Origin of the sequence: Ancylobacter sp. (genome assembly GCF_965249975.1) — a bacterium.
Classification (GTDB): Bacteria; Pseudomonadota; Alphaproteobacteria; order Rhizobiales; family Xanthobacteraceae; genus Ancylobacter.
Genome location: NZ_CBDFNE010000004.1, coordinates 622476 through 677443, shown reverse-complemented (window position 1 = coordinate 677443; position 54968 = coordinate 622476). Strand labels below are relative to the sequence as shown.

The following is a 54968-nucleotide window of genomic DNA, read 5'->3' as shown; positions in this document are numbered from 1 at the left end:
AAGCCGCCGGCGCGCAAACGCCAGCGGCCTGGAGCCGGATCCGACTAAAGCAAGACGAGCGGATCACGCTCGAGTGGGACGAGAGTATAGGCGTCGCCCCAAGAGGCGGCCGGGGGGCATCCCGACAGACCTCATACGCAGCCTCCGCGCGATCAGATCGTCTTGCGCGACATTTCTCCCGCAATGAAATCCGCCTGGCGCAGCGCCAGGGCGACGATGGTCAGCGTCGGGTTCTCGGCGCCGCCGGTGGTGAACTGGCTGCCGTCGGAGATGAACAGGTTCGGGATGTCGTGCGTCTGCCCGTGCTTGTTCACCACGCCGTCGCGCGCCTTCTCGCTCATGCGGTTGGTGCCGAGATTATGCGTCGAGGGGTAAGGCGGCGTTGGGAAGGTGCGCACCGCGCCCACCGAATCATAGATCGCCGCGCCACGGCTATAGGCGTGGTTGCGCATCGCGACATCGTTGGGGTGATCGTCGAAATGCACATTGGCGACCGGCAGGCCGTATTGGTCCTTCACATCGGTGTTCAGGGTGACGCGGTTGGTCTCCTGCGGCATGTCCTCGCCGACGATCCACAGCCCGGCCATATTGACGTAGCCATCCATGGCGGAGGTGAAGGAACGGCCCCAGCCACCGGGATCGAGGAAGGCGGCCATGAACGGCACGCCGAGCGAGAGCGTCTCCATCTCGTAGCCGCCGGCGAAGCCGCGTTTTGTGTCGTTCTTGGCCTCGTCGCGGACGATGCCGGCCATGGTGGTGCCGCGATACATGTGCACCGGCTTCTCGAAGATGCCGTAGACCGAGCCGGTCATGTGCCGCATGTAGTTGCGCCCCACCTGCCCCGAGGAATTGGCGAGCCCGTCCGGGAACTGGCTGCTGGCGGAGTTGAGCAGCAGGCGCGGGCTTTCGATGGAGTTGCCGGCCACAGCGACGATGCGCGCCTTCTGGCGCTGCGTCTTGCCGTCCTTGTCGACATAGACGACGCCGGTGACCTTGCCGGTGGCGTCATGCTCGATCTTCTGCACCATGCTCTGCGGCCGCACTTCCAAATTGCCGGTGGCCTCGCCGCGCGGAATCTCGGCGATCAGCGTCGACCATTTCGCGCCCGACTTGCAGCCCTGGAAACAGAAGCCGATCTGCTGGCAGGAGCCCCGGTCGGCGCGCGGCTCGCTGTTGATCGCCATCCGGCCGGTCGAGACCTCCTGGTAGCCGATCTTCTTCGCCCCGGCCTCGAACACCTTGAAATTGTTGTTGCCGGGCAGGCCGGGAATGCCGTTGGTGCGGGTCACGCCCATGCGGTCTTCGGCCTTGGCGTACCAGGGTTCCAGCTCGGCCAGCGTGATCGGCCAATCGAGTAGATTGGCGCCGTCAATGTCGCCATAAGTGGTGCGGGTCTTGAACTCGTGCTCCTGCAAGCGCAGCGACGCGCCGGCCCAGTGCACGGAGGAGCCGCCCACCGCCTTGACGATCCAGGCGGGGAGATTGGGAAAGTTCTTGTGCACCCGCCACGAGCCGGACGTGGTGCGCATGTCTTTCCAGGCGAGCTGGGAGAAGCTCTCCCACTCGTTGTTGACGAAGTCTTCCATGTTGTGGCGCTGGCCGGCTTCAAGGATCACCACCTTGATGCCCTTGAGCGCCAGCTCGGTGCCGAGCGTGCCGCCGCCGGCGCCGGAGCCGACGATGACCACGACGGAATCGTCATTCAGATCGAAGGGTGCGGACATGGGTTGAGCCTCCCCTCACAGCCAGGCGATGTCGTTGAAGCCGCGGTCGATGTAACCGCCCTTGTCGGCCGAGGAGCCCTCATAGCCGAAGATCGGCCATACCTCCTCCTGGTTGTAGAGGCCGACCACGAGGCCGCCGCGCACCTTCTGGAAGAAGGCGCTGTCCTCGATCTCGCGCAGCACCGCCACCCGCTGGTCCTCCCAGCCGATATCGGCATAGGCCGCGCCGTACTTCGCCTGGGACAGGGTGTCGAGGGTGATGACGCCGTCTTCCACCAGCGCCTTCAGCGCCGGGTCCTTGGCCGCGTCCGCCTCATAGGGCTTCATGGCGATGGCGTAGAAGCGGTCGGGCACCCGGTCATGCGGATAGACGTCGCGCGCCATCACGATGAGCGTGCGCATGGTCTCCGGCTTCAGCGCGGTGACTTCCAGCCCCCACGCCTCGCGCGGGTTGAGCACGGCCGCGCCGCTCACCATCAGCGCACCGGCCGCACCGAGGCCGGCGAGCACGGCGCGGCGTGAGGGGCCGCGCCTGTCGATCAGTGTTGGCATTGTTACCTCCCGGTAATTTTATGTATTATTTTATGATATCCGCGCCGCTTGGCGTATCGGCGCGGTCGTTCAGCGGTAGCGGCCGTGTTTCTGCAGCACCTCGATCTTGTAGCCGTCGGGATCGGTGACGAAGAAGAACTTGGCGAGCAGCGCGCCCTCTTGGGAAAACTCCTTGACCGGCTGCGGATTGAGGCCAGCTTCTGTGAAGCGCGCATGCTCGGCGTCGAGATCGTCCACCACGAAGGCGATATGGCCGTAGCCGTCGCCCAGGACATAGGGCTCGGTGCGGTCGTGGTTGATGGTCAGCTCGACCTCGAAATCGGCTTCCGAATTGCGGAGATAGACCAGCGTGAAGCCGTCAAAGGGAAGCCGCTGCGCGATCGTCAGCCCGAAGGCCCGCGCGTAGAAATCCACCGAGCGCGCCTCTTCGAGCACGCGGATCATCGAATGAATGGCCTTCGCCACCTGTACCTCCGACCTTGAACCTCATTCGGCGACGCAGGTCGCCTTGACGAGGATGCTAGGCCGCCGAGGGAGCGGCAGGTGGTAGACCGCTAACACATCACCACGATGTGCATTGCCGGTGCGGCATGGCCAGCCACCTATTCGGCGGCGTGGAGATGCACCCGGGCGCTCTCGCAGAGATAGCGCTCGCGGGCGGCCGCGGGAGCAATGCCGGCAGGACGCAATTCGGCGAGGTAGATCAGGCAGGAGCAGCGCAGCAGCGAGGCGAAGTTGCGCACCTCGCCATGCAGGTCGAGCACCTCGTCATGCAGCTTGGTGACGAATTTGCCCACGCTCATGCCCTGATGGGCAGCGACCTCTTCCAGCACGGTCCAGAAGGCGGCTTCGAGGCGAATCGAGGTGGAATGGCCGCCAATGCGCACCGAGCGCGTCTGGCTGTCATAGGTTTCGGGCGCCTGGCCGGCGAAGATGTGGCACATGGAGCGTCTCCCGGGGTGTTCTCGTTTTGAACGATTCCATCCCGAGATGCGGGCGCTGTAAAGCGAAAAGGCTTCGAGGCTGGGCTCAGCCTTGCCGGCGTGCCGTCACCTCGATCTCGATCTTCATCTGCGGTTGCAGCAACCCGGCGACGATGAGCGTGGCGGCGGGTCGGGCCTTAGCGAAATACTGACCGAAGATCGGAAAAACGGTCGCGGCATAGTCCGCCTCGGTCACGATGTAGCGCACGCGTATCACATCATCGAGGCTGGCGCCCGCCTCAGCCAACGCAGCGGCGATGTTGCGGAAGCAGCCATGGGTCTGCGCCACCAGATCCTCTGGCAGTTCCATGGCGGCATAATCATAGCCTGTGGTGCCGGAGACGAAGATGTCGTTCCCATCCACCACGGCGCGGGAATAGCCGGCCTCCGCCTCGAAGGCGGAGCCGGAGGAGATACGCCGACGCTCGGTCATTCAAGCCTCCCGGGCACCGCCACGCGGCGGCGCCGTCATGCTCACGCCCAAGGGCGTTCAGGCCCACGGGCGTTCCTCGGCGAGCTTCTGCTCGAAGGACGCGATCTTGTCCGCCTTCACCTGGGTGAGGCCGATATCGTCGAGGCCGTTGAGCAGGCAGTGCTTGCGGAACGGGTCGATGTCGAACGAGATCGAGCCGCCATCCGGGCCGGTGATGGTCTGGCTTTCGAGATCGACGGTGATCTTGGCATTGGCACCGCGCGCCGCGTCGTCGAACAGCGCCGCCAGCTGTTCCGGTGTCACCCGGATCGGCAGGATGCCGTTCTTGAAGCAGTTATTGTAGAAGATGTCGGCGAAGGACGTGGAGATCACGCAGCGAATGCCGAAGTCGAGCAGCGCCCAGGGCGCGTGCTCGCGCGAGGAGCCGCAGCCGAAATTATCACCGGCGATGAGAATCTGCGCGCCCTTATAGGCCGGCTTGTTGAGCACGAAATCGGGATTGTCCGAGCCGTCTTCCTTGTAGCGCAGCTCCGAGAACAGCCCGGTGCCGAGCCCGGTGCGCTTGATCGTCTTCAGATACTGCTTCGGGATGATCATGTCGGTATCGACATTGACCAGATGCAGCGGCGCCGCGACGCCGGTCAGGGTGGTGAACTTGTCCACGGCACTCTCCTTAGATTCCGGAGGCGGCGCATGCCGCTCCCCGTCAGATATTCCGCCTTCGCCTTCCGCCCGTACGGCTGATGTGCCCTGACCGCGCGCCTTTCCGCAAGCTGAACCCGCGCGGGGATCAGCGGCGCGGCAGCATGCGGCGCAGCACGTCGTCCTTGAGAACGTGGTGGTGCACCAGAGCCGCCGCCGCGTGCAGCAGGGCCAGCACGACCAGCGCATTCGCCAGAAGCTCGTGCCACTCGATGACCTGGCCGGCGGCCGTCCGGTCCACCTCCACCGGGGAGGGAAACGTGAACAGGCCGAAGAACGTCACCTCATTGCCGCGCAGGAAGGCGAGATAGATGCCGACCAGAGGTGTCGCGACCAGCAGGACATAAAGCAGCACATGAACCGTCGTCGAGGCCAGGTGAACCGGCCGCGACAGGGCCGCCGAGGGCGGCGGCACCGGCCCGACAAGCCGCGCGACGAGACGCAGCAGGACGAAGCCGAGGATCGTCAGACCCACGGAGATGTGGATCCACCAGATGAGGGCGCGCCCGGGCGTGCCGCGCGCGAAAAAATCTTCGAGATAGGTGACGCCATAGGTGACGACGATGGCGAGCACCGTCAGCCAGTGAAGCGCCCGCAGCGGCAGGCTGTAGCAGGGTTCGGCGGAGGGGACGGATGAAGGGTTTGACATGTGCTTTGCCTTGGCTCTCACGTTTGGAGAGATTCTAAGCAGAGCCCTACTCCGTTCCCATGCGGTCCGCTACGTATCCGCCTCCTCCTCGATCCGTTCCATGTCCTCGTCCGACAGGCCGAAATGGTGGCCGATCTCATGCACGAGCACATGGGTGACGATATCGCCCAGCGTCTCCTCATTCTCCGCCCAATAGTCGAGGATCGGCCGGCGGTAGAGGAAGATCATGTTGGGCAGCACGCCGGTCGCCAGTTCATAGCCCTGCGCCAGGCCGATGCCCTGGAACAGGCCGAGCAGATCGAACGGCGTTTCCGCCTCCACCTCCTCCAGCACCTCGTCGGTGGGGAAATCCTCGACGCGGATGACGAGATTGCCGCACAGGGCGCGGAACTCCTCGGGGAGGCGGGCATAGGCCTCCTCGGCCATGGCCTCCATCTCCCCCAGCGAGGGCGCCCCGCGCTTCAGCCAATCCGCACTCATGGTCTCACCGCAGATAGGTCACGAGAAGATAGACGGCGAGCGCGAAGGCAACGACCACGGCCAGACCCCGCCCGATGCGACGGCCCCACATTTCCATGGGGTCGTCGGGCGGTGGTTCCCAGAACGGATCGCCCCTCATCGCGGCGCCCTCCCCCGTGCGTTCAGCCCGCGCGCGGCCAGCTGCGCACGTCGACGAAACGACCGGCGATCGCCGCCGCCGCCGCCATGGCGGGCGAGACGAGATGCGTGCGGCCCTTGTAGCCCTGCCGGCCCTCGAAATTGCGGTTCGAGGTGGAGGCGCAGCGCTCCTCCGGACCGAGCTTGTCGGCATTCATGGCGAGGCACATGGAGCAGCCAGGCTCGCGCCAGTCGAAGCCCGCCGCCTTGAAGATGGCGTCGAGCCCCTCGGCCTCGGCCTGCAGCTTCACCAGCCCCGAACCCGGCACGATCATGCCGGAAACGCCCTCACGCACCTTGTGGCCACGTACGATGGACGCGGCGGCGCGCAAATCCTCGATGCGGGCATTGGTGCAGGAGCCGATGAACACCTTGTCGATGGCGATGTCGGTGATCTTCGTGCCGGCGGTGAGGCCCATATAGGCCAGCGCGCGCTTCTTGGCCTCGCGCTTGTCGGCGTCGTGGATCAGTTCGGGATCGGGCACGGTGCCTTCCACCGAGATCACGTCTTCCGGGCTGGTGCCCCAGGAGACGATGGGCGGCAGGGCAGCGCCGTCGAGGCGGATTTCCTTGTCGAAGAAGGCGCCGTCATCCGTGCGCAGCGTGTCCCAATAGCGCAGCGCCGCGTCCCAGGCGGCGCCCTTCGGCGCGCGCGGGCGGTCCTTCACATAGGCATAGGTGGTCTCGTCCGGCGCCACCATGCCGGCGCGGGCGCCGCCCTCGATCGACATGTTGCAGACCGTCATGCGGCCTTCCATGGTGAGGTTGCGGAAAACCTCGCCGGCATATTCGATGACATAGCCGGTGCCGCCGGCGGTGCCGGTGGCGCCGATGATGGCGAGCGTCACATCCTTGGCGGTCACGCCGTCGGGCAGCCGGCCATCGACCAGCACTCGCATGTTCTTGCTCTTCTTCTGGATCAGCGTCTGGGTGGCGAGCACATGCTCGACCTCCGACGTGCCGATGCCATGGGCGAGCGCGCCGAACGCACCATGCGTCGAGGTGTGGCTGTCGCCGCAGACGATGGTGGTGCCGGGCAGGGTGAAGCCCTGCTCTGGGCCGATGACGTGGACGATGCCCTGGCGCTTGTCGAGCTCGTTGAAATACTCGACGCCGAATTCGCGGGCGTTCTCGGCCAGCGTCTCGACCTGGGTGCGGCTCTCGGGATCGGCAATGCCGAAGCGGCGGTCGGTGGTCGGGACGTTGTGATCGACCACGGCCAGCGTCTTCGACGGCGCGTGCACGCGGCGGCCGGCCACGCGCAGCCCCTCGAAGGCCTGCGGGCTGGTGACCTCATGCACCAGATGCCGGTCGATATAGAGGAGGCAGGTGCCGTCCTCCTGACGGTCGATGACGTGGTCGTCGAAAATCTTGTCGTACAGGGTACGGGGAGCGGACGTGCTCATGCTGGGCGTCTCATGCGAAGAGGAAAACAGGGGCGGGCAGCAGCGCGGCCGGGAGCACAAAGCCGTAAGGCGGCTCCGGGCGGCGCTCAGCTAAGCCCGGCGACCGCGCAGGCGGTGAAGCGTCCGAAAAAGCGAGCCGGCAGGCGGACATGGTCCGGCACGGCGGCAAAACCGATGGTGGTCGGCAGGCGGCGGCGGGCCTCCGGGCGCGCGGCGCCGGGCGCCGGCGAGGTCGCCGCGCCACAAATAGCCGTGATAGTGAAGCCATGCGCCATCATGGAACCCTTCTAGCAAGTCTCGGCGCGGCAAACAATCGCTGCCACCCTCCCCGCCCGGAATGGCGCTGCACGAGGGCGTGAACGCAAGCAACTGACCGAAATATTGGAATAATGTATTCCAAAGTAAATGACGGCGCTTAGTGCGGAAACCCCGTCATTTCTCGCCGATTATATTCGATGTGGCGTAGCGTCATGCGTGGCGTTAAGCTGATTCGGGGAAGGGAGGGGAATGATGCGCCTGTCCGATATCGCTTTGATCGCCGCAACATTTGCCACTTTCGCCGCTGTGGAAGCCGGCAATCGCGTGGAAATGCGGCCGCAGGAAGTGGCAAAGATCCAGCACCCGCAATTGATTACCTGCCCGCTGCGCAAGCCCGACTTCGCCACCGTCATGCAGGCCGCCATGCTCGGCGACGGCACGCTGCTGGTCGAGCAGCAGACCAACACCCGCGTCGCCCATATCAAGGACTGCTGACGCGCGCCGGCACACCCTTCCGCAACGGCATCATCCTCTGGACAGGCTCCGGCGGCGGTGGCAAATCCCGTTCCTCGTTGCGAACGAGGTCCATGCGATGCCCAAGCTCTTCCTGCTTCTGCTGGCGCTTGTGGCAGCGTCGGCGACCGCCCGCAGCAGCGATCTCCACGAGGGCTTCGTGCGGCTGCACAGCCTCGCCCCCACCATCCGCCAAGAGATGCGCTATGCCGGCAGCCACAATTTCGTCGGCCGCCCGATCGCCGGCTATGAGGCGCCGGACTGCGTTCTCACCCGTCCGGCCGCCGAGGCGCTGGCTGCCGCCGCGCGGGAGCTGGCACCGGAGGGGCTCGGCTTAAAGGTCTATGATTGCTACCGCCCGGCGCGGGCTGTCGCCGCTTTTGTCGCCTGGGCGAAGGATCTGTCCGACGAGACGATGAAGCCGGAATTCTATCCCCGCGTGCCCAAGAGCGAGCTTTTTGCCCGCGGCTACATCGCAGAGAAGTCCGGTCACAGCCGGGGCAGCACGGTCGATCTCGCGCTGGTGAGGCTGGAGCAGGCGCCAGCCAAACCTTGGAGGCCCAGCGACCCGCTGGCGGATTGCGCCCTCCCCGCCGGCCAGCGCTACGCTGACGCGACACTCGATTTCGGCACCGGCTATGACTGTTTCGATGTGAAAGCGCATCACGGCGCCGCCGGCATCACGGCGGAGGCCACCGCCAACCGGGAGAAGCTCAAGACGCTGATGCAGCGCCACGGCTTCACGCCCTATGCCGAGGAATGGTGGCACTACACGCTGGCGAACGAGCCTTTCCCCGACACCTATTTCGATTTTCCCGTCACGGCCGCGCCCTGAACGGCACCCGGCACGGGCCAAATGAAAAGGGCGGCCGAAGCCGCCCTGAACATCGTCTGACAGTCCGGCCCGAGCCGGAGCCGGAATCACTCGGCCGCGGCGACCGGGGTCGTAGCCGGGCCCTTCTTGCGGCTGCCGGCGTTCTTGTCCTGGCGCTCGGCGATACGGGCCGACTTGCCGCGACGGTCGCGCAGGTAATAGAGCTTGGCGCGGCGCACCTTGCCGCGACGGACAACCTTCAGGCTGTCGATGTTCGGGGAGTAGAGCGGGAACACGCGCTCGACGCCTTCGCCGTAGGAAATCTTGCGGACAGTGAAGCTCTCATTGATGCCGCCGCCATTGCGGGCGATCACGACGCCCTCATAGGCCTGCACGCGGGTGCGCTCGCCTTCCTTCACCTTCACATTGACGATGACGGTATCGCCCGGCTGGAAGTCGGGGATGGCGCGCACTTCGGCCAGCTTGGCAGCCTGCTCGATGTCGAGCTCGCGGATAATATCGACCATTTCTATCACCTCAGGCGGGATCGACCGTGGCACGTCAGGCCCGGCGCCCGCATCTTGCTGTTGTCAGTTGGTAGTGACGGCGCGCCCTATACGCGACCGCCGACGTTTTGTCATGCAGTTTTCATTGCATTCCCTACTTGGGTAGTGCCCACTGCGCGCTTAATGAAGCGGGAGCCTCAAATGCGTCAGTTTTTCATCCTGTCGGCCATGAGTGTCGCAGGATTGCTGGGCCTTGTGTCCGAGGGCCGGGCGGACTTCAAAATCTGCAACAGGGCGAACGAAACCGTGAATCTGTCGATCGGCTACGACAATTCCGACTATGGCTGGACGTCGGAAGGATGGTGGAAGCTGGCGCAGGACGAATGCACCGTCATGATTCGCGGCCGGCTGGCTAACCGCTACTATTACATCTACGCGGCGGGCGAAGAGGGTGGCACCTGGTCGGGCTCCAGCAAGCAGGAGGGCGGCCACTTCTGCATCGCCGCCGAGAAATACACGCTGCACAACCGCGACCACCAGACCGGGGACACGCTCGATTGCGAAGAAGCCGGCTTCACGAGCGTGAAGTTCGACGAGGTCGACACCAAGAGCAATCAGAACTTCACTTATGAACTGACCGAGTAGGCGCAACGCGCCGGCGGGCTCAACGCCCGCCGGTGTCGCGATAACGCGCCCAAAGGTCCGGCCGGCGCTCCCTGGTCACCGCCTCCGCCTGCTCGCGCCGCCAGCGGGCGACCTTGGCGTGGTCGCCGCCGGTGAGAATGGCGGGGATCTCCATCCCCTCGAAGCTCTGCGGACGGGTGTATTGCGGGTATTCCAGCAGGCCGGCGGAAAAACTCTCCTCCGTGCCGGATTCCGGATGCCCCATCACCCCCGGCAGCAGCCGCACGCAGGCATCGAGCAGCACCAGCGCGCCGATCTCGCCGCCCGACAGCACGACATCGCCGACCGATACTTCTTCCAGCCCGCGCGCGGCGACGAGGCGGTCATCAACCCCCTCGAAGCGACCGCAGACAATGACGACCCCCTCCCCTGCGCTGAGTTCGCGCACACGCTTCTGCGTCAAAGGCGTCCCGCGTGGCGTCATCAGCAGGCGCGGACGGGTGTCGCCCTCCGGCGCGGCGGCGTCCACCGCGCGGGCGAGCACGTCGACCCGCATCACCATGCCCGGCCCGCCGCCGGCGGGCGTGTCGTCCACCGAGCGGTGGCGGTCGGTGGCGTGCTCACGCGGATCGACCGTCTCCAGCGTCCAGCCGCCCTGCGCCAGAGCGCGGCCGGCCAGCGACAGGCCGAGCGGGCCGGGAAACATGTCGGGGAAGATGGTGAGAACCGAGGCGCGCCACATCAGCGGCCCCTAACCCTGGTCCGCCTCAGGTGGCGGGGCTTCCTCGCGCACCCACTCGCCGGGATCGACGACAAGCCGGCCCGCCTTGAGGTCAACCTTCGGCACTACCGCCTTGGTGAAGGGCAGCATCAGCGTCTTGCCACCGGCTTCCGGCGCGATTTCCAGAATGTCGCCGGCGCCGAAATCATGCACCGCCAATACCTTGCCGAAGGGCGCGCCTTCCACGGTCTCGACGGCGAGGCCGATCAGGTCGGCATGATAGAAATCGTCTTCCTCCTCCGGCTCGGGAAGGAGGTCGCGGGCGACGAACACACCTTGATTGGTCAGCGCTTCCGCCGCCTCGCGGGTGTCGACGCCCTCCAGCCGGGCGACGAAATGCTCCTTCGCCGGCCGCAGCGTCTTGATGCGGAACACGCGCGTGCCGGCCTCGTCGGTCAGCGGGGCGTAGTCCTGCAGCGAAGACGGGTCTTCGGCGAAGATGAACAGCCGCACCTCGCCGCGCACACCATGCGGCGCGCCGATACGGGCGAGGAGAATGCGGTCCTGGGGCATGGGGTGCGCTCTGAAATGACCATCCTTCGAGGCTCGCTCACGCTCGCACCTCAGGATGACGTCATTCCCGGCACGAGAACCGCGTCATCCTGAGGTGCCGCGAAGCGGCCCCGAAGGAGGCTCAAGCAGGGCGACACAAGGCCGCCCCGCCCAAACTCACTCCGCCGAAGCGGCGGCAGCGGCGGCGGCTTCAGCAGCCTTGGCGGCCTCGGCGGCGCGCTCCTGCGCCTTCTTGCCGGGCACGGCCTTGTTCGGGTTGTTGCGCGGAGAACGCTTCACCAGTTCGAGGCTGTCGAGGAAGCGGGCGACGCGGTCGGTCGGCTGGGCGCCCTTGGCGAGCCAGGCCTTGGCCTTCTCGGTGTCGAGCGTGAAGCGGTCGGCGGCGTCCTTGGGCTTCAGAGGATCGAAGGTGCCGATCTTCTCGATGAAGCGGCCATCGCGCGGGGAGCGCGAGTCGGCCACGACGATGCGGTAATAGGGACGCTTCTTGGCGCCGCCACGGGCGAGACGGATCTTGAGGGACATGCGGGTCTTCCTTTCAGGTGCTTCGTTTTAAGTTTCGCCGTCATCCCGGACGAAGAGAGCGTAGCGAACGGAGATCCGGGATCGTTTACCGAGGAGTCCGGAGAACGATCCCGGATCGCCGCCTGCGGCGCCGTCCGGGATGACGGATAGTCAAGGCATCACTTCTTCTTCCCCGGGAAGCCCGGCAGGCCCGGAAGCCCGCCCGGCTTGGTTCCCAGCCCCGGCAGCCCGCCCGGCAGGCCGGGCATGTTGCCGGGGAAATTCGGCGGCAGACCGCCGCCGGGCAGGCCGCCCGGCATCTTCTCGGCCATCTGCTTCAATTGCTCGGGGCTTGGCATGCCGCCGCCACCGCCGAGGCCGAACATGGAGGCGAGCCCGGCCATCGGGCCGCGCTTGGCGCCGGGGGCGCCCATCGCCTTCATCATGTCCGCCATCTGGCGGTGCATCTTCATCAGCCGGTTGACGTCCTCGACCTTGGTGCCCGAGCCGGCAGCGATGCGCTTGCGGCGGGAGGCGTCCAGCAGCTTGGGATTGCGCCGCTCCTTCTTGGTCATCGAATCGATGATCGCCTTCTGCCGCTTCAGCACGCCGTCATTCATGCCGGAGGCGGCGAGCTGGTTCTTCATCTTGCCGACGCCGGGCAGCATGCCCATCAGCCCGCCAAGGCCGCCGAGCTTCTCCATCTGGTCGAGCTGCATGCGCAGGTCGTTGAGGTCGAACTGCCCCTTGCGCATGCGCTCGGCGGCGGCCATCGCCTTCTCGGCGTCGAGATTCTCAACCGCCTTCTCGACGAGCGAGACCACATCGCCCATGCCGAGGATGCGGCCGGCGACGCGGCGGGGATCGAAATCCTCCAGCGCGTCCATCTTCTCGCCGGTGCCGAGCAGCTTGATCGGCTTGCCGGTGACGGCGCGCATGGAAAGGGCGGCGCCGCCGCGCCCGTCGCCATCGGCGCGGGTCAGCACGATGCCGGTGAGACCGACGCGCGCGTCGAACGCCTTGGCGGTGTTCACCGCGTCCTGGCCGGTGAGGCTGTCAGCGACGAGCAGCACTTCGTGGGGCTTCGTCGCGGCCTTCACCTCGGCCACTTCCGCCATCAGCGCCTCGTCCAGCGTGACGCGGCCGGCGGTATCGAGCATCACCACGTCATAGCCGCCGAGGCGGGCGGCTTCCATGGCGCGGCGGGCGATCTGCACAGCGGACTGACCGGCGACGATCGGCAGGGTAGCGACACCGACCTGGGTGCCGAGCGTGGCCAGCTGCTCCATCGCCGCCGGGCGGCGTGTGTCGAGCGAGGCCATCAGCACCTTGCGGTTGCCGCGCTCGGTCAGGCGCTTGGCGATCTTGGCGGTGGAGGTGGTCTTGCCCGAGCCCTGCAGGCCGACCATCAGCACCGGCACCGGCGGCGCGGCATCGAGGTCGATCGCCTTGGCGTCGGAGCCGAGCATGGCGACGAGCTCGTCATTGACGATCTTCACCACCATCTGGCCGGGGGTGACCGACTTGATCACCTCGGCACCGACCGCGCGCGTCCTCACCTTGTCGGTGAAGGAGCGCACCACGTCGAGCGCCACGTCGGCCTCGATCAGGGCCCGGCGCACCTCGCGCATGGCCTCGTTCACGTCGGCCTCGGTGAGGGCGCCGCGTCGTTTCAGCCGGTCGAGTATGCCGCCAAGGCGGTCGGTCAATGAATCGAACATGCGTTCGCTCCGGTGCTTTCCCCCAGCTCACAGCGCAATGCCAAACGGCGCCCGAGGGCGCAAAGCGCTGTCGGGCGTTGACCTCCGGTCTCGGGGACCGGGCGGCGGATCGGCTCGCGGGTTCTGCGAGGATGCCGGCTTGGTAAGCGCCGCCCGCCGCCAAGTCAAGTTTTGACGGCTCTTTGCGGGCGATTACGGAGGTCACAGCCTCGTAACAGCCCCATCCTATAGCGTGCCCATCCTCGCGAGGAACCTGGTCATGACCCACGACACCGCCCCCCTCCCCGCCATTAGCGAGAGCGCCGCCGATGACTGCGCCGCTCTGTTCGAAACGCTGCTCTCACTACGGACGGCGGTGATCGAAGAAGCCGCCCCGCTCATCGAGCGGTTCCGGCGCGAGGCCGGCCGCGAGGACGCCGCGCTGGACAACCTCGCTTATTATCTCGCCCTGCGCCGGCATGAACTGCGCCCGCTGCAGCGGCAGCTGATGCGGCGCGGCCTGTCCTCGCTCGGAAGGCTGGAAAGCCGGGTGCTGCCGACGCTCGACGCCGTGCTGGCGGCCCTCGCGGCGCTGGCCGGCCGCGCGGCCCCCTTCGCCACGCCGGACGAAGCCGCCTTCTTCGCCGGCGAAGCCCGGCTCGACGCCGCCGCGTTGGCGAGCCTCGGCCCGGAGCGGGCGGGGCGCTACACCCGCATCATGGTCACCCTGCCCGCTGAGGCGGCGGACGATCCGGCGTTCATCCTCGCGCTGGCGCGGGCCGGCATGGATGTCGCCCGCATCAACTGCGCCCATGACGCGCCGGATGCGTGGCGTCGCATGGCCGAACATGTGCGCGTGGCAGGCGAGGCGGTGGGACGCCCCATCGCCGTGCTGATGGACATTGCCGGTCCGAAGATTCGCACCGGCGCCGTGCTGCCGATGCGCAAGGGCAAGCCTTCCGGCAGACTTCTGCCGGGCGACACGCTGCGCCTGGTCGCCGAGGGTGAACCGCGCGTGGACGAGGCCGCGCTGTTCAGCGCCGCCGTCTCGTTGCCCGAGATCGTCACCCGCCTCGCGGTCGGCCACCGCGTGCGCTACGACGACGGCAAGGTGGAAGCGGTGGTCGAGAGCATGCGCGAGGACGAGGCGATCCTGCGCATTCTTCATACCCGTCCCGGCGGCACCAAGCTCAAGCCGGAGAAGGGCATCAACCTGCCCGACACCGCGCTCGGCCTCTCGCCGCTCACCGACAAGGACGATGCCGATCTCGCCACCGTCATCGAATGCGCCGATCTCATCGGCTATTCCTTCGTCAGCCGGCCGGAAGATCTCGACCTACTCGACGCCGCCATCGCCCGCCACGGCGCGGGGCGCGAGCGCCCGCTCGGCCTGATGGCCAAGATCGAGCGCCCGGAGGCGGTGCGCAACCTGCCCGATCTGATCGCTCGCGCCGCCCGCTTCGGCCATTTCAGCGTGATGATCGCGCGCGGCGACCTCGCCGCCGAAATCGGCTTCGAGCGGCTCGCCGAAATGCAGGAGGAACTGCTGTGGATCTGCGAGGCCGCGGCCGTTCCCTCGATCTGGGCGACGCAGGTGCTGGAGGATCTGGTGCGCAACGGCATTCCGTCACGCGGTGAAATGACCGATGCCGCCATGGCCGCCCGCGCCGAATGCGTGATGCTCAACAAGGGCCCAGCGGTGGTGGAAGCGGTCCAGCTGCTCGACCGGCTGCTCGGACGCATGGCCGACCATCTCGACAAGAAGACCCCGACCCTGCGGGCGCTGCGCTCCTGGTAAGGCCGTCGGCTCCCTTGGCGGCGCTCACTGCCCTACGAGGTAGTGGGCGCCCCATTCCGAAGTGGGGATCGCCGCGCCCAGCGTGTAGTGGAAGCTGGTCACGTCGAGACCGTCATGCGCGGTCTCGCATTCATAGGCGATGTGGTACCAGGTGCCGCCCGAGCGCACCGCCGCGCCCGGCGCCTTGATCTTCCACCCCTTCACCACGGGATCGCGATAGGCATAGGCGACGAGTTCGTCCGGGCGCAGGCCCTTGCCCGCCCGCTGAACCTCGCCCATCGCCCGCGTGTTGCACACCTGCTCGATCCGCTCCGAGGGCTCCAGCTGCATCATCTCGTCCTGGGTGGAGCGCGCCTGCGCACTGGACAGGGCACCGACCGGCAGCGCGACCAGCGCGAGCAGAAGGGCAGCGGGGGCGGCGGCGATGTGCGGCATAAGCGCTCGAATCCTATTCGGTCGACGATGCTCTCCTTCAATAGCGCAGATTTGGCGATGCTATGGCGTCCCATCCGTATTTCGACAGGGCGCCTGCGAGTTGCCGAGTGCCGAGCGGGAGATTAGAACCGCCCCATGGCGCTGATGGACCTTGCCAACCCCACCCGTTTCCTCGCCCTTTCCGGGCGCGTGCTGCCATGGCTGAGCGGCCTCGCCCTCGTGACGCTGGCGATCGGCTTCGTGCTCGCCTTCCGCGCCCCGGCCGATTACCAGCAGGGCGAGACGGTCAAGATCATGTACATCCACGTGCCTTTCGCGTGGCTGGCCATGTTCGGCTATTCCATGCTGGCGGTCTCCGCGCTTGGCATCCTCGTCTGGCGGCATCCGCTGGCGGATGTGGCGCACAAGGCGATGGCGCCCATCGGCGCAGTGTTCGCCTTTCTCTGCCTGTTCACCGGCTCGCTCTGGGGCCGGCCGATGTGGGGCACCTATTGGGTGTGGGACGCACGCCTCACCTCCATGCTGGTGCTGCTGCTGCTCTATCTCGGCCTCTTGGCGCTGCGCTCGGCGATCGAGGACCCCAATCAGGCGGGTCGGGCGGCGGCGGTGCTCTCGCTGGTCGGCTTCGTCAACGTGCCGATCGTCAAATTCTCGGTCGACTGGTGGAACACGCTGCACCAGCCCGCTTCGGTGTTCCGCATGGACGGTCCGACCATTCATTCCAGCCTGCTCTGGCCGCTGCTGATCTGCGCGCTCGGCTTCACGCTGCTGATGCTGGCGCTGCACATGGCGGCGATGCGCAACGAAATCTACCGCCGCCGTCTGCGCGTGCTGGAAGCGCGCGCCGCCGCCGAGGCGACCTATGCGTGAGGCGCCCTGAATGTTCGGCGAGCACGGCTTTTTCATCCTCGCCTGCTATGGCGTGAGCGCCCTCGCCCTTGGCGGGCTGGCGTTGTGGATCGTCCTCGACGGCCGCGCCGTGCGCCGTCGGCTGAACGAGATGGAGGCGCGCGGGGTACGCCGCCGCTCGGCGGGACGGAGCGACGCATGAGCACGCCCCCGGACACCCCGAACGCGCCCCCGGCCGCACGGTCCGGCCGCCGGCTGCTGGTGCTGTTGCCCCTCGTCGCCTTCCTGGCGCTGGCCGGGCTGTTCTATGGCCGGCTGTTCTCCGGCGATCCCTCGCGCGTGCCCTCGGCGCTGATCGGCCGGCCCGCGCCCACCCTCGACCTGCCGCCGCTGGACGGCCTGACCCGCGACGGCCAGCCCGTGCCGGGCCTTGCCTCGGCCGGGCTGAAAGGCGAGGTCACGGTGCTGAACGTCTTCGCCTCCTGGTGCGTGCCCTGCCGCGACGAGCACCCGTTCCTGGTCGAGCTGTCGCAGATGCCCGGCTTCCGTCTCGTCGGGCTGAACTACAAGGACGATGCCGGCAACGCCCGCCGCTTCCTCGGCCGCTTCGGCAATCCCTATGCCGCCGTCGGCGTCGACGCCAATGGACGCGCCGCCATCGACTGGGGGGTCTATGGCGTGCCGGAAACCTTCGTCATCGGCAAGGACGGACGCATTGCCTACAAGTTCATCGGCCCGCTCGACGCGGACGGGTTGAAGTCGCGGCTGCTGCCGGAAATCGCCAAGGCGCAGAAGGCGCCTTAGAACCTGATCTAAACTATTGATAGAGCACGCTCAGTTCCGCTCGTCCGGCAGCACCGGCAGCGGCAGAATCTCGATCTCGTCCTCGATCAGCGCACGCACCTCGTCCGGCGTCGCCGCGCCGCGAATGGCGCGCTTCTCCTCCTCGCCCTCATGCATGCGGCGGGCAAGGGTGGCGAAGTCGTCGCCGACATCGACCGAATTGGCGATCACATGCGCGCGCACCGCGCGAAGCATGGCGCGCAGCTGCTGCTCCTTCTCCGACACCAGCGCGACCGGTTGCGGGGCGGGCACCGCCACCTCCGCTGGCTCGGCAGCGGGCGCTTCGGCGGCCGGCTCCACGGCGAATTTGCGCGTTCCCCGGCCGAGTGCCGGCGCCATCAGCGCCTTTTCCACCTCGGCGGAGCCGCAGATCGGGCAGGTGACCAGTCCCCTCGCCCGCTGCGCATCATAGGCCGCCGAGTCACGGAACCAGCTCTCGAAGTCATGGTCCGCGGCGCAGCACAGGCGGTAGAGGATCATGCCGCGCCACCGGGCACGAGATGCAGCCGGCTCTGGTCGGCCGGCATCACCAGCTCGAAGCGCCGGCCGTTCGACAGCGAGGGAATCCGCCCGCGCACCGCGGCCACCTGAGCGGGATCGATTTCTGCGGCGATGATGCCGGGCTCGCTGCCACCCTCGGCGAGAATGGTGCCCCAGGGGTCGATGATGAGGCTGTGGCCGAAGGTCTTGCGGCCATTCTCATGCGTGCCGCCCTGGGCGGCGGCGAGCACGAAACAACCGGTCTCGATCGCCCGCGCCCGCTGGAGAATGTGCCAATGCGCCTCGCCGGTGGACTGGGTGAACGCCGCCGGCGTGGCGATCATACCCGCGCCCGCTTCCGCCAGCGCGCGGAACAGCGCGGGAAAGCGCAGGTCGTAGCAGATGGTGAGTCCCAGCCGGATCTGCGGCAGATCGGCGACGATGGCGAGCTCGCCCGGCCGGTAGGCGGCGGATTCGCGGTACACGTCGCCATTGGGCAGGTCGACATCGAACATGTGGATCTTGTCGTAACGGGCCGCGATCGTGCCGTCCGGGCTGAGGAGATAGGAACGATTGGCCGCGCGGTGCTCGCTCGCCCGCACCGCCAGCGAGCCGATGTGCAGATGCACCTTCAGTTCAGCCGCCAGCGCACGGAAGGCGGCCAGCGCCGGGTCGTCCTCTTCCGTGTGCAGCACCTTGAACAGCGCCTCGCGGTTCTCCTCCATCGTTCCGGTCATTTCCGGCGTCTGGATGTAGCTCGCCCCCTCCGCCGCTGCCTGACGGATCAGCGCGGACGCCGCCGCGATGTTGGCGGCAACGCTCTTGGCCGTGCGCATCTGGATGAGCGCCGCGCGGAACGGGGCACCCAGCGGCGGGGCACCGGGCATGGAGGCGTGGTCGGAAGACGTCATGATCGCGGTCTCGTTCAGCTTGCCAGCAGCGCGTCCAGTTCGCCTGCTTCCTCAAGCGCATAAAGGTCGTCGCAGCCACCGACATGCCGCCCGTCGATGAAGATCTGCGGCACGCTGGTCCGCCCATTGGCGCGGTTCGACATGGCCGAGCGCCCCACCGGATCGCCTGTCACATTGACCTCGGAGAAATCGACGCCCTTGCGGCCCAGCAGCGACTTGGCCGCGTGGCAATAGGGGCAGCTCGACGTGGTGTAAATCTCTATCTTCGCCATCGGCCTGTCCTAACCGTCAGCCGCTGGCGCGGCCGTGATCCTGGTCGCTCATGATATGGGCGCGTCCGCCTCGTCAGCAACCCGGGCGAACACCAGAACGTCCACCTGTCCCGCCCCGGCGCGCTGCAGCGCCTTGACGCAGGCGTCGATGGTCGCCCCGGTCGTGAGCACGTCATCGACCAGAACCAAGCGTCGGCCGCGCAATTCGCCCTTCGCCATGTCGGGCACGGCGAAGGCGCCCTGCACATTGCGCGCCCGCGCCACCCGATCGAGCCCCACCTGCGGCAGCGTCGCGCGGCGCCGCTCCAGCCAGCCCGCGCGCACCGGCAGGCCCGTCTCGCGGCCGATGACCCCGGCCAGCACCGCCGACTGGTTAAACCGCCGCCGCCACAGCCGCAGCCGATGCAGCGGCACGGGCACCAGCGCCTGTGCATCGGCCAGAATGTCCGCGCCGGCGCGCGCCATCATCCGCCCCATCGGGGGAGCGACATCCAGCCGGTCGGCATATTTCAGCGCGTGGATCAGGTCTCGCGCCACGTCGCCGAACGCCGCCACCGCCCGCGCCCTGCCATAGGCCGGCGGCGCCTCCCGGGCCGCGGGAGAGATCAGCCGCCCCTCCCCGAAACCATAAGGCAGAGGCGTGCCGAAACGGTCGCAGATCGGCGGCGCGATGAAGGCGAGCCGGCTCCAGCACGCGCCGCACAGGCAGCCCGGCGCGTCCACCGCCGCGCGGCAGGCCATGCAGCCGGGTGGCAGGGCGACATCGACCAGCCCGCCCCACAGCCGCCGCGCCAGACCGCGCAGCCGCGTGGCCAGGGCCGGCGGCAATGCCTCGGCCTCACCGGCAGGCGCGGGCCATGGCTCCGGGAGCGGTGTCATGGTGGTAGATTAGCACGGTGCAGGTTTCCCCGTCCGTTGCCTCACCGCTTTTGGCCGCGCCCTGCCTTTGACCTCTCCAGCCCACCGCCCTATGGCTCTCATCCGAGGAGCCTCCGCATGCCCGCTGCCCCGACCACCACTGCGTCGATGAACGTGTTTGACCCCGTCGCCCTGGCGCAACGCCGCCAACGCGCCGTCGCGCTCGGCCCGGAGACATTCCTGCTCGACCGGGTGGCGGAGGATCTCCTTGACCGGCTGGGCGCGGTGAAGCGGCACTTCGGCAATGCGGCCGATCTCGGCACCCCCACGGGCGCCCTTCGCAACGCGCTGGCCGCCTCGGGCATGGTTGAGACTTATAAGGCGTTCGGCCCTGCCGAGCGGGCCGATGTCGATGTGATCACCGACCCGGAAATCCTGCCCTTTGCGCCAGCATCGCTCGATCTCGTCGTTTCCGCCCTCGCGCTGCAAAGCGTCAACGACCTGCCCGGCGTGCTGGCGCAGATCCGCCGCGCGCTGAAGCCCGACGGGCTGCTGCTCGCGGGTTTTCTCGGCGGCGGCACGCTTGCCGAGCTGCGCGAGGCCTTCGCCATCGCCGAAAGCGACACGCTGGGCGGCATTTCCCCGCGCGTCGCGCCTTTCGTCGATCTGCGCGATCTCGGCGGGCTGCTGCAACGGGCCGGCCTCGCTCTGCCCGTCACCGATGTGGACCGCGTGGTGGTGCGCTATGGCGACCCGCTGGCGCTGCTGCACGATCTGCGCCGCATGGGCGGGGCCAATCCGCTCGCCGACCGGCGTCGGGCGCCGCTTTTGAAAAAGACGCTGGTGCGGCTGTTCGAGGTCTATGCCGAGCGCTTCGCCGATCCGGACGGGCGTCTGCGCGCCACCTTCGAGATCGTGTGGATTTCCGGCTGGGCGCCGCATGAGAGCCAGCAGAAGCCGCTGCGGCCCGGCTCCGCCAAGACCCGGCTGGCGGATGCGCTCAAAGTGCCGGAAGGAAGACTGCCGGGCGAAGGATAGAGCGCGCCCGCCCGGTCTCTACCGCCCCGGCCCCAGCAGATCCAGCAGCACAGGGATCAGCGGCTCGTCGGCCGGTGGCATGGGGTAGTCGCGCAGCGCGCCCGGGTTCACCCAGGCGAGGCGCTGGCCTTCGCGGCCCTGCGCCTGCCCTTCCCAGCGCCGGCAAATCCACAGCGGCATCAGCAGCTGGAAGTTCTCATAAGTGTGGCTGGCGAAGGAGAGCGGCGCCAGGCACGGCTCCTTGACCGTGATTCCCAGTTCCTCGGACAGTTCGCGGATCAGGCACTCTTCCGGCCGCTCGCCGGGCTCGACCTTGCCACCGGGAAACTCCCACAATCCGGCGAGCGACTTGCCCGCCGGCCGCTCGGTCAGCAGCACACGGCCATCGACATCGACGAGCGCGGCCGCGGCGACGAGGACGAGTTTCATCGCGTTCGCCCTTCGCCGCTCACGAGCGGTAATCGCCGTTGATGGCGACATATTCCTTGGTGAGGTCGCAGGTCATCACCCGGTCCGACCCGCGCCCGAGGCCGAGATCGACGGTGATGTCGATCACGTCGTTCTTCATATAAGCCGAGACCTCGGCCTCGTCATAGGCCGGGTCGCGGGCGCCTTCATGCGCCACGCGGATGGCGCCGAAGGAGATGGAGAGCCGGTCGCGCTCCGCCGGCTCGCCGGCCTTGCCCACCGCCATGACGATGCGGCCCCAATTGGCGTCTTCGCCCGCCACCGCCGTCTTCACCAGCGGCGAATTGGCGATCGACATGGCGATGCGCCGCGCCGAGCGCTTGGAGGTGGCGCCGGTGACATGGATCTTCACCAGCTTGCGCGCCCCCTCGCCGTCACGCGCCACCTGCTCGGCCAGATCCGCCAGCACGCCGGTGAGCGCCTTGCGGAAGCGGTTGAGGCGCGGGTCCTTCGCGTCATCGATGCGCGGCGCCCCCGAGGCGCCGGTGGCGAACAGCATCAGCGTGTCCGAGGTCGAGGTGTCGCCGTCGATGGTGACGGCGTTGAAGCTGTCCACCACGCCCTTGGAGAGCAGGGCCTGAAGTGCCGGCGCCTCGATGGCGGCATCGGTGAAGACGAAGGAGAGCATGGTCGCCATGTCGGGCGCGATCATGCCGGCGCCCTTGGCGATGCCGGCGATGGTGACGTCCACGCCATCGATCTTCACCTTGGCCGTGGCCAGCTTGGGGAAGGTGTCGGTGGTCATGATCGCCTTGGCCGGCTCGACCCAGGGCAGCGGCGCGAGACGCGTGGCGGTTTCCTGCAGCACGCCCTCGAACTTGGTCGCGTCCAGCGGTTCGCCGATGACGCCGGTGGAGGCGAGATAGATCTCCTCCTCGCGGCAGCCGAGCGCCTTGGCGGCGATTTTCGCGGTCAGCGCGGTCGATTCCCGGCCCTTGGCGCCGGTGAACGCATTGGCATTGCCGGAATTCACCACCAAAGCCCGCGCCGTGCCGTGCGGGAGATTGGCGCGGCACCACTCGACCGGCGCCGACGGGCATTTGGAACGGGTGAACACGCCCGCCACCGTGGTGCCTTCGTCGAGCGTCAGCAGCAGCACATCGGTACGCCCCTTATAGCGGATGCCCGCCTCGGCGGTGGCGAAGCGCACCCCGGCAACCGGGCCGAGCTCAGGCGTGGTCTTGGGGGCGAGCGGAGAGACGGGAGCAGCGTGGGCCATCGGCGGGAACTCGATCGCGGGAAAAGGGCTGCACGGGTGTGCCCGAGATGCGCAACATCCGCAAGACGATGGGTGGCGGTCACGCTCGAACCCGCCATGCCGAATGGCGGGGCTCAATGGGAGCGGCGGCGGCACCGGGACGGGTTGGGGCAGGCCCCCCCCGGCGCTGGACGCCGCCGAGCGGGGTATGGAAACTCGTTCGGGTTAAGCCTGAATAAGCGGACCCGAGAGCCGCATCATGGGCGGGGTATGAGCGATCGTTTCGGGCGGGCGGCGGGAGGCGACCTTGTGTGAGCCGATGCGGCGACGATGCCCGAACATGGTGAAGGCAGGGAACCTCAAATAGCGGAGGGCCCTGCCCGCCAGAGCGGAAGCGGGATCCCCATCGCGCCGCGGCAGGCGACAGCTTGGCGGCATCGGCACAGCCGCTGGTATTGGCTCGTTGGGAGGGACGAGCCGTGGACCGAGGCCTTCGGTAAGCGACGGCCGCAACGCCCCTGCGGCTTTGCCGATCACGGGAGCCTTACGGGCGAAGCAGGGGCATGTTCGACCTCTCGCGATTGGGGGGAGAATTGGGCTGCGGGACGAGCGGAGCGACCCAGCAGGGTGATCGCGCCGCCGACTTCTGGACAAGCCGCGCGAATGGGCGCGGGTGGATGACCGTCGACTGCGCAACCGCGATCTCCGAGGGCTCGGAGCCTCGCCCGGGCGGGATGTGCCCGAACGCTACGGGCAGCAAAGACCCGTCGAACCCCTTTCGCAGAAGTGTCAGGCTGTGGCTCTGGCGGCTCGAACCGGTCTCCACCGCCGGCAGCGGATCATCCTCGTGATCGACTGCTGGGCGCCTGCGAGCCAAAGCCGAACATGAGCCAATGGCGATCAAGGCGTGGGTCGCTTCCGGCGGGGGCTGGCAACATGATGGTCATTCTGGCGGCTGATCAGTCCTGATCATCGCCGCGCAGCCAGGCGACGCCGGCGTGAGAGGAATGGCGGGGCTCGGCTCGCATCGGCGGCATCCCGCGCGCCGGAGAGTCGTTGACACCGACATCGTCCGCGTGTCCGCGGCGCGGGGGAGGTGCGCCAGCCCGGGGTGGAGCACTCGGCAGTCCAAGGCGGGCGTGCCCGCCGTCGGGTTGCTTTGGTCGACCCAGATCGATGGGAACGGCGGGGCCGCCTCGTATCGGCGGCATCCCGCGCGCCGGTAAGTCTGTGACACCGACATCGTCCGCGTAGCCGTCGAGGTGGAGCTCCGCCGGTGCGAGTTGAGCACTCGGCAGTCCAAGGCTGGCGGGAGGGCGGGCCGTTGCATTGCTTTGGCCGACCCAGATCGATGGGAACGGCGGGGCCCGCTCATGTCGGCGGCATCTCACGCGCCGGAGAGTCTGTGACACCGACATCGTCCGCGTAGCCGTCGAGGTGGAGCTCCGCCGGTGCGAGTTGAGCACTCGGCAGTCGAAGGCGGCCGTGCGCGCCGTCGGATGGTTTTAGCCCCCTAGATGACAGTGCTGCGGAACCGGCCGGACACGCTCGCCTCTGGGGGCATGTTTGTCTTGTCCGGGGTGCGTCACGCGAGGTGAGACACGAACGCGGCACCGTCTAACACCGCATCGCAGCATATTTACCTTTTGGCTCTGCGGAGCGACAAGGTGTGGTGTTCGGGGCGAAGTGATTCGCGCTCGTTTGTCTCTTGTTTCTCGGGAACTGCACGCCCGGCCTTGGAGGCGCACCGTCTCGCAGCGCGCGCCGCGCCGCCCGAGACCGCCTGAAAAAAGTTAGTCGGATAAACAGACTAGTATTGATACGAAACGTAGCGTTTCATGTGTCGAAACGTTTCGTGTCGTTTATCGGCGCGCGCATAGGGTCGCTCATTGCCTCGGACGTGAGCAACAGCACGCCGCCGAGACGCGAATGCGCGCGGTGCAAGAAAGTTAACGGCGATGGTTAACAAAACCGCACAACCACGGACAGGTGGCGTCCAAGTGAGCCCGGCACGACGAGGCTCTGCCGGACCGCGCCGGAGCAAGGCGGCCACCGAGGCGATCCTGGAAGCTGCGGAAGCGGTACTGGCCGAGACCGGATATGCCGGCTTCACCATCGAGCAGGTGGCGCGGCGCGCGGGCGCCGGCAAGCCGACAATTTATCGCTGGTGGAGCGGAAAGCCGGCCCTGCTGGTCGAGATCTATGCCCGCCAGCCTTTCGACATGTCGGAGACCAACACCGGCTGCCTGGAGCACGACCTGGCGGCGGCATTGCGGAAGCTCATCACCTTCTGGCGCGATACGCCCGCCGGTGAAGCTCTCACCGCGCTGCTGGTGGAGGCGCAGCAGGATCCGGCGGCGCTGGAAACCCTCCGCGCCTTCCTGGCTGAGCGCAGCTTTCCCGTTGCCGAGCTCTTCGCCCGGGCCGCGCGACGCGGAGAACTGGTGGCGGATTTCGACGGAGCGGCCGGCCTCGATCTCGTCAACGGTTATGTGTGGGCGCGCCTGCTGACGCGCCGGCTTGATGACGACGCCGCCAGCCTCGCAGCCGCCGCACGCCTGATCGCCCGGGGATGCCTGCGTTCGTGACAGCCCTCGGCCCGCGCAAGGGCTGCGACAGGGGCTTCCGACGCCGCGATGCGCGCCAATGTCGCCGCGCAGGAAACGCGTACGCTTCGCACAGCGTCCTCACTTTGGACGGCCTCCCGCAAGCCGCGCACGCGTGCAAGGGCGCTGCCGCTGAAGCCGCCTCGCAGGCATCGCACGCCCGATCGCCGGGGGCCGCCTGCCCTGCTGAGAGCCTCAAGCGTCTTTAACGGAAGAACAGGGCTTCTGAACTGCGTCGCGCGTCAAGTGCCCCCCCTCTGCCAGCCGCTAGAGCTTGCTCCCCACGCGGGCGGCGAGCCCCTTGGCAACGATCCACGCCCCACCACCCGCCCACACTCCTGTGCCCGTCAGCGAACACGCGCTTGTGTCCAAAGGCGGCGCGGCGATGGCACAGCTGCGGCGCGCGTCCGCAGGCCAGTCGTCGGAGCAGCGGCGGGTCGGCGCCGTTGTCGCGATTTGCCAGGGGCGGGCCGATCGACGTGCCAGAGCGGAACCTCGGTCCAGCCGCGCCGGCCGAGGTATTGAGGCACGACACCTAGCCTCGTAATGTGGTCCCATACCGCGCGGATCAAAGGTGGACCGCCGCATGGCTGGAAAGCTGTTGATCCTGTTTCCCTCACGTCGCGGCGAAACCGGCGGTCCGCCGGATGCGGCAAGGGCTGTCGCTCGTCCGGAGATCGCCCCGTGAGGATACCGGCCACGACATGAAAATTGGCGGAAAGGCGATCAACTCCGGCCTGCGATCGCTGCTGTGCACGCATGCGAACTGCCCGTCGGCGCTCGCAATGCCCTGCTGGCTGCGTCGCCTCGCCGGCGAGAGCCGGGAGCCCGGGGTCGATATCGTCGGCTTTCTTCGATCGGAAATCGGGCTTGGCGAAGCGGCGCGGCTCATGGTGGCCGCCCTTGATGCCGGCGACATTCCCGCAGGCCTCATCAATGTTCCCCTGCCGGGGAGGATGGCCGAAGCGGCATTGGCAAACCGGCTGGCCGCCTCATCCCGGCATCGCACCGCGCTGGCCATCTTCGGCGCCGCCGAAATCGGCATGTTCGCCCGCCGCGCCTGCCGCGACCAGACCAACATCGCCTATCCCTATTGGGAGTTGCCCAGCTTTCCCACCGCATGGAGGCGCTGGTTCGAACGCTTCGACGCATACTGGGCGCCGACGACGTTCATTCGCGACGCGCTCGCGAGCGTGCATTCGAGGCCGATAAGCTTGGTCCCGCAACCCGTCGACCTGCCGACGGAACCACGGCAGCAGCCGTTCACGGGCCCTTTGAAGTTCCACACCTTCTTCGACGCCGATTCGTCCATCGCGCGAAAGAACCCGCTGGGCACGATAGAAGCGTTCCGCCTCGCCTTTCAGAGCGGGCGGGAGGACACCCGGCTGCTGGTCAAGGCACGCGGCGGAGGCTCGGACCCGGCCCGGTTCTCAAGCCTGCTGGCGCTCGCCCGCCAGGATGCCCGTATCGAGATCGTCGACGGCACGCTCACCAGAGCCGAGATGACGGCCTTGATGGAGGATTGCGACGTGTTCGTGTCCCTCCATCGTTCGGAGGGATTTGGCCTTGGATGCGCGGAGGCGCTGCCACGCGGCAAGGCGGTTATCGCGACCGATTTTGGCGGCACACGCGACTTCATTAATGAGCAAACCGGATATCCCGTGCAGTTCGCTGAGGCTGCCGTGCCTCCGCAGGATTACTGTGGCACCGAGGGGAGCTATTGGGCGGAACCGAGCCTCGCACACGCCGCCAGCATCATGCGGGCCATCTATGACGACCCTGGACAGACCGCCGCAAAGGCACAGGCGGGGTTCGCACACCTCAAGCGCCATAATTCCTTTGGCGCCGTAGGTCGTCTTATCAAAGAGCTTCTCGGCTGACGGTCAGCCAACGGCGTCCCACGGCCCTTCGGCGCCCCTCGCATCTCTATTAAAATACCAGTCCGCCGCTCGACAATCGTTCGAGACGGTATGTATGTAGCCCCCGTCACGTTGTTATCCGCGTGGAGTCCAAGGTGAAAAAGGCGCTGATCACGGGTATTACCGGGCAGGATGGCAGCTATCTCGCGCGTCTCCTGCTTGAGAAGGGCTACGAGGTCACAGGCACCGTCCGCGCCAATTCGCAAGCTAAGCTGACCCGCCTGCGGAAGCTGGGCGTTGCCGACGACGTGCGGCTTGTGGACTTCGACCTGAGCGAGATCAACAGCATCAACCGCGTGCTCCGCCAGACCACCTTTGACGAGGTGTACAATCTCGCCGCACAGAGTTTTGTCGGTTCTTCGTGGGACCAGCCGCTTTATGTCGCCGATGTCAACGGCATGGGCGTGGCGCGCCTCCTCGATGCCATCCGCACCTATTGTCCCCAAACCCGCTTCTATCAGGCGTCGACCTCGGAAATGTTCGGCCGCGCCCGGGCGGTGCCGCAGAACGAGGAAACGCCCTTTCACCCTCGCTCGCCCTATGGCGCGGCCAAGGTGTATGGCCACTACATCACCATCAACTACCGAGAATCGTTCGCACTTCACGCCTCGTCCGGCATTCTGTTCAATCATGAAAGCCCTGTGCGCGGTGCGGAAATGGTGACGCGCAAGGTCACCTTGGGGCTGGCGCGCTTCGCCCATGGCGAACATGTCCCGGTCGAACTTGGCAATCTCGATGCGCGGCGCGACTGGGGCTTCGCCGGCGACTATGTCGACGGCATGTGGCGCATGCTGCAGCAGGACGAGGCGGACGACTATGTTCTGGCCACCGGGGTGACGACGCCCATTCGCGACTTCGTCACCTTCGCCGCCGAGGCGCTCGGCCTCGCGCTGGAATGGTCGGGCACGGCCGAGGCCGAGCAGGCCGTGGACCGGCGCAGCGGCAAGGTGGCGGTCAAGGTCAACCCGCGATTCTACCGGCCAGCGGAAGTCGATCTGCTGCTTGGCGACGCGACGAAGGCGCGCACGCGGCTGGGCTGGGAACCCAAGGTCGCCGTCCGCGAACTCGCGGACATGATGGCCCGATCGGATTACGACGACTGGAGAGCCGACGCCCCCTCGCGCTAATCTGCCAGCCGTCGCTGCGGCGGGCGCTCTTACGCCTTGGCGGAAGGATAATTTTCTGGCGCGGCGACGCGCCGGCCAGCGCGCGGCAGCCTAGGGTTAGCGGCAGCGTCCCACTCCTCGGAGTTCCCCAGTGCCATTCGTCTCCTTCGCGCAGAATTATGAAGACGTGATGCTCTGGCGGGCGCTCGGCCATGTCGGCGCCGGCTTCTATATCGATGTCGGCGCCTTCTCCCCCGAGGCTGACAGCGTCACCCACGCCTTCTACGTACGCGGCTGGCGGGGCGTGAACATCGAACCGATACCCCGAAGGCTGGCGGAGCTTGCGGCGCGGCGCGACCGGGACGTGAATCTCGGCGTGGTGGCGAGCGATCGCGACGGCACCGCCCGGCTGCACATCGTTGGCGATACGGGACTGTCCACCGTCGATGTCACCATCGCCGAGAGGCACCGCACGAAGGGCTGGGCGGTATCGGCGATCGACGTGCCCCAGCGCACATTGACCGGCCTCCTTGACACGCACCTGGCGCCGGGACAGCCCATCCACTTTCTCAAGATCGATGTGGAAGGCCATGAGACCGCCGTGGTGCGCGGGCTGGATCTCACCCGCTATCGCCCCTGGGTGATCCTGATCGAGGCCACACACCCGAACTCACCGGAAGAGACCGCCAGAAGCTGGGAGACATTCCTGACGGCTGCCGGCTATCGCAGCATCTATTGGGATGGGCTGAACCGTTTCTACCTCGCCGCGGAGCACGAGGAGCTCGCGCCGGCGTTTTCCGCGCCGCCTAATGTGTTCGATAACTTCGTCAAGGGAGACGGTGAAGCCCACGCGCAACTGCGGGAGCAGGTACAGGGTTTGGAGGGGCTTCTGGCGGCGGAGCGCGCCCGCACCGGCCACCTCGCGACGCGCGTTCAGCAGCAGGGGCAGACGATCGAAGCGCTGAACACGGCGCTGGCGCGCCAGACCGAGGCGACCGCAGCCGCCCTTGAATACGCCGCTCGCCGGAGCCTGTGGGAGGCGCTGTTCTTTCGCCCGTCAGGGCGACCCAAGAAGATGGTGCGCCAGCTGCTGTTCCACACCAGCGGCAAACCTCGCAAGGCGTTTCGCCGTCTGGTCTTTCATACCAGTGGACGGCCCCGCCGCCCCTTCCGGCTCTGGCTTCACAGCGCGGAATACCAGGCTCTGCGCGGCGCGGTGGTGATGGAAGCCGCTGCCGGCGTGACCCTGCAGCCGCACGAGCCATCGCAACACCCGTCCTCCCTCAGCCCTGCCGCGGCCCATCTTGCGCGACGCATTGCGGCGCGGCGCACGCGTCACAACGCCTGAAGTGCGAGAGCAAAACGTGCGCATTGTCGTTGACTTGCAAGCACTTCAATCACGATCGAGCGGACTGCGTGGCATCGGCCGCTATGCCCGCTCTCTGGTGGAAGGACTTCTGCGACAGGCGCCTGAAGACGAGTTCGTGCTGCTCCTCAACGGCATGATCGGCGAAGACAATGCGGGTCTGCGACGCGACTTCGCCACATGGCCGAATGTCACCCTGCGCCTCTGGACCGCCGTACGCCCCGCCAGCTTCCTGGCACCGCTCGAGCGGCGACTGGCCGCGCAGGCCATTCGCGAGGCGGTGATCGCCGATTGCGCGGCCGATATCGTTCTTGTCACCGGCCTGTTCGATGGCCTGTCGGAGGACTGCGTAACCGGCGTCGGCGACACACCCACCGCCGTGGTGCTTTATGACCTGATCCCGCAGCTTTTCTCCTCGCTCTACCTCACCGACCCCCACGTCACCCGCTGGTACCAGAGCAAGATCGAGGCGCTGAAAAACGCCGATCTTCTGCTCGCGATCTCCGATTGCTCGGCGCGTGATGCGGCCCTGCATCTGGGAAGGCCGGCGGACCGGATTGTCTCCATAGGCGACGATGTCGACGCCCGCTTCGTCCCTCTCGCGCTCAGCGAGGAGGAAAGGGAGCGGCACACTGCCGGGTTGGGCCTCAGCCGCCCCTTCCTCATGCACACGGGCGGCATCGACCATCGAAAGAACATACCCGCCCTCATCAGCGCGTTCGCCACCCTTCCCCCGTCGCTGATCGAAACCCATCAGCTTGCCATTGTCTGCGGCGCCACGGCGGATGAGAAGGAGCGGCTGCTCGCCCATGCCCGCGCCGCCGGCCTGCCGGACACGGCCGTGATCCTGACGAGCGATGTGCCGGACGACACGGTCGTTGCCCTCTATAATCTGTGCGCCGCGTTCATCCTCCCGAGTTGGCATGAGGGCTTCGGCCTGCCGGTGCTGGAGGCGCTGCGCTGCGGCACTCCGGTCGTGGGCGCGAACGTGTCCAGCGTCGCCGAGATCATCGGTCGGGACGATGCGCTGTTCGATCCGCACTCCATCGACGACATGGCGCGGATGATCGTGAAAGTGCTGACGGATGAACCATTCCGCCAGTCGCTGCGCGAGTCCGCCGCCGCGCAGGCGGCACGCTACAGCTGGGACGAGACGGCGCGGCGCGCGCTCGACGCGCTGCGCATGCGGGTGCGCGAGACGGCTCAAGCGGCGCCCAGCCTAACCCCGCGCCCCAAGCCGCGCCTCGCCTTTGTCTCGCCATTGCCGCCGCAGCGCAGCGGCATCAGCTTCAACAGCGCCACACTCCTGCCCGCGCTCGCCGACCATTACGACATCGACCTCATCGCGCAGGAGCCGGACTCGGTCGACCCCGCTCTCGCCGCGCGCTTCTGCGTGCGCGATGTCTCCTTTCTTCGCGCCCACGCCGAGAGCTACGATCGGGTTCTCTACCAGTTCGGCAATTCGCACTTTCACACGCATATGTTCGAGCTGCTGGAGGAGATTCCCGGCATCGTCGTCCTGCACGACTTCTTCCTGTCCGGCATCGAGCGCCCCCGCTGTCTGACACGTTTCTGGCAGCTTCTGGGGGAGAACCACGGCTATGCGGCCCTCCTCGCCTGCCACGCGTCAGCCGGTGGCCGCGATCCCTGGACAGAGACCATCCATGCCTGGCCCGCCAATGCCCGCGCCGTGCGCGCGGCGGAGGGCGTGATCGTCCATTCCGATCATGCCCGCCGGCTGGCGCGGCACTTCTACCATGCGGCAACCGTGGCCGACTGGGTGGTCGTCCCGCTTCCCGGCGTCCCGCGACTCAGGACGGATGAAAGCCGCGCCAACGCCCGCGCCCGCCTTGGCGTTGCACCCGACCAGGTGCTGATCTGCAGTTTCGGCTACGTCACGCCGTCAAAGCTGCCGCTTCGCCTGATCGACGGCCTCTGCGCCGCAACTTGTAGCGCCAACCCCACGGTGCACTTGGTCTTCGTCGGCGATGCGGGCTCCCTCGCTGCGGCGATCATGGACCGCGTGGCGTCGAGCCGTTGCGCCGGGCGGGTACACATCACCGGCTGGGCCAGCGGGGAGACGTTCGCCGATTATCTGTTGGCGGCAGACCTCGCCGTCCAGCTCCGGACGCATTCCCGCGGCGAAAGCTCGGCCTCCGTCATTGACGGCATGGCCGCCGGCCTCCCGCTGATCGTGAACGCGCATGGCAGCCTTGCCGATCTGCCGCCTGACGGCGTGCTGCATATTCCCGACGTCTTCGAGGATCGTGAACTCGCAGAGGCCATCGACCTTCTGGTCAACGATCCGGCTCTGCGGCAGCGCATGGGCGCGGCCGGGCGCGAGCGGATCGTGGCGGAGCAGGCGCCGGCCGATTGCGCCCGCGCCTATCACGCCGCGATTGAAGGCTTTAACCGCCGCGCCCAGGGCCGTCGCCGGCTTGTCGGTGAACTGGCGCGACTGGAAACCGATGCGGCCCTCGACGCCGAGCTGGCGCAGGCCGCGGCCGACAGCCTGCCGGCCGGCGCGCGGCTGCGCCAGCTGCTGGTCGATGTCGGGGAAATCTCGAAGGGCGATGCCAATAGCGGCATTCAGCGGGTGGTGCGTGCCCTGCTAGAGACATTGTTGCGGGAGCCGCCGGCCGGCTGGCAGGTTGAGCCGGTTTTCGGCGATCCTGTCCTCGGACGCTACCGCTATGCCCGCCGCTTCACCTGCGGATTTCTGGGTCTGCCCTGTGTCTGGCCCGGGGATGACCCCATCGACATCTACTCCGGCGACATATTTCTCAGCCCGGATGCCTGCTTCACTCAGATCCCGGAAATGCAAGCCGCGCTGGACGCGATGGCGCAGGCGGGCGTGCATCTCGCCGCCGTTGTCTATGATCTGCTGCCGATCCATTTCCCTCACTATTTCCCGCTGGCCGACGGATTGTTCGCACGCTGGCTCGACACGATCGCGCGTTTTGAGCAGTTGCTGTGTATCTCGCGGGCGGTGGCCGCGGATGTCGCCGCCTATCTCGCCGCACATCCGCCGGCCAATGGCCGGAGGCCGGCCATCGACTGGTTTCACCTCGGCGCCGATCTTGAGACCGCGACAGCGCCGGTGGCGCGGGGCGAGGATCTGCGCGACACCGCGCGGCAGACACCCGAACGCCCGCGCTTCCTGATGGTCGGGACCGTCGAACCGCGCAAAGGGCACGCGCTGGCGCTCGCGGCCATGGAGTGCCTATGGGTCCGGGGCGGCGATGCTGCGCTGGTGATCGCCGGCGCACCGGGCTGGATGGTCGATGACCTCATGGAGAAGATGCGGAGTCATCCTGAAAGCGGCGCGCGGCTGATCTGGATCGAACGCCCCAGCGACGCGGAGCTGCGGCAGCTTTACAGTTCGTGCAGTTGCCTTCTCGCCGCCAGCGAAGGGGAAGGCTTCGGCCTGCCGCTGATCGAGGCCGCGCGGCACGACCTGCCCATCCTCGCGCGCGATATACCGGTCTTTCGCGAAGTGGCCGGCGACCACGCCAGCTATTTCGACGGCACGGGACCGGAAGCCCTGCACGCGGCGCTCGAAGCCTGGCTCGCGGCCTTCCACGCTGGGCGCGTGGTCGGATCGCGTGGGATGCCCTGGCTGACCTGGCGCCAGAGCGTCGACGCGCTTTTGCAGCGCCTCCCCATGGACTGAGCCACGCCGCGCGGCCATCTCCAAAAGCGCGAGGCTTCTTTACATGAAAAGGCCCCGGAACCTTGCGGTCCGGGGCCTTTCTAGTCAACCGCTCGTCGCGACGGCCCTCGCGGGGGCCGTTGCGATCACGGGGCCGGGGTCGCCGGGGTGGCCGGAGTCGCGGCGGGGGCGTTGATCAGGTCGCCCGGCTTCGGCGCGGCCTCGGTCTTCTCCACCTTCGCGGCCTCGCGGGTCTTCTGCACCGCATCGGCCTGGGCCTTCTGCGCCAGGAACTGCTCGATCTGCGGCTTGACCTCGTCGAAGGTCGGCACCGGGCGCTCGCGCACTTCCTCAAGCTTGATGACGTGCCAGCCGAACTGCGTCTTCACCGGCTTCGACACTTCGCCCGGCTTCAGCTCGAAGGCGACTTCGGCGAATTCCGGCACCATCTGCTCCTTGGTGAAGAAGCCGAGATCACCGCCATCATCCTTGCCCGAGGGGTCCTCGGTCAGTTCGCTCGCCAGCTTGGCGAAGTCCGCGCCCTTCTTGAGCTGGGCTTCGACATCCTGCGCCTTCTTCTCGGCGGCAGCCTGAGCTTCCTTGTTGTTGGGGTCGGCGCGGAACAGGATGTGGCGGGCGCGCACTTCCTTCTCCGGCTTCTGCTGCTTCACCGCCTCTTCATAGGTCTGCTTCAGGGCGGCGTCGGTGAGCGCGTCCTTGGTGGCCTTGGTGAGGATGGCCTGCATCAGCACGCGCTTGCGGATGAAATCCATCTCGCGCTTGAATTCCTCGGTCTCGTAGAGCTTCTGCGCCTCGGCGGCCTGCGCCATGGCGTTCAGGTCGATGAGGAAGCCGAGCACATATTCGTCGCGGGCCGCGCCCTGGATCTGCTGCGGCAGGTTCGGCGCGAGTTCGGCGGCGGCGGCCGTCACGTCGCTGCGGCGGATGGGCTGGCCGTTGACGGTGGCGAGCACGGGGTCGTCGCCCTGGGTCGCGGCAGCAGCCGGCGCGGCGGTCTTGGGCGCGGCGTCCTGAGCGAGAGCCGGCAGGGCGGGAAGCAGGGCGGTGCCGATCAGCGCGGCCAGCAGGCCGGCACGCAGCGGGCCGGCGGAGACCCGGCCGGCGACGGCGCGAGCGGACGCCTTGGGCGCGGCGAGCGGGAAATGACGGGTCATGGAACGTTCCTCAATTCGGTTTGGCCGCGTGGGCCGCGAAAGCTGGCCCAGCACGGCACAGGTTGCAAGCCGGTATGATGGCCAACGCCGGATATTTCGCCGCTTGCGCGCCGGTGGCATGGGCTACCTGCGCGACCGCCCGCTGATCGGCGAAACTGTCGTCCGGCCTGCGATTGACAACCCCCAAACCCGTTCATAAGTGTGGCACGCGGTGCGGGTTCTCGCCGGCACTCGCGCTTATGTGAGCCAAGAACCCGCAAGCCGTTCGCGGCGGCCCGGCCCTGAAGACCCATTTCGGCCGCAAATGGCGTCTCGATGAGGCTTCAGCCCGCGCGTTCGCGCCCGCAGCTTGCTCAAGAGGATGTGGCGGCCCGTCACCGCCCGTCCGACACCTGCCCTTGGCGGACTCGGATTGGAAGTCTCATGTTCGGCGCTCTCGCGCGAAAGCTCTTCGGATCGGCCAATGACCGCCGCGTGCGCGGTTACCAGCCCAAGATCGCGGCCATCAACGCGCTCGAACCCGAGGTCAAGGCGCTCTCCGACGAGGCGCTGCGCGCCCGCACCATTGCCTTCCGCGAGCAGTTGGCCAAGGGCGCGAGCCTTGACGACCTGCTGGTGCCCGCCTTCGCCACGGTGCGCGAGGCGGCGCGCCGGGCGCTCGGGCAGCGGCATTTCGACGTGCAGCTGATCGGCGGCATGGTTCTGCATGAGCGCGGCATCGCCGAGATGCGCACCGGCGAAGGCAAGACGCTGGTGGCCACCTCGCCGGTCTATCTCAATGCGCTGACCGGCAAGGGCGTGCACGTCGTCACCGTCAACGACTACCTCGCCAAGCGCGACGCCGAATGGATGGGGCGGGTCTACCGCTTTCTCGGCCTCACCGTCGGCATCATCCATCACGGCATGGACGACAATGAGCGCCGCGCGGCCTATGCCTGCGATGTGACCTACGCCACGAATAACGAGCTCGGCTTCGATTATCTGCGCGACAACATGAAGTACGAGCTGAACCAGATGGTGCAGCGCCCGCACTTCTACGCTGTGGTCGACGAGGTCGACTCGATCCTGGTCGACGAGGCGCGCACGCCGCTCATCATCTCCGGCCCGCTCGACGACCGCTCGGACTTCTACAACACCATCGACACCTACATCCCGAAGCTGTCGAAGACCGACTACGAGGTCGACGAGAAGCAGCGCTCCGTCGCCATGACCGAGGCCGGCATGGAGAAGATCGAGACCCTGCTGCGCGACGCCGGCATTCTCAAGGGCGAAAGCCTCTACGACATCGAGAACGTCTCGGTGGTCCACCACGTCAATCAGGCGCTGCGCGCCCACAGCCTGTTCCAGCGCGACAAGGACTACATCGTCCGCAACGGCGAAGTCGTCATCATCGACGAGTTCACCGGCCGCATGATGCCGGGCCGGCGCTATTCGGAAGGTCTCCATCAGGCGCTGGAAGCCAAGGAGCGGGTGCAGGTCCAGCCTGAGAACCAGACCCTGGCCTCCATCACCTTCCAGAACTATTTCCGCATGTATGAGAAGCTGGCCGGCATGACCGGCACGGCCAATACCGAAGCGGCGGAGTTCCAGGACATCTACAACCTCGAAGTGGTCGAGATCCCGACCAACCTGCCGGTGCAGCGCATCGACGACGATGACGAGGTGTATCGGACGGCGGGCGAGAAATACAACGCCATCATCGACCTCATCACCGACTGCAAGACCCGGGGCCAGCCCGTGCTGGTGGGCACTACCTCGATCGAGAAGTCGGAACTGCTGGCCGAACTGCTGAAGCAGCGCGGCTTCAAGCAGAAGGACTTCTCCGACCCCGACGCCTTCCGCCCGCTCTATGACGGAGATCAGGGCACGGCGGACGACAAGGTGTTCGCGGTGCTGAACGCCCGCCACCATGAGCAGGAATCCTACATCGTCAGCCAGGCCGGCGTGCCCGGCGCCGTCACCATCGCCACCAACATGGCCGGCCGCGGCACCGACATCCAGCTCGGCGGCAATGCCGAGATGCGCATCACCCACGAACTCGGCGACATGCCGGAGGGCGAGGAACGCACCGCCGCCGAAGCCCGCATCCGCGACGAGATCGCCAAGCTGAAGGCGAAAGCGCTGGAAGCCGGCGGGCTCTACGTCATCGGCACCGAACGCCATGAGAGCCGACGCATCGACAACCAGCTGCGCGGCCGCTCCGGCCGACAGGGCGACCCCGGCCACTCGCACTTCTTCCTGTCGCTGGAAGACGACCTGATGCGCATCTTCGGGTCGGACCGGCTCGACGGCATGCTGCAGAAGCTCGGCCTCAAGGAGGGCGAGGCGATCGTCCATCCCTGGATCAACCGCGCGCTGGAAAAGGCGCAGCAGAAGGTCGAGGCACGCAATTACGACATCCGCAAGAACCTGCTGAAATACGACGACGTGATGAACGACCAGCGCAAGGTGGTGTTCGAGCAGCGCGTCGAGCTTATGCAGGACGAGGACGTCGCCGAGACGGTCGCCGAAATGCGCCACGGCGTCATCGAGGACATCGTCACCAAGCATGTGCCGCCCAATGCCTATCCCGAGCAGTGGGACACGGACGGCCTTGCCGAGCAGTTGCAGCGCGTGCTCGGCCTCGATCTGCCGGTCAAGGAATGGGCGGCGGAGGAAGGCATCGCCGACGAGGAGATGCGCGAGCGCGTGCAGCGCCGGGCCGATGAGGCGATGGCGCTGAAGGCGGCCAAGTACGGCCCCGACATCATGCGCTATGTCGAGAAGTCGATCCTCTTGCAGACGCTGGATCACCTCTGGCGCGAGCATCTGGTGACGCTCGATCATCTGCGCCAGGTCATCGGCCTGCGCGGCTATGCCCAGCGCGACCCGCTGAACGAGTACAAGTCGGAAGCGTTCCAGCTGTTCGAGGCCATGCTCGCCAATCTGCGCGAGGCAGTCACCGCCCAGCTGATGCGCGTCGAGGTGATGTCTGCGCCGCAGACCGACGACATGCCGCCCATGGCGCCGCACCATATCGACGCGGCGACCGGCGAGGACGAGTTCGCGCTCGCCGACGCCGAAATCGCCGCCGCGGCGACGCTGGCCCCGGCTTTCGACGCGGCGACGCCGAACCGCGATCCGAACGATCCTTCCAGCTGGGGCCGGGTCGGCCGTAACGAGGCCTGCCCCTGCGGTTCGGGCCTGAAGTACAAGCACTGCCACGGCAAGTTCGTCTGAGGCTGGGCGATGGGTGACGGGGGGCAGGGCGATCTCAATGACGACCTGCACCGCGTCGCCGCCGCCGAGCAGCGCCTGCGCGACGCCGCTCTCGCGGGCGATGTCGCCGCGCTCGACGCGCTGCTGGCCGACGATCTGGTGTTCGTCAACCAGTTCGGCCATGTGCTGAGCAAAGAGGACGATCTCGACCTGCACCGCACCGGCGCCTTCCGGCTGGAGCGGCTGACCTTTTCCGATTATCGGCTAAGCCACCTCGCGCCCGGGCTGGCGCTCGCCGTGTTGCGCGCCGATGCCACTGGGACGGCGGGCGGGGCGCCTTTCGAGGCAAGGCTGCGCTTCACCCGCGTCTGGCGGCGTGAGGTTTCGGGTTGGCGGGTCGCAAGCGCCCACAGCACCCCGCTCGCCTGAAGCCCTTGGGACCTTACTGAACCGCTGAGAAGCTACCCGGCGCCAGAATGCCAGCAGCACCCGGCAGGGTCTGAACCGTACCGGGCGTCGTCGCCGAGCCGGACGACACCACCGAAGGAGCCGCAGCGGCGGCGGCAGGTGCCGGCGGGTTCGCGCGCGTTGCAGCCTGCGGTGCGGGCGCCGCTGTCGCTTGGCGCGGCACGGGCGGGCGCACCGGGGGAACCGGCACGTCGGCGATCGGCTCGGCCGCCGGAACCGCCTCCGCCGGCGGCGCGCTGCCGCCGAAGAGGTTCTTCAGGCTGTCGAGAAAGCCGCCATTGCTGCCGGCATCGAGCGCGGCCAGCTGCGGCAGCGGCGCGCGTTCCGGGGGCCGGGCTTGAGCGTCGGCGGCGGCAGACGGCGCGCCGCCGGCCTGCGGCGGGGTCGGCGCCGAAGTGGAGGGCGCCGCAGCCACGGCCGGGGGCGCGGAGGCCGTCTGTGCGGAGGTCAGGCCGCCGAACAGATTGTCGAAGAACCCGCCCGTGCTAGGCGCAGCGGCAACAGCGATGCGCGGCCCGCCCGGCGCATCGTCCGGACGCGGCGCCGGCAGCGGAACGGCGGCAGCTTCGGTCACCGTGTCGGCGGTGGCGAGCGCGATGCTCTCCGCCGGCGCGGGCTCGGTGGTGGAGACGCCATAGTCGCTTCCCGGTGGCTTCACCACCGGCGGCAGCGAACCCGGCGCGGGCAATTCGGGGTTTTCCAGCTTGGCGAGGAACACCTTGTGCATGCCGCCATCCTTGCCGGTCTTGACCGGGGCGACGGGCTGCAGCGCGCCGGCGCTGGCGATCTTGGTGCTGACGTCCTTCTGCCGGGCGGCGACTTCTTCCTCCAGCCCTTCCGGCATCGTGTAGTCCGGGCAAGGCAGGCTCGCCTGAAGTTTCTGGTTGGGGTCGACCGGCGTGGCGTTGAATACGTAGCGCTTGCCGCAATAATCCACCTTCGGCGGCGCCTTGGTGATCTCGAACACGTCGCTGCCTTCCTTCAGCATCTTCCAGAAGGCGAGGTTCGGGTTGTTGCGGTGGCGGACCAGATTGTCCGTGGTCATGCGGAACGGATAGGCCTGCACCTGGAAGGAGCGCTGCCCGCCATAGAAGCTCTCGCGCCCGAGCGCGAAAATCTCCTGCACCTGCTCGTCGGTCATGGCGTAGCAGCCGCGCGAGGAGCAGTCGCCATGCACCATCAGATTGCTGCCGGAGCGGCCCCAGGCGCGGTCATAGGCATTGGGAAAGCCGAGGTCGAAGGCAAGGTAATAGCTGGAATTGGGGTTCATCTGGCCGGGGGTGATGGCGTAGAAGCCCTCCGGCGCCTGCCGGTCGCCTTCCCGCACCTTCGGCCCCAATTCGCCGGACCAGCGGCAGATCGGGTAGGTCTTCAGCAGCGCATACTCGCCGCTGGTGGTTTCCTTCCAGACCTCGAGCTCGGATTCTTCCTTGAAGATCCGCACCACGATCGGGCTCGACTTGGTCATGCCCTTCTGGTCGATCAACGCCAGCGTCTGCGGGGAGAGGCTCTTGCTCGCCTTCGACATGGGCGAGGAACCGTCGCCGCCATTGCAGCCGGCCAGCGCCAGCGCGGTGCAGCCCGCCAACAGGGCCGCGCGCCAGCGCGCACCGAGTCTCCGGTCACGTGCTTGACGCGAGAGGCTCGAAATGGCCTGAAACCTCAACCCCGGTATCTCCCCGAAACCGCAGCGCACAAGGCGCCCGCGCCAAGCGTTATACCGCGTCCGGGGCCGGCGCAATCCCACCGCGCATGACGGTCGATCACAGCCCGGCGAGGCCGGCCGCCGGCGAGCCGATCGCGTCGGCACGCCCGCGTCCGCTCAGAGGTTGCGGCCGATGGCCAGGAACTTCTCGCGACGGGCCTTGCGCAGCGCCGCCGGCTCCATTCCGTCCAGTTCGCCGAGCGCGGCCTCGATAGCGTCGCCCGTGGCGCGCATCGCCGCCTCGGGGTCGCGGTGGGCGCCGCCGGGGGGCTCGGGAATCACGGAATCGATGACATGGAAGCGCAGCAGGTCCTGCGCGGTGATCTTCATGTTCATCGCCGCTTCCTGCGCCTTGGCGGTGTCGCGCCAGAGGATCGAGGCCGCCCCTTCCGGCGAGATCACGCTGTAGATCGAATGCTCCAGCATCAGCACCCGGTTGGCGGTGGCGATGGCGATGGCGCCCCCGGAGCCGCCCTCGCCGATGATGACGGCGACATTGGGCACGCCGAGCGACAGGCAGGCATCGGTCGAGCGGGCGATGGCCTCGGCCTGGCCGCGCTCCTCGGCGTCGAGGCCGGGAAAGGCGCCGGCGGTATCGACCAGCGAAATGACAGGCAGCGAGAAGCGGTCGGCCAGTTCCATCAGCCGCACCGCCTTGCGGTAGCCCTCGGGCCGCGCCATGCCGAAATTGTGCTTGATGCGGGTTTCGGTGCTGGAGCCCTTCTCCTGCCCGATCAGGCAGACGGCGCGGCCGCGAAAGCGGGCCAGGCCGCCGAGAATGGCGTGGTCGTCGCCGAACTTGCGGTCGCCGGCCAGCGGGTCGAACTCCTCGAACAGCGCCGAGGCGTAATCGGAGAAGTGCGGGCGCAGCGGATGGCGCGCCACCTGCGTCTTCTGCGAGGGGGAGAGATTCGCGTAGAGCTGGAGCAGCGCATCGCGCGCCTTGCCTTCCAGCCGCGCGATATCGTCGCCAATGGCGACCGCGTCGCCCTGCGCCGCCATGGCGCGCAATTCTTCCAGCTTGGCCTCGAGTTCGGCCACGGGCTTCTCAAAATCGAGGTAGCTGCGCATTGGAAATGATTGAACCGGCTCACGGGAAAGGGGGGCCACCCGGAAGGACGGCCCGCGAAATCGGGCGGAAGCTGCCCCGAGAGGGTGGCGACGTCAAGGCAGGCGCGCATCTGCGCTCAATCGCCGCTGCCCTCACTGAGCGGATGCAGGTCGCGCACCAGGCTTTTCAGCCGCTCGTCCAGCACATGGGTATAGATCTGCGTCGTCGAAATGTCGCTGTGGCCGAGCAGCGTCTGCACGATCCGCAGTTCCGCCCCATGCGCCAGGAGATGGCTGGCGAAGGCGTGGCGCAGCACATGCGGCGACAGCCGCGCCGGATCGAGCCCGGCGGCTACAGCGAGGTCTTTAAGGTCCAGCGCCACCTGCTGGCGGGTGATGTGCCCGCTCGCCGCGCCGGAGGGAAAAAGCCAGCGACCGCGTTCGGCCTGAACCTTCCGCCCGGCCCGTTCCGCCCGCTCCGCCGCGACCCTGTCCAGTGCCGCACGATAGGCGGACATGGCGGCATGCGCCGGCGGGCCGAGCGGGACCAGCCGCTCCTTGTTGCCCTTGCCGCGCACGATGATGGCGTCGCCGCGCGCATTCGCCGCCGAAGCCGGCAGGGCCGCAAGTTCGGACACACGCAGACCCGTCGCGTAGAGAAGTTCCACGAAACACGCGGTGCGCGCCCGCCGCGCGGCTTCAGCAAAGCTCGCCACCGCTTCGCCGGCCCGCTCATGGGCGGTGGCGATGAGACGGCTCACCTCCTCCTGCGACAGCACCTTAGGCAGCGGCCGGCTGCGGCGGGGGCCTTCGAGCACGGCGGCGGGATCGTCGCCGCGATGGCCCTCGGCATAGAGAAAGCGGTGGAACTGGCGCACGGCGGAGAGCTTGCGCGCCACGCTGGCGCTGGCGAGGCCGCGGGCGGAGAGCGCAGCAAGCCACCCACGCAGATCGGCGGTGGTGGCGCCGGCGACATCGCGGCCCTGCGTCGCCAGGAACCCTTCATAGTCTTCCAGGTCGCGCTGATAGGCGCTGAGCGTGTTCGCTCCCGCGCCTCGTTCGGCGGCCATCATGTCGAGAAACAGCTGCGCCCCGCGCGGGCTCATTTGGCGAACCGGTCGGGCGGCACCACGATGCTCATCTCGCGCATCTGCGGCTTGACCAGCGTGGCGAACGCCCACAGCGTGCCATAGCCGATGCCGCCGAGGATGCCGAGAATGACGAGAAGGCGAATGAGGCTCGGCATGGTTGAGCAGGCCCTGCACGATTCGAAAGGGGTTCCGCCGATCCTAAGGCCGTTCGGCGCGCCGGTGGAAGCCGGCGGTATCTTGCTCACCCTGCCATCTCTGTCTGAACGGAGCGTTACAGCGCCGCCACACGCGCGCACGGGCGGCGCTCGCATTGCGTCACCTCCGCGCTGATGATAGTCCGCGCTTGAGCGAGCGAGCGCAGGGCGATGACGGCGGAACCCGAACAGGACGAGAAGGCGGAACGGCTGCGCACGCTTCTGGGTGCGCGCTCCGTCGTGCTCGTCGGCATGATGGGCGCCGGCAAGTCCTCGGTCGGCAAGCGCCTCGCCCGCCGCCTCGCTTTGCCCTTCGCCGATGCCGATACCGAGATCGAGCAGGCGGCGGGGATGACCATTCCGGAGATTTTCGCCCTGCGCGGCGAGCCGGCCTTCCGCGACGGCGAGAAAAAGGTGATCGCCCGCCTGCTGGAAGCCGGGCCGATGGTGCTCGCCACCGGCGGCGGCGCCTATATGAATGCCGACACCCGCGCCGCCATCGCCGCCAACGGCATCTGCGTCTGGCTGAAGGCCGAGCTTGACGTGCTGCTGCGCCGCGTGCGCCGGCGCGACGACCGGCCTCTGCTGAAGAACGACCCGGAAGGCACGCTGGCCCGGCTGATCGACCAGCGCTACCCCGTCTATGCGGGGGCAGACCTCACCGTCGTGTCGCATGACGTGCCGCAGGAAGTGATGGTCGACACGGTGATCGAGGCCCTGATCGGCCATCTCGCCGCGCCGGGATCGGGAGACGAGACGTGAACAAGCAAGCCACCCCCTTGGCCGCCGACCGCACCCAGCTCAACGTCGGGCTCGGCGAGCGCTCCTATGACATCGTCATCGGCCCGGGCCTTCTGGCGGAAGCCGGCGCGCGCATCGCCGCGCTGCGACCGGGCGCGCGGGTCGGCATCGTCACCGACCGCAACGTTGCCGACCGCCATCTCGGCGTGGTCGAGGCCTCGCTGCGCGAGGCCGGCCTGACCCCAACCCCGATCCTCGTCGAGCCCGGCGAGAAGTCCAAATGCTTCGCCGTGTTCGAGCAGGTGGTGGACGCGCTGCTCGCCGCCCGCATCGAGCGGCGCGACCTCGTGCTGGCGCTGGGCGGCGGCGTGGTCGGCGATCTCGCCGGCTTCGCGGCGGCGGCACTGCGCCGTGGCGTCGATTTCGTCCAGGCGCCCACCAGCCTGCTAGCGCAGGTGGACTCTTCGGTCGGCGGCAAGACTGGCATCAATTCGCGCCACGGCAAGAATCTGGTCGGCGCCTTCCACCAGCCGATTCTCGTGCTCGCCGACACGGGTGCGCTCGACACGCTGCCGCTGCGGGAGTTCCGTTCCGGCTATGCCGAGGTGGCGAAATACGGGCTGATCGACAACGCCCCGTTCTTCGGCTGGCTGGAGCGCCGCTGGGAAGCGGTGTTCCGCGGCGGGGCGGAGCGCATCGAGGCCATCGCCACCAGCTGCGCCTCCAAGGCCGCCGTGGTCAGTCGCGACGAGAAGGAGACGGGCGACCGCGCTTTGCTCAATCTCGGCCACACCTTCGGCCATGCGCTGGAGGCGGGCGCCGGCTTCTCGCAGCGCCTGCTGCATGGCGAGGCGGTGGCGGTGGGGATGGCGCAGGCCTTCCGCTTTTCCGCCGCGCAGGGCCTGTGCGCTGCTGCGGATGCCGAGCGGGTGGAGACGCATCTGCGCACGGTCGGGCTGCCGACGCGCATCGCCGACATTCCCGGCGCCCTGCCCGACACGGACGGGCTGATGGACCTGATCGCGCAGGACAAGAAGGTCTCGCGCGGCGCGCTTACCTTCATCCTCGCGCGCGGCATCGGCCAGAGCTACATTGCTCGGGATGTTGATCCCGCGCAATTGCGCGGCTTCCTTGAGGAGGAGCGCCGGGGCCGCTAAGAAGGGCGCATGACCCTTTATGACTGGATGGCCCTCGGCGCCGTCGTCCTCTGCCTCCTGCTGTCCTTCTTCTTCTCCGGCAGCGAGACCGCACTGACGGCCTCCTCCAAGGCGCGCATGCACGCGCTTGAGAAGAACGGCGACGCCCGCGCCGCGCTGGTCAACCGGATGATGGCGCAGCGCGAGCGGCTCATCGGCGGCATCCTGCTCGGCAACAACCTCGTCAACATCGGCGCTTCCTCGCTGGCCACAGGGGTGCTGCTGGCCTGGTTTGGCTCGGCCGGCATCGCCTATGCGACGGTGGGCATGACCGTCGTCGTCGTCATCTTCTCCGAGGTGCTGCCCAAGACCATCGCCATCAACCATCCCGACCGTGTGTCGCTGCTGGTGGCCGGGCCGATCCGCTTCATCGTCGGCCTGTTCGGCCCGCTCACCCTGGCCATCGAAGCACTGGTGCGCGCGCTTCTGCGCGCCGTGGGCGTGCCGCTGGGGGCCACCACCAACGTGCTCTCCGCCTCGGAGGAACTGCGCGGCGCGGTCGACCTGCTGCACCGCGAGGGCAGCGTGGTGAAGGACGAGCGCGACATGCTCGGCGGCCTGCTCGATCTCGGCGAGCTGGAAGTCTCCGACATCATGGTCCACCGCACCAAGATGGCGAGCCTCAACGCCGACACGCCGCCGGAGCGGATCGTGCAGGAGGTGCTGGCCTCCCCGCATACGCGCCTGCCGCTGTGGCGCGAGCGCCCGGACAACATCATCGGCGTGCTGCACGCCAAGGACCTGCTGCGCGAGTTGATGGCGCTCGGCAACGACACGTCAAAGCTCGACATCGAGAAGATCGCCCGCGCGCCGTGGTTCGTGCCCGATGTGACCTCGCTGCCGGACCAGCTGAAGGCGTTCCGGCGCCGCAAGCAGCATTTCGCCCTCGTGGTCGATGAGTATGGCGAGGTGATGGGTCTGGTGACCCTGGAGGACATTCTGGAGGAGATCGTCGGCGACATCTCCGACGAGCATGACCGCGCCTTCACCGGCGCCCGCCGCAACCCGGACGGCTCGGTCAGCGTCGAGGGCTCGGTGCCGATCCGCGATCTCAACCGCGCCATGGGCTGGCACCTGCCGGACGAGGAGGCGACCACCATCGCCGGCCTCGTCATCCACGAGGCCCGCATCATCCCCGAGCCGGGGCAGGCCTTCATGTTCCACGGCTTCCGCTTTCAGGTGATGCGCAAGCAGCGCAACCGCATCACCCTTCTGCGCGTCTCCGCGCTGCGGCGGGCGCAGGGGTAATCCCTCCGCCGCCGAGCGGGATCGCGGATCAGCCCTGTGCGCCTCGCTTGGCGTCTCTCTTCGCCTGCGCGGCCTTGGTGCGTTGCGACACGCGGCCGACCTTCCCGGGATGAACGGAGGTGCGCCGGCGTCGGCTCGCGATAACCTCCATGCCCTCATCCGCCCGCGCCGCGCCGGGAGGCGTGCTGACGAAATTCTCCCGGCGCATCGCCTGCGCCTTTTTGGCGATCTCGGCCTGGCTCGGACGGGCGGCGAACTCGGCCCGGCGCTCGATCTCGCGGTTGAGACGCTTCACCGCCGCCGCGAACACCTGCTTGCGGCGGCTCGGCCGTTCATGCGTGCCGGGAAAGCTGCCGCCGCGCGGTTCCGCCTTGCCGCGTGAGATGCGCCGCTTCTCCCAGGCAAGGGTACGTTCCTTTGCGTGCAGGTCGCGCAGACGCTTGCGGGTCGACAGGAGATCGTCGTCGGATACGTCATAGAGTTCAGGATGATGAGTGAGGCGAACGACCTCATATTCGTCGCGGCTGATCAGGCTGCGCTCGGCACGACCCGCAATCGACATGAATATCTCCTCCATACACCGAAACATTTTGCGAAGCCGGAGGCCGTACCCGACCGATCTACAGTGCAGGCGGTGGATACGACCTCGGCTCCATTGGGCATATGGAAGAGACAAATGGGAAATCAAGAAAATGAACGCAGAGACGGCGCCCATAGGCGCCACGCTCTGCCGAAAACGTTAGGGAAGCGCCATCGGAGACAGACCTTACGCCGCTCTGGAAAAACGTCGCCGGCTCCCCATATCGGCGAAGCTTTCCTCTCCGGCGCGATGATCCGGCCGCTACTCGCCCGGCGCCTTGGCCTCGATGGCGAGGGCGTGCAGGCCACGCGCCAGTTCGTCCGCCAGCAGGCCGTTCACCAGACGATGCCGCGCCAGCCGGCTCTGGCCGGCAAAGGCCTGCGCGACAATCCGCACGCGAAGATGCGTGAGCTGACCGGGACGATGACCGCCATGACCTTCATGCCGATGACTCTCATCCTCGAGTTCGAGAACGCTGGGCGAGAGTTCGGCCAGCGCCGCCCGCACGCGGGCCAGCCTCTGGGAGATCGCATCGTCGGTCGGCAGCGGGGGAACGGGCGTGCTCATGCCCGATGCGGTACGCCCGCCGCCTAGCCGCGTCAACAGCCCGGCGCGGCATCTGCCGACCCGATTGCACCGCAATCGCGGCGCACACTTGGCGGTTCTGCACCGTATAAGGCGCGGGGTCGCATCGTTCCCGCTGCGTCGTGGGGCCCCTGCCGCCCCGGAATGATGCGGCGGGGGCGGTGACGAACCCGCGGTTTCTTGTATACCTGCTCCAGCAACAGCATAATCGTCGGACCATGAAGCTCGACTCCCCCCTCTTCGATCGCATCCGGGTGAAGCCCGACCGTGATCGCCGCCTGAAGGCGGAAGGCCCTACCTGTGAATGGGAGGGCTGCTGCAATGCCGCGACTCACCGGGCGCCCAAGGGCCGGCAGATGGAAGGGCAGTTCTGGCGCTTCTGCTTCGAGCACACCCGCGCCTACAACCAGTCGTATAATTATTTCGCCGGCATGGGCGACGACGCCGTCGCCGCCTATCAGAAGGACGCCGCCACAGGCCATCGCCCGACCTGGAAGATGGGTTCCAAGGGCGGCGCGGCGCGGGCAGCCGAGCACGCCAAGCGCCACGCGACGGAGAATATTGGCGATCCCTTCGGCATGTTCGGCGAGGTCGGCGGCCGGGCGCGACCGGAGCCGGAGGCCCCGCGCGAAAGCCGGATGATCCGCAACGCCGAGCGCCGCGCCTTCGAATCCCTCGGCGTGGAAATTTCCGCCACGCCGGAGGAGATCAAGGCCCGCTTCAAGGTGCTGGTTAAGAAATACCATCCCGACGCCAATGGCGGCGATATTTCAACCGAGGACCGTCTGCGCGACGTGATCCAGTCCTATAATCATCTCAAGAACGCGGGCTTCTGCTAGGGAAGCGCGTGCCAGACCAGCCCGCGCGCATGCGCGGCAACGGAGGAAGAATGACCGCCCCGCTCACGCAAGCGCCCGCGCTGCCGGACATGAAGGTCTCTGTTCGTCAGGTGTTCGGCATCGACGTTGATCTCGAAGTGCCGGCCTATGCCGAACCGGACGCCTATGTCCCGGAGATCGACCCGGACTATCTGTTCGACCGCCCGACCACGCTCGCCATCCTCGCCGGCTTCGCCCATAACCGCCGGGTGATGGTTACCGGCTATCACGGCACCGGCAAATCGAGCCATATCGAGCAGGTCGCCGCCCGGCTCAACTGGCCCTGCGTGCGCGTGAACCTCGACAGCCATATCAGCCGTATCGACCTGATCGGCAAGGACGCCATCGTGGTGAAGGAAGGCCTTCAGGTCACCGAGTTCCGCGACGGCATCCTGCCCTGGGCCTACCAGAACAATGTCGCGCTGGTGTTCGACGAGTACGACGCCGGCCGCCCGGACGTCATGTTCGTCATCCAGCGCGTGCTGGAATCCGCCGGCCGCCTGACGCTGCTCGACCAGAACCGCGTCATCCGCCCGCACGGCGCGTTCCGCCTGTTCGCCACCGCCAACACGATCGGCCTCGGCGACACCACCGGCCTCTATCACGGCACGCAGCAGATCAACCAGGCGCAGATGGACCGCTGGTCCATCGTCACCACGCTGAACTATCTGGCGCATGACAAGGAAGTCGACATCGTCGTCTCCAAGGCCAAGAACCTGCAGACGCCGGAAGGCCGCGACATCGCCGCGCGCATGGTGCGCCTCGCCGACCTCACCCGCCAGGCCTTCATCAATGGCGACCTGTCGACCGTGATGAGCCCGCGCACCGTCATCACATGGGGCGAGAATGCCGAGATCTTCCAGGATCTCGCCTTCTCCTTCCGCGTGACCTTCCTCAACAAGTGCGACGAGCTGGAGCGCCCGCTGGTGGCGGAGTTCTACCAGCGCTGCTTCGGCAAGGAACTGACCGAATCCGCGGTCAACGTCGTCCTGTCCTGAGCGACACGCGCCCTCTCCCCGCCGGGGAGAGGGGCACCGCCCCGGCCTTTCGGGGCGCCCTCCCCTCGGGGAGCCGTGATGCCAACCTCCAAGGCAAGCCCATGTCCACGTCGAACCGCACCACCCGCACGCCGCCCAAGGAAGCACCGACCGAGCCGCTCAAGCGCGCCGTCACCGGCTGCCTGCGCGCCATTGCGGGCAATCGCGAGATCGACGTGACCTTCGGCGCGGAAAAGCCCGGCTATGCCGACGGCCGCGCCCGGCTGCCGGAGCCGGCGCGCCGCATGTCGAAGCACGACGCCGCCATCATGCGCGGCCATGCCGATTCCATGGCGCTGCGCATGGCCTGCCACGACCCGAAGATCCACCAGCGCCTGGTGCCGATGGGCGAGCAGGCCCGTGCCGCTTTCGAGGCGGCCGAGCAGACGCGCTGCGAATCCGTCGGCGCCCTGCGCATGGACGGCGTCGCTCTGAACCTCTCCGCCATGCTGGAAGACCGCTACCAGAAGGCCAATTTCGCCAATCTCGCCGACCGCTCGGACGCGCCGCTGGAGCACGCGCTCTCGCTCATCCTGCGCGAGCGCATGACCGGCATGGCACCGCCCGCCGCCGCGCGCGAAATGGTCAATCTCTGGCGCGGCTTCATCGAGGAGCACGGTTCCGCCGCCCTCGATGAGCTGGCCGGCGCCGCCGAGAACCAGGCCCGCTTCGCCGAGGCGATGCGCGACCTGCTGTCTTCGCTCGGCATGGGCGAGGACATCGCCCCCTTCGACGAGAATAACGACCCCTCCACCGAGACCGACGACAGCCGCGACGACGACAACGGCAAAGGCAGCGACAGCGAGGAAGACGAGAACGCCGAGGGCCAGACCGAGGTCGATACCGATCTGTCCTCCGACCAGAATCCGGAGGAGTCCGAGGAGCAGCAGGACCAGCCGAATTCCGAACTGTCCGACGACGCCGAGCTCGGCGAATCCGACGACGCGTCCGAACCGTGGAAGCCGGAGAACGCGGTGCCGGCCGAGCCGCGCCCGCCGGAATACCATCCCTTCACCCCGCGCTTCGACGAGACGGTGAACGCCGACGAGCTGTGCGACGCGGAGGAACTAACCCGGCTGCGCGCCCATCTCGACAAGCAGCTCGTGCATCTCTCCGGCATCGTCGCCCGCCTCGCCAACCGGCTGCAGCGCCGGCTGATGGCGCAGCAGAGCCGCGGCTGGGAGTTCGATCTCGAAGAGGGCATGCTCGACCCGGCGCGCCTGCACCGCATCATTCTCGACCCGATGCAGCCGCTCTCCTTCAAACGCGAGCGCGACACCGACTTCCGCGACACCGTTGTGACGCTGCTGCTCGACAATTCCGGGTCGATGCGCGGGCGCCCGATCACCGTCGCCGCCGCTTGCGCCGATATTCTCGCCCGCACGCTGGAGCGCTGCGGGGTGAAGGTGGAGATTCTGGGCTTCACCACCAAGGCCTGGAAGGGCGGGCAGGCGCGCGAGGCGTGGCTTTCCGCCGGCAAGCCGGGCGCGCCCGGCCGGCTGAACGACCTGCGCCACATCATCTACAAGTCCGCCGACGCGCCCTGGCGCCGCGCCCGGCGCAATCTCGGCCTGATGATGCGCGAGGGGCTGCTGAAGGAGAACATTGACGGCGAGGCGCTGGAATGGGCGCATAACCGCCTGCTGGCGCGCAATGAATCGCGCCGCATCCTGATGATGATCTCCGACGGCGCGCCGGTGGACGATTCCACCCTCTCGGTGAACCCCGGCAATTATCTCGAGCGGCATCTGCGCTGGATGATCCAGCAGATCGAGGACAAGTCCCCGGTGGAGCTGATCGCCATCGGCATCGGCCATGACGTGACGCGCTATTACAAGCGCGCCGTCACCATCGTCGACGCCGAGGAGTTGGGCGGCGCGATGACCGAAAAGCTGGCGGAACTGTTCAGCGAGCAGGGCGCGCGCGGGGGCGCCAAGGAGACCAAGGGCCGCAGTGCCGCCGCCTTCGCGCAGGCCCCGAAGGCCGCGCCGAAACCCGCCGCTCCGGCCGGCCGGCCGACGGCGACCCCGCTCTCCACCCGCCGGGTGCATTGAGCGGTAGGGCGCGGTCGCAGACCGCGCCATGGCACACCGTCACCCCGGCCGCAGCGATGCGAAGAGCCGGAATCGGGACCGCCGCAGCCCTACACGGCTCCGCTCGGCCGGCGGACATCCATGAGATGGCTTGGTCTCCGGCCCCTTGAAAGCCGGAAGGAGCGCCCCATATAGGCATCAACCCGGTCAGAACAGGGCTTCCGGCAAGTTGGCGCCTCGTCATCGCCTCGCCGGATGGAGAGCGGTCAGGACGGATGTACTCCGACCGCACTTTTACCCTCCGGCCGCTTGACGAGCGGCTGGCCTCTGACCGGTTCTCTTCGAATGAAGACAGGAAGCGCGCCCGCAAGGCGCGCTTTTTTGTTGTGGTGCGCGACGCCGGCGCGATGCGCCGGCTGCGCCTCAGACGGGATAGGGCGGGCGGGCGCCGCCCTGCTCATCGGCAAAGGACCCGCCGGGGCCGGGATCGTCCGGCAGATGCGGCATGGCGACCACGGGCGAGGCCTTCACCGCATTGTCCCCCGTCGCTTTCGCGGCGACGGGTTTGACCGGCGCCGGGGCCGGGGACGCCGCGACATCCGCTTTACCTTCCGCCTCCGGCGCCAGGCTAGCGGTGGCGCCGTCGGCCGACAGGTCGACCACAGGCCCGGCTGGCTCGGCCAGCGGGCGGCTCTCGATGGCGGCGGCGATGGCGAGCTTCACCCGCTCCGCTTCATTCTCCAGCATCGGCGTCGTGGCGAGGCCCGGCGGCAGCTTCCACTCATAGGCGTCGAGCCGGCCGGTAACCGGCGAGACCGGCCCCCAGGCTTCCGCCACCACGCCATCGGCCACCCAGGCCGGGTCGCGCTGGGCGCGCACGGCGCGGGCGGTCCATTCGCGGGCCTTGCCGACATCGCCATGCTCGCCCGCCTCAAGCTCGGCCATCAGCAGGCAGGTGCGCTGCGTCGGCGCCACCAGCAGCGGCGCCAGCGCGGTGCGCGCGACCTCATAGTCCTGCGCGTCGAGCGCGGCGCGGGCGAGTGCCATGGCGCTTTCCGGATGCGCCGGCTGGTACGCGGTGAGCGTGCGTACCCGCTTCAGCCGCTCACGCGAGGCATCGCCGGGCCGCAGATGCAGATAGGCGTCGGCGAGGTCCGGATGCGGCGTGGCGGCATAGGCCGCCTCGATGATCTTGGCCGCCTTGCGCACATCGCCGGAGGCGCCGAGCAGACGGCCGGCGATTTCGGCCGCCGGCACCAGCGTCGGGGCGAGGCGCGCGGCTTCCTGCGCCTTTTCCCGCGCGCTGGCGGGGTCGGACAGTTCGAGCGCCTGCGCCTGCGCGGCGAGCAGCACCGCGCGGCGACGTCGATGGGTGGCGCGGTCGAGCGCGCCATGCGCCGCCTCACGCTCCAGCATGGCCAGCGCCCCGGCGAAATCGCCATTGAGGCAGCGCGCCTCGATCACCGCATCCGCAGCCCAGGCGAGGCCGGGCTCGTGCCGGGCGGCTTCTTCCGCCGCCTGCAGCGCCGCGCCCTGGTCGCCGCGCCGGCGCGCTTCCACATGCAGGCCGCGCAGGCCGAGCAGCCGCGTGCCGGGCGCTTCGGTCATCGAGCGGAACACCGCCTCGGCCCCGGCAGCATCGCCGGAAAGCTGCGCCGCCTGCGCGGCGAGCAGCTTGGCGAGCGGTTCCTCGCCCAGGAGGCGCTGCGCATCATTGGCCGCCCGGCGCGCGCCTACCGCGTCGCCCGAACCCACCGCGACAAGACCGCGCGTCACAGCCGACCAGCCGCGATTGCGCCGCCGGCTGCGCCAGGAATGCGCGATGCTGTCGGGCGAGCGGACGATCAGCCGCAGCAGCGTCCACAGCAGGATCGTCGCCGCCAGCAGCGCCAGGAGGGCGCTGGCCGCGACCAGAATGCTGGTCTCGATCTGCCAGCCCTGCCAGTCGATCACCACCGCGCCGGGCCGGTCCGCCAGCCAGGCGATGCCGAACGCCACCGCGGAAAGAACGAGGAGATAGACGACGAGCCGGATCACTGGCTTGCTCCCGCGAGAGTGGCGAGCGCCCGCCGATGAAGGTCGGCGAGGGTGGTGAGCGCCGCCTGCCGGGCGTCGAGCGCGGCGAGCATGGGCTGGGCCGCGTTGCGCTCGGCTTCCGGCAGCGTGGCAATGGCGGTGCGCGCGCCCTCCGCATCGCCACGCGCCAGCGCGGCTTCCGCCTTGGCGAGATCGGCCGAGGCGGCGGCTTCATCGGAGCGGCGGATGGTGACGAGCTTCTGCGCCCCCTTCAGCAGCGTACCGACGACGCCCTCCTCCGTCGCAGCGGCCGGCGCAATCTCGGCCTTCGGCGCGGTGGCGGCGCGCAGCTGCGCGGCGAGCGCCGCATCCGTGGCATAGCCGGTGGCGGCGGCAGGCTGCAGCGCCGCCAGCGGCGCGGCCTGATCGCCGAGCAGCGGCTGCGCCGCCTTCAGTTCGGTGGCGAAGGGACGACCGGCGATCACCGCCTCGCGCAGCGTGCCGAGCACGACGATCTGCGCCGCGCCCTGGCCGCTGCTGCGCTGAGCGGCAGTGGCGGCGCCGAGCTTTTCCTCCAGCGCCGCAAGGCGGGCATTGGTGGCGTCGAGCGCGGCCGGGGTGGCGGCCGGAGCGGGCGCCGGAAGCGTATTCACCCGCTGTTCCAGCGCCTCGACCTGGCCCTTCACCGCCGCGACATCCTCGGGCGAGGCCGCCGGCGCGGCGGGGGCGGTGGCCGGCAGGGCGTCGACCTTGGAGCCGAGCGCGCCGAGCCCGCTTTCCAGCGCATCGAGCCTTGTGGCCAGTTCAGCGGGGGCGGCGAGCCCGGGCGCCGGTGTGTCGCCATTGCGCGACTCCAGCATTTCCAGCCGCTGGCGCAGATCGAGCGCGCGCGCTTCCAGCTCGGTGATCGCCTCGACATTCTGCTCGGCGCTGGAAAAGGCGGAAACGACGGCGACGGCGAAAGCAGCGCCGATCACGCCGGAAATCAGCGCAATGAGGAGCGTGCCGAACACGCCCAGCTGGCGCTTCGGCGCCGGCGCGGCCGGCGGCGGCACGGGATGCACCGGCTCAAGCGGGTCCGGCCGCGCGTCAACGGGCGCATCAGTCGACGCCGGTTCCTTGGCATCGGTGGGCGTCGCCGCAGCGTCGAGCACCGGCACCTCGCCAGCGGCGGGTGCGTCGGAACCGGTCGGGGTTTGGGTCGACGTGTCCGGCGCGGCAGCGGAAGCGGCCTCATCCGCCGGCACCGGCGCCGTGGCCGCGTCGTCGGAAACCGTCTCGCCCTCGGGCGTCACGTCGCGCGCGGAAAGGTCGAGCGTCGGCGGCTTGCGGCGCGCGGGCTTGGCCCCCGCCTCCGGCTTGTCGGTCGCGCTCTTATTGGGATCGTCTGTCGCCACGTCCTTACCTCCGCCTTGATAAAGCGCCGGGCTGGCCCCTGGTTCCGGGATAGACCGCCCGCCCCCGCGCCGCAACCTCGGGAGACTGCGATGGTTTACCGGCCGATGAGATCGAACAGCCCGTCCTCGGTCGGCTCGCGCGCGATCCGGGTCGGCCAGCCCATCGCCGCCAGCGGCTTCGCCACATTGGCGGAGAAGCACAGATGCTCGACATGGCGGAAATGCGTCGCCAGCCCCGCCGCTTCCGCCCGCCCCGCCAGCGTCGCCGCCGTCCGCGGCGAAAAATGGAAGGCCGCGTCGATCCGCCCCGCCCGCACCGCCTCCACCGTCGACGGCGCCAGGGCCTGCGCGGGCACGGTGCGGTAGATCACGAAAAGTTCGGTGGAAATGCCGGCATCCGCCAGCACCGCGCCGATGTCCACCGCCCGCTCCTCGCCGGCGATATAGAGCAGCCGCGCTCCGGCCGGCAGGCGCTCACGCAGCAACGCGCCCAGCGCCGCCCCGTCGCCGCCCGCCACATGCACCTCGGTAAAGGCAGCCGGGGCCGCCGCCGCCGTGCGCCGGCCGACGGCATAGAGCGGCAGGCCCGCGAGCGCCGGCAGTTCCGGGCGGGCGCCCAGCAGCCGGGCGCCATTGACGCTGGTCAGCGTGACCGCGTCAAAGGCGCCGGCGGGCAGACGCGCCTCGGGCAGCGGTTCCACCGTCAGCATCGGATCAACCACCGCCCCGTGCCCCGCCTCGTGCAGCCGCGTGGCGGTGGCCTGCGCGTCCGGCTGCGGCCGTGTCACCAGCACCCGCATCAGTGCGGCAGCAGATCGGCCGGAACCATGGCGCGCATTTCCTTGCCCGCCGCGATGCCGAGTTCCAGCGCGCGGTTGATCGGCCCATAGCGCACGATCTCGTAGAAGCGCGAGCCGTCCGGCGCCAGCACCACGCCGCGGAAGCGGATCTCGTCGCCTTCCACCTGCGCCAGCCCACCAATCGGCGTGCGGCAGGAGCCGTCGAGTTCGGCGAGATAGGCCCGCTCCACCCGCAAAGCGAGGCCGGTCGCGGGGCTGACCACCGGCACCACCAGCGCGTCGACGGCGATATCGCCGAAGCGGGTCTCGATCGCCACAGCGCCCTGGCCGACGGCGGGCAGGAAATCCGTCGTCTCCAGCACCGAGCTCACGCGGTCGGCGAGGCCGAGCCGGCTCAGCCCGGCATAGGCGAGCAGCGTGCCGTCGAACTCACCGCTTTCCACCTTGGCGAGGCGGGT

55 protein-coding genes (1 of these 55 only partly in view) are annotated in these 54968 nt (G+C 68.0%); 21 read left to right on the top strand and 34 right to left on the bottom strand.

Annotation, left to right across the window (positions count from 1 at the left end):
* Window positions 1-152 precede the first annotated feature (152 nt).
* The 11 genes from ACP2AH_RS07740 to ACP2AH_RS07690 form a co-directional block, all read right to left on the bottom strand.
* The gene (locus ACP2AH_RS07740) at window positions 153-1724 is read right to left on the bottom strand and encodes a GMC family oxidoreductase (RefSeq protein ID WP_425105263.1); all 1572 of its coding nucleotides are present in this window, start codon (window positions 1722-1724) and stop codon (window positions 153-155) included.
* 15 nt (window positions 1725-1739) lie between these two features.
* A complete protein-coding gene (locus ACP2AH_RS07735; protein ID WP_425105262.1) occupies window positions 1740-2276 on the bottom strand; it encodes a twin-arginine translocation signal domain-containing protein in 537 nt (178 codons plus the stop codon).
* 69 nt (window positions 2277-2345) lie between these two features.
* Window positions 2346-2741, bottom strand: a complete 396-nt coding sequence (locus tag ACP2AH_RS07730; protein WP_425105261.1) for a VOC family protein — start codon at window positions 2739-2741, stop codon at window positions 2346-2348.
* 137 nt (window positions 2742-2878) lie between these two features.
* Window positions 2879-3220 (bottom strand): ribbon-helix-helix domain-containing protein, encoded by a 342-nt coding sequence (locus ACP2AH_RS07725; RefSeq protein ID WP_425105260.1) that lies wholly within the window; start codon window positions 3218-3220, stop codon window positions 2879-2881.
* Between the two features lie 85 nt (window positions 3221-3305).
* Window positions 3306-3692: a RidA family protein gene (locus tag ACP2AH_RS07720; RefSeq protein ID WP_425105259.1), complete on the bottom strand. Its 387-nt coding sequence runs from the start codon at window positions 3690-3692 to the stop codon at window positions 3306-3308.
* A gap of 57 nt (window positions 3693-3749) precedes the next feature.
* On the bottom strand, window positions 3750-4355 hold the full coding sequence (gene leuD / locus ACP2AH_RS07715; protein WP_425105258.1) for a 3-isopropylmalate dehydratase small subunit: 606 nt from the start codon (window positions 4353-4355) through the stop codon (window positions 3750-3752).
* 127 nt (window positions 4356-4482) lie between these two features.
* Window positions 4483-5043, bottom strand: coding sequence for a cytochrome b (locus tag ACP2AH_RS07710; protein ID WP_425105257.1), 561 nt, complete (start codon window positions 5041-5043; stop codon window positions 4483-4485).
* A gap of 69 nt (window positions 5044-5112) precedes the next feature.
* Entirely contained in the window at window positions 5113-5523 is a 411-nt protein-coding gene (locus ACP2AH_RS07705; RefSeq protein WP_425105256.1) for a metallopeptidase family protein, read from the bottom strand.
* Between the two features lie 4 nt (window positions 5524-5527).
* Window positions 5528-5662, bottom strand: coding sequence for a hypothetical protein (locus tag ACP2AH_RS07700; protein ID WP_425105255.1), 135 nt, complete (start codon window positions 5660-5662; stop codon window positions 5528-5530).
* 22 nt (window positions 5663-5684) lie between these two features.
* Window positions 5685-7106, bottom strand: a complete 1422-nt coding sequence (gene leuC, locus ACP2AH_RS07695) for a 3-isopropylmalate dehydratase large subunit (protein WP_425105254.1) — start codon at window positions 7104-7106, stop codon at window positions 5685-5687.
* Window positions 7107-7192: 86 nt separating this feature from the next.
* Complete coding sequence (locus tag ACP2AH_RS07690) at window positions 7193-7384, bottom strand: hypothetical protein (RefSeq protein ID WP_425105253.1); 192 nt, start codon at window positions 7382-7384, stop codon at window positions 7193-7195.
* A gap of 229 nt (window positions 7385-7613) precedes the next feature.
* Here ACP2AH_RS07690 and ACP2AH_RS07685 point away from each other — a divergent pair, with 229 nt between their 5' ends.
* Window positions 7614-7859 (top strand): hypothetical protein, encoded by a 246-nt coding sequence (locus ACP2AH_RS07685; protein ID WP_421699913.1) that lies wholly within the window; start codon window positions 7614-7616, stop codon window positions 7857-7859.
* Between the two features lie 97 nt (window positions 7860-7956).
* On the top strand, window positions 7957-8712 hold the full coding sequence (locus ACP2AH_RS07680) for a M15 family metallopeptidase (RefSeq protein WP_425105252.1): 756 nt from the start codon (window positions 7957-7959) through the stop codon (window positions 8710-8712).
* Between the two features lie 86 nt (window positions 8713-8798).
* Here ACP2AH_RS07680 and rplS read toward each other — a convergent pair whose 3' ends face one another.
* Window positions 8799-9218: a 50S ribosomal protein L19 gene (rplS, locus tag ACP2AH_RS07675; protein ID WP_425105251.1), complete on the bottom strand. Its 420-nt coding sequence runs from the start codon at window positions 9216-9218 to the stop codon at window positions 8799-8801.
* A gap of 180 nt (window positions 9219-9398) precedes the next feature.
* On the opposite strand from rplS, the gene ACP2AH_RS07670 reads away from it, so the two are divergent.
* Window positions 9399-9842 carry a DUF1036 domain-containing protein gene (locus ACP2AH_RS07670; RefSeq protein ID WP_425105250.1) on the top strand — a complete coding sequence of 148 codons (444 nt, stop codon included), beginning with the start codon at window positions 9399-9401 and terminating at the stop codon, window positions 9840-9842.
* Window positions 9843-9861: 19 nt separating this feature from the next.
* Here ACP2AH_RS07670 and trmD read toward each other — a convergent pair whose 3' ends face one another.
* The 4 genes from trmD to ffh form a co-directional block, all read right to left on the bottom strand.
* Window positions 9862-10563, bottom strand: coding sequence for a tRNA (guanosine(37)-N1)-methyltransferase TrmD (gene trmD / locus ACP2AH_RS07665; protein ID WP_425105249.1), 702 nt, complete (start codon window positions 10561-10563; stop codon window positions 9862-9864).
* 9 nt (window positions 10564-10572) lie between these two features.
* Window positions 10573-11115: a ribosome maturation factor RimM gene (gene rimM, locus ACP2AH_RS07660; protein WP_425105248.1), complete on the bottom strand. Its 543-nt coding sequence runs from the start codon at window positions 11113-11115 to the stop codon at window positions 10573-10575.
* Between the two features lie 156 nt (window positions 11116-11271).
* Window positions 11272-11640: a 30S ribosomal protein S16 gene (gene rpsP / locus ACP2AH_RS07655; protein WP_244375143.1), complete on the bottom strand. Its 369-nt coding sequence runs from the start codon at window positions 11638-11640 to the stop codon at window positions 11272-11274.
* A gap of 158 nt (window positions 11641-11798) precedes the next feature.
* Window positions 11799-13340 (bottom strand): signal recognition particle protein, encoded by a 1542-nt coding sequence (ffh, locus tag ACP2AH_RS07650; RefSeq protein ID WP_244375142.1) that lies wholly within the window; start codon window positions 13338-13340, stop codon window positions 11799-11801.
* Between the two features lie 259 nt (window positions 13341-13599).
* Between ffh and ACP2AH_RS07645 the strand changes: the two genes are divergently transcribed.
* A complete protein-coding gene (locus ACP2AH_RS07645; RefSeq protein ID WP_425105247.1) occupies window positions 13600-15117 on the top strand; it encodes a pyruvate kinase in 1518 nt (505 codons plus the stop codon).
* A gap of 24 nt (window positions 15118-15141) precedes the next feature.
* On the opposite strand, the gene ACP2AH_RS07640 is transcribed toward ACP2AH_RS07645, so the two are convergent.
* Window positions 15142-15552 (bottom strand): DUF930 domain-containing protein, encoded by a 411-nt coding sequence (locus ACP2AH_RS07640; RefSeq protein WP_244375140.1) that lies wholly within the window; start codon window positions 15550-15552, stop codon window positions 15142-15144.
* 135 nt (window positions 15553-15687) lie between these two features.
* On the opposite strand from ACP2AH_RS07640, the gene ACP2AH_RS07635 reads away from it, so the two are divergent.
* Genes ACP2AH_RS07635 through ACP2AH_RS07625 form a run of 3 tightly spaced genes read left to right on the top strand, consistent with a single transcriptional unit; the run spans window position 15688 to window position 17205 of the window.
* Window positions 15688-16422 carry a heme ABC transporter permease gene (locus tag ACP2AH_RS07635; RefSeq protein WP_425105246.1) on the top strand — a complete coding sequence of 245 codons (735 nt, stop codon included), beginning with the start codon at window positions 15688-15690 and terminating at the stop codon, window positions 16420-16422.
* Between the two features lie 10 nt (window positions 16423-16432).
* Entirely contained in the window at window positions 16433-16603 is a 171-nt protein-coding gene (gene ccmD, locus ACP2AH_RS07630; protein ID WP_425105245.1) for a heme exporter protein CcmD, read from the top strand.
* Window positions 16600-17205, top strand: a complete 606-nt coding sequence (locus ACP2AH_RS07625) for a DsbE family thiol:disulfide interchange protein (RefSeq protein ID WP_425105244.1) — start codon at window positions 16600-16602, stop codon at window positions 17203-17205. Before ccmD ends, ACP2AH_RS07625 begins: the two co-directional genes overlap by 4 nt.
* 30 nt (window positions 17206-17235) lie before the next feature.
* Here the strand turns inward: ACP2AH_RS07625 and ACP2AH_RS07620 are convergent, their stop codons facing one another.
* Genes ACP2AH_RS07620 through ACP2AH_RS07605 form a run of 4 tightly spaced genes read right to left on the bottom strand, consistent with a single transcriptional unit; the run spans window position 17236 to window position 19786 of the window.
* The gene (locus ACP2AH_RS07620; RefSeq protein WP_425105243.1) at window positions 17236-17724 is read right to left on the bottom strand and encodes a DUF1178 family protein; all 489 of its coding nucleotides are present in this window, start codon (window positions 17722-17724) and stop codon (window positions 17236-17238) included.
* On the bottom strand, window positions 17721-18635 hold the full coding sequence (locus ACP2AH_RS07615) for a carbon-nitrogen hydrolase family protein (RefSeq protein ID WP_425105242.1): 915 nt from the start codon (window positions 18633-18635) through the stop codon (window positions 17721-17723). The genes ACP2AH_RS07620 and ACP2AH_RS07615 overlap by 4 nt, the downstream gene beginning before the upstream one ends.
* A gap of 14 nt (window positions 18636-18649) precedes the next feature.
* The gene (gene grxC / locus ACP2AH_RS07610) at window positions 18650-18907 is read right to left on the bottom strand and encodes a glutaredoxin 3 (RefSeq protein WP_244375134.1); all 258 of its coding nucleotides are present in this window, start codon (window positions 18905-18907) and stop codon (window positions 18650-18652) included.
* Window positions 18908-18955: 48 nt separating this feature from the next.
* Window positions 18956-19786 carry a ComF family protein gene (locus ACP2AH_RS07605; protein WP_425105241.1) on the bottom strand — a complete coding sequence of 277 codons (831 nt, stop codon included), beginning with the start codon at window positions 19784-19786 and terminating at the stop codon, window positions 18956-18958.
* 117 nt (window positions 19787-19903) lie between these two features.
* On the opposite strand from ACP2AH_RS07605, the gene ACP2AH_RS07600 reads away from it, so the two are divergent.
* Window positions 19904-20803: a methyltransferase domain-containing protein gene (locus ACP2AH_RS07600; RefSeq protein ID WP_425105240.1), complete on the top strand. Its 900-nt coding sequence runs from the start codon at window positions 19904-19906 to the stop codon at window positions 20801-20803.
* Window positions 20804-20821: 18 nt separating this feature from the next.
* On the opposite strand, the gene mutT is transcribed toward ACP2AH_RS07600, so the two are convergent.
* Window positions 20822-21232 carry an 8-oxo-dGTP diphosphatase MutT gene (gene mutT, locus ACP2AH_RS07595; protein ID WP_425105239.1) on the bottom strand — a complete coding sequence of 137 codons (411 nt, stop codon included), beginning with the start codon at window positions 21230-21232 and terminating at the stop codon, window positions 20822-20824.
* Window positions 21233-21251: 19 nt separating this feature from the next.
* The gene (argJ, locus tag ACP2AH_RS07590; RefSeq protein ID WP_425105238.1) at window positions 21252-22490 is read right to left on the bottom strand and encodes a bifunctional glutamate N-acetyltransferase/amino-acid acetyltransferase ArgJ; all 1239 of its coding nucleotides are present in this window, start codon (window positions 22488-22490) and stop codon (window positions 21252-21254) included.
* A 1979-nt stretch (window positions 22491-24469) separates the two neighbouring features.
* On the opposite strand from argJ, the gene ACP2AH_RS07585 reads away from it, so the two are divergent.
* From ACP2AH_RS07585 to ACP2AH_RS07565, 5 genes are all read left to right on the top strand, one after another.
* Complete coding sequence (locus tag ACP2AH_RS07585; RefSeq protein ID WP_425105237.1) at window positions 24470-25057, top strand: TetR/AcrR family transcriptional regulator; 588 nt, start codon at window positions 24470-24472, stop codon at window positions 25055-25057.
* A 722-nt stretch (window positions 25058-25779) separates the two neighbouring features.
* The gene (locus ACP2AH_RS07580; protein WP_425105236.1) at window positions 25780-26955 is read left to right on the top strand and encodes a glycosyltransferase; all 1176 of its coding nucleotides are present in this window, start codon (window positions 25780-25782) and stop codon (window positions 26953-26955) included.
* A gap of 134 nt (window positions 26956-27089) precedes the next feature.
* Window positions 27090-28121 (top strand): GDP-mannose 4,6-dehydratase, encoded by a 1032-nt coding sequence (gene gmd, locus ACP2AH_RS07575; RefSeq protein WP_425105235.1) that lies wholly within the window; start codon window positions 27090-27092, stop codon window positions 28119-28121.
* A 130-nt stretch (window positions 28122-28251) separates the two neighbouring features.
* Window positions 28252-29448, top strand: coding sequence for an FkbM family methyltransferase (locus ACP2AH_RS07570; RefSeq protein WP_425105234.1), 1197 nt, complete (start codon window positions 28252-28254; stop codon window positions 29446-29448).
* Window positions 29405-33139: a glycosyltransferase gene (locus tag ACP2AH_RS07565; RefSeq protein WP_425105233.1), complete on the top strand. Its 3735-nt coding sequence runs from the start codon at window positions 29405-29407 to the stop codon at window positions 33137-33139. The genes ACP2AH_RS07570 and ACP2AH_RS07565 overlap by 44 nt, the downstream gene beginning before the upstream one ends.
* A 125-nt stretch (window positions 33140-33264) precedes the next feature.
* Here the strand turns inward: ACP2AH_RS07565 and ACP2AH_RS07560 are convergent, their stop codons facing one another.
* Entirely contained in the window at window positions 33265-34293 is a 1029-nt protein-coding gene (locus ACP2AH_RS07560; RefSeq protein ID WP_421699894.1) for a peptidylprolyl isomerase, read from the bottom strand.
* Window positions 34294-34716: 423 nt separating this feature from the next.
* Here ACP2AH_RS07560 and secA point away from each other — a divergent pair, with 423 nt between their 5' ends.
* Window positions 34717-37512, top strand: a complete 2796-nt coding sequence (gene secA, locus ACP2AH_RS07555; RefSeq protein ID WP_425105232.1) for a preprotein translocase subunit SecA — start codon at window positions 34717-34719, stop codon at window positions 37510-37512.
* Between the two features lie 9 nt (window positions 37513-37521).
* Window positions 37522-37920 (top strand): nuclear transport factor 2 family protein, encoded by a 399-nt coding sequence (locus ACP2AH_RS07550; protein ID WP_425105231.1) that lies wholly within the window; start codon window positions 37522-37524, stop codon window positions 37918-37920.
* 13 nt (window positions 37921-37933) lie between these two features.
* Here the strand turns inward: ACP2AH_RS07550 and ACP2AH_RS07545 are convergent, their stop codons facing one another.
* The 4 genes from ACP2AH_RS07545 to ACP2AH_RS07530 all read right to left on the bottom strand — a co-directional run bounded on the left by ACP2AH_RS07545 (window position 37934) and on the right by ACP2AH_RS07530 (window position 41960).
* A complete protein-coding gene (locus ACP2AH_RS07545; RefSeq protein WP_425105230.1) occupies window positions 37934-39547 on the bottom strand; it encodes a L,D-transpeptidase family protein in 1614 nt (537 codons plus the stop codon).
* Window positions 39548-39781: 234 nt separating this feature from the next.
* Complete coding sequence (locus ACP2AH_RS07540) at window positions 39782-40735, bottom strand: acetyl-CoA carboxylase carboxyltransferase subunit alpha (RefSeq protein WP_421699890.1); 954 nt, start codon at window positions 40733-40735, stop codon at window positions 39782-39784.
* Between the two features lie 116 nt (window positions 40736-40851).
* A complete protein-coding gene (locus tag ACP2AH_RS07535) occupies window positions 40852-41820 on the bottom strand; it encodes a site-specific tyrosine recombinase XerD (protein WP_425105229.1) in 969 nt (322 codons plus the stop codon).
* The gene (locus ACP2AH_RS07530) at window positions 41817-41960 is read right to left on the bottom strand and encodes a hypothetical protein (protein WP_018387451.1); all 144 of its coding nucleotides are present in this window, start codon (window positions 41958-41960) and stop codon (window positions 41817-41819) included. The genes ACP2AH_RS07535 and ACP2AH_RS07530 overlap by 4 nt, the downstream gene beginning before the upstream one ends.
* Window positions 41961-42170: 210 nt before the next feature.
* Here ACP2AH_RS07530 and ACP2AH_RS07525 point away from each other — a divergent pair, with 210 nt between their 5' ends.
* The 3 genes from ACP2AH_RS07525 to ACP2AH_RS07515 are packed head-to-tail and all read left to right on the top strand — an operon-like array spanning window position 42171 to window position 45184.
* On the top strand, window positions 42171-42761 hold the full coding sequence (locus ACP2AH_RS07525; RefSeq protein ID WP_421699887.1) for a shikimate kinase: 591 nt from the start codon (window positions 42171-42173) through the stop codon (window positions 42759-42761).
* Window positions 42758-43897 carry a 3-dehydroquinate synthase gene (gene aroB, locus ACP2AH_RS07520; RefSeq protein ID WP_425105228.1) on the top strand — a complete coding sequence of 380 codons (1140 nt, stop codon included), beginning with the start codon at window positions 42758-42760 and terminating at the stop codon, window positions 43895-43897. The genes ACP2AH_RS07525 and aroB overlap by 4 nt, the downstream gene beginning before the upstream one ends.
* Window positions 43898-43906: 9 nt before the next feature.
* Window positions 43907-45184, top strand: coding sequence for an HlyC/CorC family transporter (locus ACP2AH_RS07515; protein ID WP_425105227.1), 1278 nt, complete (start codon window positions 43907-43909; stop codon window positions 45182-45184).
* A 28-nt stretch (window positions 45185-45212) separates the two neighbouring features.
* On the opposite strand, the gene ACP2AH_RS07510 is transcribed toward ACP2AH_RS07515, so the two are convergent.
* On the bottom strand, window positions 45213-45899 hold the full coding sequence (locus tag ACP2AH_RS07510; RefSeq protein WP_425105226.1) for a hypothetical protein: 687 nt from the start codon (window positions 45897-45899) through the stop codon (window positions 45213-45215).
* Between the two features lie 126 nt (window positions 45900-46025).
* Entirely contained in the window at window positions 46026-46331 is a 306-nt protein-coding gene (locus tag ACP2AH_RS07505; protein WP_244375111.1) for a BolA family protein, read from the bottom strand.
* Between the two features lie 236 nt (window positions 46332-46567).
* On the opposite strand from ACP2AH_RS07505, the gene ACP2AH_RS07500 reads away from it, so the two are divergent.
* The 3 genes from ACP2AH_RS07500 to cobT all read left to right on the top strand — a co-directional run bounded on the left by ACP2AH_RS07500 (window position 46568) and on the right by cobT (window position 50318).
* Window positions 46568-47188, top strand: a complete 621-nt coding sequence (locus ACP2AH_RS07500; protein ID WP_421699882.1) for a J domain-containing protein — start codon at window positions 46568-46570, stop codon at window positions 47186-47188.
* Window positions 47189-47238: 50 nt separating this feature from the next.
* Complete coding sequence (gene cobS, locus ACP2AH_RS07495) at window positions 47239-48225, top strand: cobaltochelatase subunit CobS (protein WP_425105225.1); 987 nt, start codon at window positions 47239-47241, stop codon at window positions 48223-48225.
* A 101-nt stretch (window positions 48226-48326) separates the two neighbouring features.
* On the top strand, window positions 48327-50318 hold the full coding sequence (gene cobT / locus ACP2AH_RS07490; RefSeq protein ID WP_425105224.1) for a cobaltochelatase subunit CobT: 1992 nt from the start codon (window positions 48327-48329) through the stop codon (window positions 50316-50318).
* 402 nt (window positions 50319-50720) lie between these two features.
* Here cobT and ACP2AH_RS07485 read toward each other — a convergent pair whose 3' ends face one another.
* From ACP2AH_RS07485 to hemC, 4 genes are all read right to left on the bottom strand, one after another.
* Window positions 50721-52334 carry a heme biosynthesis protein HemY gene (locus tag ACP2AH_RS07485; RefSeq protein ID WP_425105223.1) on the bottom strand — a complete coding sequence of 538 codons (1614 nt, stop codon included), beginning with the start codon at window positions 52332-52334 and terminating at the stop codon, window positions 50721-50723.
* Complete coding sequence (locus ACP2AH_RS07480) at window positions 52331-53710, bottom strand: COG4223 family protein (protein ID WP_425105222.1); 1380 nt, start codon at window positions 53708-53710, stop codon at window positions 52331-52333. Before ACP2AH_RS07480 ends, ACP2AH_RS07485 begins: the two co-directional genes overlap by 4 nt.
* A 95-nt stretch (window positions 53711-53805) precedes the next feature.
* The gene (locus tag ACP2AH_RS07475; RefSeq protein ID WP_425105221.1) at window positions 53806-54498 is read right to left on the bottom strand and encodes a uroporphyrinogen-III synthase; all 693 of its coding nucleotides are present in this window, start codon (window positions 54496-54498) and stop codon (window positions 53806-53808) included.
* 11 nt (window positions 54499-54509) lie between these two features.
* Window positions 54510-54968, bottom strand: the 3' end of a protein-coding gene (gene hemC / locus ACP2AH_RS07470; protein ID WP_425105220.1) for a hydroxymethylbilane synthase. It continues 471 nt past the right edge of the window; 459 of the gene's 930 nt are visible here — the last part of the coding sequence; the start codon falls outside the window, past its right edge; it ends in the stop codon at window positions 54510-54512.

Bases quoted from the DNA above. Each gene is read 5' to 3' on its own strand.
- cobT (WP_425105224.1), top strand. From the start codon at position 48,327: ATGTCCACGTCGAACCGCACCACCCGCACGCCGCCCAAGGAAGCACCG.
- rpsP (WP_244375143.1), bottom strand. From the start codon at position 11,640: ATGTCCCTCAAGATCCGTCTCGCCCGTGGCGGCGCCAAGAAGCGTCCC.
- ACP2AH_RS07725 (WP_425105260.1), bottom strand. From the start codon at position 3,220: ATGTGCCACATCTTCGCCGGCCAGGCGCCCGAAACCTATGACAGCCAG.
- ACP2AH_RS07740 (WP_425105263.1), bottom strand. From the start codon at position 1,724: ATGTCCGCACCCTTCGATCTGAATGACGATTCCGTCGTGGTCATCGTC.
- ACP2AH_RS07510 (WP_425105226.1), bottom strand. From the start codon at position 45,899: ATGGGCGCCGTCTCTGCGTTCATTTTCTTGATTTCCCATTTGTCTCTT.
- ACP2AH_RS07620 (WP_425105243.1), bottom strand. From the start codon at position 17,724: ATGATCCTCTACCGCCTGTGCTGCGCCGCGGACCATGACTTCGAGAGC.
- ACP2AH_RS07500 (WP_421699882.1), top strand. From the start codon at position 46,568: ATGAAGCTCGACTCCCCCCTCTTCGATCGCATCCGGGTGAAGCCCGAC.
- ACP2AH_RS07505 (WP_244375111.1), bottom strand. From the start codon at position 46,331: ATGAGCACGCCCGTTCCCCCGCTGCCGACCGACGATGCGATCTCCCAG.
- ACP2AH_RS07700 (WP_425105255.1), bottom strand. From the start codon at position 5,662: ATGAGGGGCGATCCGTTCTGGGAACCACCGCCCGACGACCCCATGGAA.
- ccmD (WP_425105245.1), top strand. From the start codon at position 16,433: ATGTTCGGCGAGCACGGCTTTTTCATCCTCGCCTGCTATGGCGTGAGC.
- trmD (WP_425105249.1), bottom strand. From the start codon at position 10,563: ATGTGGCGCGCCTCGGTTCTCACCATCTTCCCCGACATGTTTCCCGGC.
- ACP2AH_RS07580 (WP_425105236.1), top strand. From the start codon at position 25,780: ATGAAAATTGGCGGAAAGGCGATCAACTCCGGCCTGCGATCGCTGCTG.
- ACP2AH_RS07690 (WP_425105253.1), bottom strand. From the start codon at position 7,384: ATGATGGCGCATGGCTTCACTATCACGGCTATTTGTGGCGCGGCGACC.
- secA (WP_425105232.1), top strand. From the start codon at position 34,717: ATGTTCGGCGCTCTCGCGCGAAAGCTCTTCGGATCGGCCAATGACCGC.
- ACP2AH_RS07600 (WP_425105240.1), top strand. From the start codon at position 19,904: ATGCCCGCTGCCCCGACCACCACTGCGTCGATGAACGTGTTTGACCCC.
- ACP2AH_RS07720 (WP_425105259.1), bottom strand. From the start codon at position 3,692: ATGACCGAGCGTCGGCGTATCTCCTCCGGCTCCGCCTTCGAGGCGGAG.
- argJ (WP_425105238.1), bottom strand. From the start codon at position 22,490: ATGGCCCACGCTGCTCCCGTCTCTCCGCTCGCCCCCAAGACCACGCCT.
- ACP2AH_RS07560 (WP_421699894.1), bottom strand. From the start codon at position 34,293: ATGACCCGTCATTTCCCGCTCGCCGCGCCCAAGGCGTCCGCTCGCGCC.
- ACP2AH_RS07535 (WP_425105229.1), bottom strand. From the start codon at position 41,820: ATGAGCCCGCGCGGGGCGCAGCTGTTTCTCGACATGATGGCCGCCGAA.
- ACP2AH_RS07640 (WP_244375140.1), bottom strand. From the start codon at position 15,552: ATGCCGCACATCGCCGCCGCCCCCGCTGCCCTTCTGCTCGCGCTGGTC.
- rplS (WP_425105251.1), bottom strand. From the start codon at position 9,218: ATGGTCGATATTATCCGCGAGCTCGACATCGAGCAGGCTGCCAAGCTG.
- ACP2AH_RS07605 (WP_425105241.1), bottom strand. From the start codon at position 19,786: ATGACACCGCTCCCGGAGCCATGGCCCGCGCCTGCCGGTGAGGCCGAG.
- ACP2AH_RS07645 (WP_425105247.1), top strand. From the start codon at position 13,600: ATGACCCACGACACCGCCCCCCTCCCCGCCATTAGCGAGAGCGCCGCC.
- ACP2AH_RS07550 (WP_425105231.1), top strand. From the start codon at position 37,522: ATGGGTGACGGGGGGCAGGGCGATCTCAATGACGACCTGCACCGCGTC.
- cobS (WP_425105225.1), top strand. From the start codon at position 47,239: ATGACCGCCCCGCTCACGCAAGCGCCCGCGCTGCCGGACATGAAGGTC.
- ACP2AH_RS07635 (WP_425105246.1), top strand. From the start codon at position 15,688: ATGGCGCTGATGGACCTTGCCAACCCCACCCGTTTCCTCGCCCTTTCC.
- ACP2AH_RS07530 (WP_018387451.1), bottom strand. From the start codon at position 41,960: ATGCCGAGCCTCATTCGCCTTCTCGTCATTCTCGGCATCCTCGGCGGC.
- mutT (WP_425105239.1), bottom strand. From the start codon at position 21,232: ATGAAACTCGTCCTCGTCGCCGCGGCCGCGCTCGTCGATGTCGATGGC.
- ACP2AH_RS07515 (WP_425105227.1), top strand. From the start codon at position 43,907: ATGACCCTTTATGACTGGATGGCCCTCGGCGCCGTCGTCCTCTGCCTC.
- ACP2AH_RS07710 (WP_425105257.1), bottom strand. From the start codon at position 5,043: ATGTCAAACCCTTCATCCGTCCCCTCCGCCGAACCCTGCTACAGCCTG.
- ACP2AH_RS07685 (WP_421699913.1), top strand. From the start codon at position 7,614: ATGATGCGCCTGTCCGATATCGCTTTGATCGCCGCAACATTTGCCACT.
- leuC (WP_425105254.1), bottom strand. From the start codon at position 7,106: ATGAGCACGTCCGCTCCCCGTACCCTGTACGACAAGATTTTCGACGAC.
- grxC (WP_244375134.1), bottom strand. From the start codon at position 18,907: ATGGCGAAGATAGAGATTTACACCACGTCGAGCTGCCCCTATTGCCAC.
- ACP2AH_RS07670 (WP_425105250.1), top strand. From the start codon at position 9,399: ATGCGTCAGTTTTTCATCCTGTCGGCCATGAGTGTCGCAGGATTGCTG.
- ACP2AH_RS07540 (WP_421699890.1), bottom strand. From the start codon at position 40,735: ATGCGCAGCTACCTCGATTTTGAGAAGCCCGTGGCCGAACTCGAGGCC.
- rimM (WP_425105248.1), bottom strand. From the start codon at position 11,115: ATGCCCCAGGACCGCATTCTCCTCGCCCGTATCGGCGCGCCGCATGGT.
- ACP2AH_RS07680 (WP_425105252.1), top strand. From the start codon at position 7,957: ATGCCCAAGCTCTTCCTGCTTCTGCTGGCGCTTGTGGCAGCGTCGGCG.
- ACP2AH_RS07615 (WP_425105242.1), bottom strand. From the start codon at position 18,635: ATGACGTCTTCCGACCACGCCTCCATGCCCGGTGCCCCGCCGCTGGGT.
- ACP2AH_RS07735 (WP_425105262.1), bottom strand. From the start codon at position 2,276: ATGCCAACACTGATCGACAGGCGCGGCCCCTCACGCCGCGCCGTGCTC.
- ACP2AH_RS07625 (WP_425105244.1), top strand. From the start codon at position 16,600: ATGAGCACGCCCCCGGACACCCCGAACGCGCCCCCGGCCGCACGGTCC.
- ACP2AH_RS07525 (WP_421699887.1), top strand. From the start codon at position 42,171: ATGACGGCGGAACCCGAACAGGACGAGAAGGCGGAACGGCTGCGCACG.
- ffh (WP_244375142.1), bottom strand. From the start codon at position 13,340: ATGTTCGATTCATTGACCGACCGCCTTGGCGGCATACTCGACCGGCTG.
- ACP2AH_RS07705 (WP_425105256.1), bottom strand. From the start codon at position 5,523: ATGAGTGCGGATTGGCTGAAGCGCGGGGCGCCCTCGCTGGGGGAGATG.